The organism is Alteriqipengyuania triglochinis (assembly GCF_054655655.1).
Genome location: NZ_BAAHNC010000002.1, coordinates 832804 through 887369, shown reverse-complemented (window position 1 = coordinate 887369; position 54566 = coordinate 832804). Strand labels below are relative to the sequence as shown.

Below are 54566 nucleotides of genomic sequence, written 5' to 3'. Positions count from 1 at the left end.
CCGGCCTTTACCGCCAGCCTCGCCGGGCGGCTCGATCAAAGCTGTGCGATGAAAGTTATGGAAGCGTTCGATCGTGCCCCGATCAAGCGTGGAACCGTCTATATTGCTCCAGGAGGCGATCGTCACATGGTCCTCTCCGGCAAGACCGTTCGCCTGATCGAAGGAGATCGCGTGTCCGGCCACCGCCCGTCCGTCGACAAGCTCTTCCAGTCGGTGACGCCGCTTGGCCCGAAGGCCGTGGGCGTGATCCTGACGGGAATGGGCGACGATGGCGCAGCAGGGCTTCTGGCCCTGCGCGATGCGGGTGCCCGTACCTTCGGCCAGGATGAGCAATCCTGCGTCGTCTACGGGATGCCACGTGCCGCCGCCCAGCTCGGTGCGGTGGAAAGAGAATTGAGTCTGTCTGCGATGCCGCAGGCCATCATCGGCGCCTGCCGCAAATAGTAAGGGGATCCGTTATGCCGGCAGCGTCCGCAATCAAGGTTATGGTGGTCGACGACCAGACGAGCATGCGCGCGATGATCCGCCGCACGCTCCAGGATCTGGGCTTTCGCGATGTGCGCGACAAGGCGGGTGCCGCCGAAGCGCTCGAAGACGTGCGCGCCAACCGCGTCCACCTCATCATCTCGGATTACAACATGCCCGATATGGACGGGCTCCAGTTCCTGCAGGAAGTGCGCAAGGATGCGGTGATCGGGAAGACCGTTTTCATCATGCTGACCGCATCGGCAGAGAAGGAGATCGTCCAGAAGGCCGCCGAGATGGGCGTTAACAACTACGTCGTGAAGCCCTTCACGCCCGCGGCTCTCAAAGAGAAAATCGAGCGCGTCTTCGGGGCTCTCACCTGACGCCATGCGCCGCATTTCCATCATCCAGGGCGAACATCGCGTGCTTAGCGAGCCCGACACCATGCTGACGACGGTGCTGGGATCGTGCGTGGCGGTATGCCTGCACGACCCCGTGGCCCGCATCGGCGGCATGAACCACTTCCTGCTGGGCGAACCGAGCGCCGGGCACAATCTGCAGCCCGAGGAAATGCAGCGCTACGGCGTGCACGCGATGGAACTGCTCATCAACGCGATGATGCGCGCCGGTGCCGTGCGCGAACGGTTGTGCGGCCATCTGTACGGCGGTGCGAACATCATCGCCGGGCTGGGGGCGATCGGCAGCAGCAACGCCGCCTTCGCCCGCCGCTTCATGGAGACCGAAGGTCTTGAGATCAGGCATTGCGACCTGGGTGGCACCAGCGCGCGCAAGGTCGAATTCCTGCCGGTCGCAGGCAAGGTGCGTTCGCTCATGGTCAAGGACGTCCCGCTCGAACAGCGGCCGCAGCGTATCGCGACCAATGATGTCGAGTTGTTCTGACCTTCGGCCCCCGAAAGTCCTCCTCTTTTCCTACGGATAAACCATGGACATTCTCGAAACTCAGACCGCCGAACTCTGCCGGGCCATTGCCGAAGAGATCCGCCAGGTAAGCCTGCTGGTCGAAGAGCTCGCCCGGGTCCTCGTCGACGACGAAGAAATCGCCCTCCGGCACATCCACCGCTTGCAGGCGTTCGATCTCGTCATCCAGCGCGCCGGCGAGAGCGCCCGCGTGCTCGATCAGCTGGCCTCCGGCGTGCACTCGCACCAGGCGATCGATGCCGTGTGCCTCGAAGCGCTGCAGGATCGCCTGCGCGCAGCGACCGGGCCTAGCTGACCATGGCCGTCAACGCAGCAGATCGCCCCATCGTCATCCGGCGGGTGAAGAAGGTTACGGGGGGCGGCCATCACGGCGGCGCCTGGAAGGTCGCCTATGCCGACTTCGTGACCGCGATGATGGCGTTCTTCATGTTGCTGTGGCTGACGGCCAATCCGGACAAGGAAATGCTCAAGGGCCTCGCCGAGTACTTCACGCCCGAAGAGCCCGGTTCGATCGGGCCGGGCAGCAACTCGACCGGTGCCACGGGCCTGTCGGGCGCGGGCAACAGCCGCGCGGCGCAATCGAGCGAGAACAGTCCGTCCGGCACGCCGGGCATGGAGGCGGCCACCGTCGGCGCGTCCCGCGGGGGCAGCGCGAACGTGCCCGATGCATCGCTGCGCGTGCTCGCACAGGAGCTGCGGCTGGTGATCGACAGCGCCGCGGCCAGCGATGATGCGAACAATGTGAAGATGGAGCAGGATGCCGATACCCTGACCATCAGCCTGATGGACACGGCCAAGCGGCCCATGTTCAAGGACGCCTCGGGCGAGCCGAACGCCTATGCTGCCAACCTGCTGTCGCGAATTGCGCGCAAGGTTTCCGGCACCGGAGTGAGCCTTTCGCTGGAAGGGCATAGCGATGCGGACGGCGGGCTGAGCGAGGCGAACTGGAGGCTTTCGGGCGAGCGGGCCCAGGCCGCGCGCAGGATCATGCAGGCCGCCGGGCTCTCCTCGGACCACTTCACCCAGGTCGCCGCCATGGCGAGCACCCGTCCCGTGTATCCCGACCAGCCCCTGCGCGCCGAAAATCGCCGGATAACGATCCTCATCAAGGCGGAAGGTTCAGCCCTGCCGCCCGACACCAGTTTCCAGTTCTAGCAGGGGGGCACCAATGCCCGGTATCAAGAAGATCATCATGCCGATTGCCCTGCTGGCAGGCGGCGTGGGAATTGGCAGCGGCGCAGCCTATGCGACGGCCATGGTGCTCGGCTCGGCCGAGGGTGGCGGTGCTGGCGGTTCCGAGGCGGGGCCGACCACGCTGGTAAAGGTCGAAGACGTGATTGCACCGCTGGTCCTGCCCGACGGGCAGCGGCTTGCGGGCTATGTCTCCTTCCAGCTCGCCCTGCAGGTGCCCGAGGACAAGGCGGACGAAGTATCGGCCCACATCCCGCTGCTGCTGCACGAGATCAACATGCGCACTTATCGCACGCCGATGGCGAGCGGCCCCGACGGCACCCTCCCCACGCTCGAGGTGTTCCGGCAGATCGTCCAGGAAGCCGCCGACATTGCGTTCGAAAAGGGCACGGTGAGCGCGGTGGCCATCTCCGGCGCGAGGCCCGCCTGACATGAACTTCGGGGCGAGCGACAAACCGTCGCAGACCGTACAGCACGGATCCTCTCCCGCCGCTGCACAAAGCACGAGCGGGCGACCGGCGATCGCTCGCGCGGAGCGCACCGTCACCATGCTGATGCTCGGCCGCCTGCAGCGCCAGGGCACCGACACGATCTGCCGCATCCGCAACGTGTCTTCGGGCGGCATGCGGATCGATACCGCATCCCCGCTCTGCAAGGGCGACGCGGTGACGATCGAGGCCCGCACCGGCGCCTCCATCGCGGGGCGGATCGCCTGGACCAGCCAGCTGGCCTCGGGCGTCGCGTTCGACCAGACCATCGATCATCACGCGCTGTTCGGACCGCCGAGCGGACCGTCGGGAGCACGGGTGGCTTCCCGCAGCCCGCGCTTCGAGACGTCGGCGACCGCACGGCTGGATATTGACGGCCGCACCATCCAGCTGCGGCTCGACAATATCTCGCTGGGCGGCTGCCGGGTCGAAGGCGGCGCGAGCTTTCCGCGCCAGGTCGAAGGGCGCATCACCATTCCGGGCCTGGGACCGCTGGGTTGCTGCACGCGCTGGGTGACCGGCAACCGGGCCGGGCTGGTGTTCCTCACCCGGCCCCAGTTTGCCACCTTCGCGCGCTGGCTGGAAAGCCCGGAACTGCGCTTCACCGGCGCGCGCTCCAGGCCCGACGATGCGCCGGACGCAGCCCCCGCGATGCCCGCCAGAATGCTCTTCAGCCGCCCCCGAAACTTTTGACCAGCGATCCGGCAACCAGCGCCCAGCCATCGACGAGAACGAAGAACACGATCTTCATCGGTAGCGAGATCGTGGGTGGCGGCAGCATCATCATGCCCATCGCCATCAGCACTGCGGACACCGCGAGGTCGATGATGAGGAACGGCAGCAGCAGCAGGAAGCCGATCTCGAATCCGCGCCGCAGTTCGGAAATCATGAAGGCCGGCACTAGGGTCGACAATGCCAGCTCGTCGCGACTCGGGGCGGGCTTGCCGGAGAGTTCGACGAACAGCGCCAGATCGCTCTCGTTCACCTGGCTCAGCATGAACTTGCGGAACGGCGCGGCGGTCCGCTCGAACGCTTCTTCCTCGCCGATTTCGCCCTGGGTGTACGGCGTCACGCCGTTCTCCCACGCCGTCTCGAAGGTCGGCGCCATGACGAAGAAGGACAGGAACAGGGCGAGGCTGATGATCACCGGATTGGGCGGCACGCCGGGCGCACCGATACCCGTGCGCAGCAGCGACAGGGCAACGACGATCCGCGTGAACGACGTGACTGTCATCAGGATGCCGGGCGCAAGGCTCAGCACCGTCAGCATCAGCACCAGCTGGATCACGCTGCCCGAGACCGAGCCTCCGCTGCCCAGGTCGATGGTGGCGCTCTGCGCCGCCGCCTGCCCGTGGGCGAGCAGCAAGGCCGCGCCGGCTGCGACGCGCACAAGAGGACGCGCGATCATCTCAGTGCTTTCGCTTCGAAGGGATCGCGCCCTTCGTGCCGGGGCGGATGAACGACGTCAGGTCCGCATCGAGCAGCGCGGTGAAGGACTGCGGCAGCGCGCGCGTCGCGTTCGGCACGGGCTGCGCGTCGAGGTCCGGGAAGCTGTGTGGCCGGCTTTCGACCACGATCTGGCCTTCGGGCGAGATGATCACGAGATGCTCGCGGTCGTCGCGCCGGATCAGGATGGCCGATCGGCGCTTGTCGATCCCCAGCCGCTCGACCACTTCAAGACGCCGCCCGGAATTGCGCACGAGCGCGCCGGGAAGACGCAGATCGTAGCGGCGCACCGCCCACAGCGCTGCGGTCAGCATGCCCAGCAGCAGCCCCAGCGCGCCGAGCGCACGAACGAGATACATGACGTCCATCTCAGCGCTCCCGCTTCACGAGGCCGGTGATCTCGAGCAGCATCTTGTCGCCTTCGACAAGAATCTGGCCCTTGGCGATCATCTGGCCGTTGATGAACAGCAGCGTGGGATCGTCCTCGTCGCAGTCGAGCGGGATCGTGGCGCCGCGCGAGAGCTTGAGAATCTGCTTTATCGGCAGTGTCGTCGAGCCGAGCGCAATGGTGCATTCGACCGGAACGTCGTTGAGTACGGACATGGCAACAATCTCCTTGCCCGCATTCTAGGAAGAAAAGTCCCACCCCCCGGCCCGGGGTAGGCAATATTTTCCTATCAGTATTCTGACGGCGCCAATCGGGCGCAGCAGAATGAGGACCACCATGCCACTTGATAGTTCGATCGGAATTTCCGCATCGGGGCTTCGCGCACAGACGCTTCGCATGCGCGTGATCGCAGAGAACCTGGCGAACGCCAGTTCCGTGTCCGAGACCCCCGGCGGCGATCCCTACCGGCGCAAGGTGCCGACCTTCAGGGCGGCGGTGAACCGGGAAGACGGCTCCACCTCGGTCGAGGTCACGGGGATCGCCACCGACCGGTCCGACTTCACGCGGGTTCATCAGCCCGGCAACCCCGCTGCGGACGCCGATGGCTACGTGAAGATGCCCAATGTCAATTCGCTCGTCGAAAGCGCGGACATGAAGTCTGCCCAGCGTTCGTACGAAGCCAATCTCAACGCCATCGAAGCGGCGCGCAGCCTGACGATGCGCACCATCGACCTGCTCAAGTAAGGATCATCCGAATGTCTATCAGCGCATACGACGCAGCGACCGCGTATGGCACCGGCCTTGGCGGGATCCCCGCTTCGAAGACCGGCGGCCTGTCTCGCCCGCCCGCCCAGGGCGGCGAGGAAGGCAGCTTCGGCGATCTGATATCGGGCATGGTCACCGATACGTCGAACAAGCTGCACACCGCCGAACAGGCCAGCATCCGGCAGGTGGCCGGCAAGGGCGACCTGATCGACGTCGTGACGGCCATCGGCGCCGCCGAGACCGCGCTCGACACGGTGGTAGCCGTGCGCGATCGCGTGGTCGGCGCCTATGGCGAAATCATGCGGATGCAGATCTAGCGACGCGCAGGGGGACACCAGCGCCATGAACGCCACCGATGCCATCCAGATCGCCCATGCCGCGCTGATCCTGATTCTCACGATCTGCGGGCCGATGCTGCTCACCTCGCTGGTGATCGGCGTCGCGATCGGCCTGTTCCAGGCCTTGACGCAGATCCAGGAAATGACGCTCACCTTCGTGCCCAAGCTGTTCGTGATGGGCTTCGTCCTGCTGCTGTGCCTGCCGATGATCGGCGATGCGATGGGCAATTTCATGGCGCAGCTGTCCGACCGTATCGTGGCTGGCTGAGACGATGGATCAGCTGCCCGCGCAGGTTGAAGGCTTTTTCATCGTGTTCGCCCGTCTGGGCGGCGTGCTGATGGTGCTGCCGGTCTTCTCCGAAGACGCGGTTCCCGTTCGCATCCGCCTGCTGATCGCACTGGGCATCTCGCTCGCGCTGTTCGGGATGCTCGGTCCGCAGGTGCCCGCCCCCGGCGGGTCGACCGGCCTCGCGGCGATGATCTCCGTCGAGCTCCTGGTGGGGCTGGCGCTGGGCACGATCGTCAGGATCATGTTCCTCGCCATTACCATCGCGGGCTCGATCATCAGCCTGCAGACCGGGCTGACCTCGGCGGTGATGCCCGATGCCGGGCTGGGCGGGCAATTGCCGGTGATGGCCAAGCTGGTCAGCGTGGCGGCAGCGGTGGTGTGCTTTTCCCTAGGCATCCACCACCTGTGGATCGCGGCGATGGTGAACAGCTATCTGGTCTTCCCGGTCGGCGTCCTGCCCCCTGCGGCGGACTTCGCGCAGCTGGCGATCGCCACCACGACCAGGTCGATGGAACTGGGTTTCTCGCTCGCCGCGCCACTGGTGGTCTACGGGATCGTGTTCAACGTTGCGCTGGGTCTCTCGGCCCGGCTCGCGCCGACCATCCAGGTCTTCTTCATCGCCCAGCCGCTCAACATCCTGCTGGGCCTTGCCCTGTTTGCCGCCACCCTCGGCGCGGTGCTGATCGCCTTTTCCTCGGCCATGGCCGACTGGATCCAGCAGGGCTGGGTCTGATCGATGTCGCAGTCCGATTCCGGCGAGAAGACGCACGACCCAACCGACAAGAAGCTCGACGACGCGCGCAAGAAAGGCGAGGTCGCGAGCGCGCCGGAGATGCGCCACGCCAGCATGTTCCTGGCGGCGGTGATCGTGATGGGTGGCATGGGCGCGTGGACGGTCTCGCGGATGCTGACGATCTTCGTCAGCCTGTGGGGCGGTGCCGACGACCTCGACCTCGCCGGGAGCGGGCTGAGCTTTGCCAGCGTCGTGATGGGCCAGACCGCGCTGGCCCTCGCCCCGATCATGGCGATGCTGCTGTTCTTCGCGCTGCTCACGCTGTTCCTGCAGGGTCGGCCATCGCTCGCACTGTCGCGCCTGAAGCTTAAATGGAACAAGCTCTCGCCGCTGTCCGGCGTGAAGCGCATGTTCGGCAAGCAGGGGCTGGTCGAGTTCGCCAAGACGCTGGCGAAGTTCGGCCTGGTCACGGGCGTTGCGCTGATCGTGGTGTGGCCGCACGCGCGCGGGATCGAAACGCTGGTCGGTGTGCCTTCGCACGCGGTCGGCAAGGCGACGGCGGAGCTGGTCTTCCGGATGGTCAAGGCGGCAACGATGCTGGTCGCCGCGCTGGCGCTGTTCGATTTCGTCTACCAGCGCCGCGCCTTCCTGAAGAAGATGCGCATGTCGCTGCAGGAGATCAAGGACGAGCACAAGGACGCCGAAGGCGATCCGCAGATCAAGGCGCGCGTGCGCGCGATCGGGATGGAACGCGCCAAGCGGCGGATGATGGCGAAGGTGCCCGAGGCAAGCGTCGTCATCGTCAACCCGACGCACTATGCCGTCGCGCTGCAATATGATCACGGCGCGATGGCGGCGCCGGTGGTGGTGGCCAAGGGCGTCGATGCCGTGGCGCTCAAGATCCGCGAGATCGCCAAGAGCCATGATATCCCGATCATCGAGAAACCACCGCTGGCGCGTGCGCTGCATGCCAGCGCCAAGCTCGACCAGCCGATCCCGGCCGAGCATTATCTCGCCGTGGCGGAAATCATATCCTACGTGATGAAGCTGGCCCGTCGGGGCTGACGGGTAAAGGACGGCGCTCGCCCGGAACGATCCGGGCGGCGGCTAGACCTCGATATCGAACTTCGCCAGCTCCACCCGAACCCGCAGTTCGATTTCGGCGAGGATTTCGGCGAGCACCGGATCGGCGGGCGCTTCGACCTGTGCGACCCATTCGGCCAGCTGCTCGAGCCGTTCGGGCGTCGCCCCGCCGGCCGACAGTTCCACCTGCAGCGCCTCGAGCTCGTCGAGCGCGTTCGATCCCTGTTCGGCCATTAGTCGTCTCCGTTCGCGATCCGGATCATAGGCGGCCAGCGTGACCAGCATCTGGACCGAACCGATGGGCTGGACCGGCTGGATCGCGGGCGGCGGAGCATTCCCGGTGGCGACGGCCTTCTCTTCCCCGCCGCCGAACGACGCGGACTTCCCCGTGATCGTGGAAAGCAAGGCCTGGACTGGCAACAGCGCGCCGATCTGCACGATAAACTCCTACGGGAGAGCAATTCTCCCTCCTGACTATTCTATAAGAATTGAAAGGCATTCCGGTAATCAGGATCGAGAATATGCGCGCCGTGACAATGCTCGTCACCGTCTTCGCCCTGCTTTTTGCAGGCCCCCTCCAGGCCCAGGCCGGCTCCCGCATCAAGGACATCGTCGACGTCGAGAACGTGCGGACGAACCAGCTGGTGGGATACGGCCTCGTCGTCGGCCTCGCCGGCACGGGCGACCGGACCCGCAACGTGCCCTTCACCGAGGAATCGCTGCAGGCCATGCTCGAACGCATGGGCGTCAGCGTGCGCGACGCGCAGTTGCGGACCAAGAATGTCGCCGCGGTCTCGGTCACCGCAACCCTGCCGCCCTTCGCGCGTGCGGGGTCGCGGATCGATGTGCAGGTCGCCGCGATGGGCGATGCGACCAGCCTGCAGGGGGGCACGCTGCTGATTTCCCCGCTGCGCGCCCTGAACGGCGAGATCTATGCGGTCGCCCAGGGGCCGCTCGCCGTGTCCGGATTCAAGGCACAGGGCGCGGGCGCCAGCATCAGCCGCGGGGTTTCGACCTCTGCGCGGATCGCCAATGGCGCCATCGTGGAGCGCGAGGTGCAGTATGTGCTGGGCGCTGCCGAAACCCTCAAGCTGGCGCTCAAGAACCCCGATTTCACCACTGCAAAGCGCATCGTGCAGGCGATCAACCAGCGCTTCCCCGGCGCGGCGCAGATGCTCGACCCGGCCACGGTCGAACTGCGGGCGGGCACCGGTTTTACCGGCTCGCTGCTCGATCTCCTGCCGGAAATCGAGAACCTGCCGGTCTTCGTCGACCAGCCCGCGCGGATCGTGGTCAATGAGGCGGCGGGGACGGTGGTGATGACATCGGACGTCAAGGTCAGCCCGGTCGCGATCGCCCAGGGCGGATTGACGATCAGCATCTCGGAGAGCCCGATCGTATCGCAGCCGGCCCCGTTCTCTGGTGGGGAGACCACCGTCGTTCCGCGCACCCGGATCGAAGTCGACGATGGCAGTGGCGCCTCGCTCGCCATGCTCGACCAGGGCACGTCGCTGCAATCGCTGGTGGACGGCCTCAACCGGCTGGGCGTGTCGCCACGCGACCTCATCACGATCCTGCAGGCGCTCAAGAGTGCCGGCGCGCTTCAGGCGGAGATCACGATCCAATGACCGGTCCGCTCGACTCATCCGCAGCCCTGCCGCCCACCCCTGCAAAGGCGACGCCTTCAGCCCCTGCGGGCGCATCACGCGCGCAGATCGCCGAGACGGCGAAGGAATTCGAGGCGGTTTTCCTCGGCGAGATGTCCAAGCTCATGCTCGAAAGCGTCGAGCTGGGCGACGAGTTTTCCGGCGGCCATGCGGAACAGATCTTTCGCGGGTTGCTGGCGGAAAAGCTTGGCGGGGAAATCGCCCGCCGCGGCGGCGTGGGGCTGGCCCCGGCCGTCATGGAACAGATGATCAAGATGCAGGAAGGATCGCAATGATCGATAATATGCTTGATATCGCGCAGTCGCTCGCCTCGCTGATGAGTGAGGAAACCGGCTCTCTCGGCGAACGCGGCCGGATGGACGAGCACGAAGAGATGGTCGCGGCCAAGCGGCGCCTGGTGGCCCAGCTCGAGGCAGAGATCGTCCGCCTGAACCGCGAAGTGCCCGGCTGGGTGAGCGATCTCAACGCGGAACAGGATGCCGCCCTGACCGAGGCGATGGCCACCCTGCGCGATGCCGCCGTGTCCAATGCCACGATGGTCGATCGCCATCTGGCGATGTCGAACGACATCATCGATGCGATCGCGGCGGAGGCAAAGCGCCTCACCGGCAATGCGGGCTGCAGCTATCTCGATACCGGCTCGATGATGCGGCGCACCGGCAGCAGCCCGATCTCGGTCAACACCCGCCTCTGACCTTTGACCTTTCACGACAAAAAAGGGGCCGGTCGCATCGCGCGACCGGCCCCTTTTTTTGCCCGTTTTGCGGGAGCCTATCCGTTGCCGCCGCGCCCGGTTGCGGTCTTCAGCAGTTGCATCTGCTTGCGATAGAGGTTGGTCAGCGCGGCAAACTCGGATTGCACAGCACCCAGCTTCAGCACCTGCTCTTCCAGCGTGACATTATTGCCGTCGGGCTTCGTCTCGACGACATCCTCGTCCAGCACGATATTGCCGGCCCTTTGCGGACTGGCACCGAGCGCGCGCATTTCGGAACTGATCTGGACGGTGGGCCGCGCAACGCGTGCCGCGCCACCGGCTTCGACCATGCCCGCAAAGCTTGGTCCCTCGACTTCGCGCGCCTTGTAGCCCGGCGTGTCGCCATTGGCGATGTTCTGCGCGAGGACCTGCTGCCGGTCGGAAAGATGCCGCATGGCAGCGCCGATGCCGCGCATCAGGGCTGGGTTTGTCTCAGTCATGCCAGGCTCCCTGGTTGGATTTCAGAAAAAACCGCCGGAATTGTATCCGACGGTGAGGCTGCTGATGCGGGTAAGCGCATCCTGATAGCGGGCGATCTGGGCCAGCTGGCGCGGCGAAGCGCCGCCGGTTGCACCGGCCCCGCCATTCACGATCGAGGCCTTGCCATCGTCCCAGTAGAGCGAGCGATAGGCCGTCTGCGTCATCGAGATGGCGCTCTTGATCCGGCCCAGCGCAAACGCGGCGCCTTCGCGAGTCGAAATGTCGAGCGCGTTGGTAAGGCCGAGGCCGTAGCTTCCGCCCGGGACCACTTTGGGCGCGTCCTTGTCGTAGGCGGGGGGCGCGACCAGTCTTGCGGCGGGCAGGCCCAGCTTGGCCAGCGCATCGCGGCCTTCGCCCCCGGCGATCAGCTCGATCTCGTTGCCCGGCTTGGCGGAGATGCTGAGCGTGCGCCCGTCCTCTCCCGATGGTGTGGTGATCGTCGCCTTGGTGCCGGTGATCCGGCTGACCTTCTGCGATAGCGATGCCAGCGTTTCGTCGGCGGCGATGGTGATCTGCCGCGCGACGCCATCATTGAGCTTGATCGAAAACTGGTCGCCTGCGCGCAGGCTCGTCTGCGCGGTCAGGAGCGTGGAGTCCTGATCGTCGAGCCGACCCCGCTTGAGGCCCAGAGCGCCCAGCACGGTCGAACCATTGGCCGCGGCCGCGATGCGGACCGGCTCGGCACTCCGGGTGCTCAGGCCGAACTGCTGGATATTGGCAATCGCGCCCGTGCCCGCGTCGAGCCGGGCGACGAAGCCGTCGCTCGTGCCCTGCCGCGTCCCGCCGAGATCGCCCGTGGTCCGTCCGCCGGCATACAGGTTGCCGTTCATGAAGGTGAGGCTGTCGATCCGGTCGCTGCTCGCCGTGCCCAGATAGGTCACGCGGGTGGTCGACAGATCGGCGCTGATCTGCGCGACGAACCCGTCGCGGCCGCCCGCCAGCGCATTGGTCTGGTCGCCGGTCACCGCGCCCGAGGTCGAGCCGCCGACCCCGATGGTCCCGTCCGCCGCCACCGCGATCACGCTGGCGTCGGCGGTGCCTAGGGCGATCGATCCCAGATCGGTGGCGAGCGAGGTGCTGTCGATCCGGCGCAGCGTGGCGCTGCCGCCTTCCTTCGTCAGCGCCAGCAGCTCGCCCGAGCTGCCGATCGCCAGCGCGGTCAGCGTGTCGCTGCCACCGCTGTCGAACCGGCGCCGTTCGCGCAGCTGGCCCTGCGCGTCGATGCGCGCGATGAAGGCATTGCCGCCGCCAGTGGCACTGCGGCCGCCGACGAAGATCGTGCCGTCGTCGGCCACCGCGACGGACGTCGCCGCGTCACTTCCGACTGCGCGGACGAGGGTGGAAGACAGTTCTGCGCCGTCGGCATCGAAGCGGGCGACGAGCATGTCGCCATCGGAATCGACCCCGTCGAAATTGCCGGTCACGGTGCCCGCGACCACGATCTGCCCGTTCGGGCCGAGGCTGACGGCCGCACCGCTCGCCGATTCACTCGCGCCAAGCTGGCGCTGCCAGACGACCTGGCCTTCGCTGTCCAGCTTGGTCAGGAACAGGTCCTGCGAACCGCTCACGCGGTTGGCATCGAGATCGCCCGCCGTCGTCCCGACGACGTAGCTCGATCCATCGGGCGCGGTGACGATCGCCTGCGCCGAGGTGGCGGCGAAGCGATCGGTGGAGGGTGGCTCCACCCCTTCGATGGTCTTCTGGCCGGACGCAGCCAGTGTCGCGCGTTCGGTTTCCAGCCGGTCGAGCCCGGCGATCTGCGTCAGGGTCGAACGAACGGCGGTGCCGGCGGGATCGGTGATCCGCATGACCTGCGCCGAGGTGGGCGCTTCGGAATCGGTCATCCCGGTCACGACCATCAGCGCGTCGGGCGCGGCGATCTGGTCGATCGAGACCTCTTCCAGTCCCGGGTTCTCGATCTTGAAGCCCCAGCTGCCGGTGCTCTTGTCGGGCACGAAGCGCACACCCCAAGAGGACCCGGCGACGATCGCATCATTGATCGAGGTCGAGATCGAATCGAGCGTGGGCGGCTGCGGGCCACCGGCGAGATCGACATTGATGACGTCGCTCACAGCGCCTCGGCGGATTGTGACGGCAAACTGCTCGGTCCCCGAAAGCCCGGTCAGCGGTGCGTCGCGCGCCTCGGCCACGCCGCGGCCCATAATGGTGCCAACCGTGCCTTCCTTGTCGATGGCCACCGAACGCGCGCTGGTGCTGGATTTGTCGAACGCCAGCGACAGCTTGTCGCCCGGCGCGGAGGCGACGAAGCCCTCCAGTTCGCGAAGGCCGCTGGCAAAGGTGCTCTGCAACCGTTCGCGCACCGCATCGGTCGGCCCGGCGACGGCGGCATCGGCGAGGATCCGCAGCCGGTCGAGCGCGCGATAGGCGGTGAACGCGGTGGCCACGTCATCGGGCAGCTTGCGGCCGCTGACAGGCCCGGACGCCAGGATCGACGACATGCGCTGGATGGCGGACACCTGCGAGGAAAGCGATCCGCTGCCCTCCGCCTGCTTCCACGGAGGTGTGGTTGCCGGCGTGGTGAAGGCGGCCTTCGCCCGGCGCACGGCCAGGGTCTCGAACGACGCAGCGCCAAGCGAGTAGGTCGCGAAACTGTTCGTTCCGCTGAGCAGGCTGAGCCCGGCAAGGCTGCTGTTGAGGTTCAGTGTCACCTTCGCGCTGCTTTCGTCCAATCCGCTTCTCTTGCGTCTATAATAGGACGAGCGCCGCCATCATGCGGGATGGATGCGCGGAATTCTTTCCCTGGGGAGCGTGACATTACCATGATGGCCAATCTCGTAGAGCCGGCCGAGCTCAAGAAATTTTCGGGGCCGCAGCGCGCGGCTGCGCTGATGCTCGCGCTCGGGCAGGAATATGGTGCCCCGATCTGGGAGCAGCTCAACAACGACGAGATCAAGGAACTGTCGGCCGGGATCGCACAGCTCGGCCGCCTGCCCGCGGTCGCGGTGGAGCACCTGCTGGTGCAGTTCACCAGCGAGGTGTCCAGCATGGCATCGCTGCATGGCTCGTTCGAAACGACCGAGCGCCTGCTCAGCGGCATCCTTGACGCGGACAAGGTCCGGGAGATCATGGAAGATATCCGGGGCCCTTCGGGCCGGACGATGTGGGACAAGCTTTCCAATGTGAACGAAACGGTGCTCGCCGCCTATCTGCGCAACGAATATCCGCAGACCGTGTCCGTCATCCTCACCAAGATGCGGCCCGAGCACGCGGCACGCGTCATTTCCGAACTGCCCAGCGATTTCGCCACCGACGTCATCCAGCGCATGCTGCGGATGGAGCCGGTGCAGAAAGAGATCGTCGCCGAGATCGAACAGACGCTGAAGAGCGAGTTCATGACCAATCTCGCGCGCTCCCAGAAACGCGACCCGCACGAAGTGATGGCCGAGGTGTTCAACGCGCTCGACCGGTCGACCGAAGAAGAAATGCTCGGCGCGCTGGAGGCATGCAATCCTGAATCGGCCGAACGCATCCGCGCGCTGATGTTCACCTTCGAAGATCTGGCCAACATGCTGCCCGCCTCGGTCGCCATGGTCGTCAAGAATGCCGACAAGCGCGAGATGGCGCTGGCGCTGAAGGGCGCACCGGAAGAAATGCGCCAGCTGTTCCTTGGCGCGATGACCGAACGCGCAGCCAAGATGCTGCGCGAGGACATGACGGCCATGGGCCCCGTGCGGGCGCGCGAATGCGAAGAGGCACAGACCGCTCTTGTCCGGCTGGCAAAGAACCTTGCCGACCGGGGCGAGATCGTGCTGGTCGATCCCAAGTCCGATGAATCGATGATCTACTGATCGGACGGGCCATGCAGGAAGACCTCCAGATCCAGCGCTTCGCCTTCGACCGCACCTTCACGCTGCCCCCGCGCGAGACGCCCCGCAAGTATCGGCGCAAGACCGATCCCGCGCTGCTGGCGCAAGAAGTGGAAGACCTGCGCCAGCAGATCGAACGGCTCGAACAGGACCATACGCAAGAGCTGGCGCGGACCCGCGCCGAAGCCTTCGAGGCGGGCCGCAACCACATGCAGGCGGACCGCGAGGCGGCGATCCTTTCCGCCCTCGACGCCTTGCAGGCATCGCTGGAGGAATCGGCCGAGCAGGACCGCGCAATGCGCGCGCAGGTCGTCGCCGAGGCGTGCGAGATGGCCCTCGCCGCGGCAGAGGCCATCGCCGGGCACGCCACCGGGCACGAACCCGGTGGCGCGGTCGACGAGGCGATCGGCCGGGCCCTGGCGCAGGTCAAGCGCGGGCAGGAGATCGACGTGAGGGTTCACCCCGACCTCGTCGAGGACATCGAGGCACGGATCGCACAGCGGCAGAGCCAGGATCGCCGGCGGCTGGCCCTGATCGTCTCCCCCGACGAGACTCTCTCCCCCGGCGACGGGGTGCTCAGCTGGGATCGCGGCGGGGTGATCGTCGATGCGCAACGCCGCCGCCGGGCGGTGCTGGACGAGCTTGCGCCGCTGCTGCCGAGCGTGGCCGACTGAGCGCTCGCCACGCTTTTTTGCCTACCCGGCAATAATTTCCCACCGGCAGAAAATGCCGCCCCGCTCCCGTCCTATAATGGTCCCGTAAGCCGGTCGTTATGCCGGCGGAATTCGACGGGGCAACCTTGGAAGCACTTCGCAACTTCGCCGGACAGCTCGGGCCGCGCCGCCTCATCCTGATGGCTGGCGTCGCGCTGGCACTGCTGGCCACGCTGGCCGCTGTCGCGCTGAGCAGCGGCTCATCCGACAGGATGGGCTATCTCTTCACCGATCTCGATCCGGCCTCGGCCGAAGCCATCACCGAAAAGCTGCGCGCGCAGAACGTGCCCTACTCGCTTTCGGGCGACGGCACCGCCGTGATGGCCCCCGAAGATCGCCTCGCCGAACTGCGCATGAGCATGGCGGGCGAGCAGCTGGGGGGTGCGATCGGCTACGAGGTGCTCGATACGCAGCAGGCTTTCGGCGTGTCCTCCTCGCGAGAGAAGCTGAACGAGACCCGCGCGATCGAAGGCGAACTGGCCCGTTCGATCTCGACCCTGCAGTCCATCAGCAATGCGCGGGTCCATATCGTGATGCCCGAGCGCGCGCTGTTCGCGCCCGAAGCTCGCAAGGCGACCGCTTCGGTCACCGTCCAGACGCGCGGCAGGCTGTCGTCCGGAAACGTCGAAGCCATTCGTCACCTCGTGGCGTCCGCCGTGCCCGAACTCTCGCCCGAAGCGATCTCGATCGTCGACCAGACCGGCGCGCTGCTGGCCCGTGCCGGCGAAGCCGGCGAAATCGGCGCGAGCCAGGCCGACGAACGCCAGATTGCCACCGAAGCGCGTATCCGCAGCCAGGTCGAAGCCTTGCTCGAACCGATCGTCGGGGTTGGCAAGGTGCGCGCCGAAGTCTCGGCGGAGATCGACCGCGATCAGACCCGCGAAGAAGCCGAAATCTTCGATCCCGACACGCAGGTGATAGCCCGCCAGATCTCGGTTGAATCGGGCGATCAGAGCCGCGAGAACGCAGGCGCCGACGATGGCGTGACCGTGGGCGCGCAGCTTCCCGAAGGGGCGGATATCGGTGGCGTGGGCGGCGATTCCCGCGAAAGCGCCCGCAACGAGACCTCCGAGGATATTACCTTCCAGAACAGCAGCCGCCGCACCCTGACCAACCGCTCGCCCGGCAAGATTTCGCGCCTGACCGTGGCGGTGATGGTCGACGGCGGCCAGCAGGGCCTGCCCCCGCAGCAGGTGCAACGCCTGACCCGCCTGGTCGAGAATGCTGTCGGCTACGATATCGAGCGTGGCGACAACGTGATCGTCGAAAGCATGGCCTTCGCCCAGCCCGACGAGATTGCGAACGCCGATGATGGCCTGTTCTCCAACCTGCCCGTCAACCAGCTGTTCGACCTGGGCAAGCTGCTGGTCATCGCGGCGGTGGGCCTGTTCGTCCTGCGCATGCTAAAGCCCAAGACGGAAGCGATCGCCGGGCAGCTGCCGGCCCCCGATGCGGAAGTGATCGACATCACTCCGCAACCCCGGGATGGCGAGGAAACCGATCCCCCGACGCTCGAAAACGATGCGCCTCCTGCTCTCAGCGGCCCCGGGCTGGAAGACGAGATCGCACTCGCCCAGGTCGAAGGCAGCATCAAGGCTTCCGCCCTCAGGAGGATCGGCGATGCGGTCAACAAAAGCCCCGCCGAATCCGCCGCCGTCATTCGCCAGTGGCTCAGCGCCTAAAGGAAAATCGTGATGTCCGAAGTGGAAAATGAAACCCCCGCAGCCCAGCTGCAGGATGACGCAGCGCCCTTCATCGACCTGCCTTCGCTCGGCGATCCGGTTCCCTCGGGGCCGATCGAAGAGGCGACCGGTTTCGGCGGCGAAGACAGCCACCTTGGCCTCGAGGCCGTGCACGAAGTGCCGGTCAAGATGCAGGCGGTGCTTGGCCGGGCCCGGATGACGGTGTCCGAACTGATGCAGATCGCACCCGGCCGCGTGGTCGAGCTCGATCGCAAGGTCGGCGAGCCGGTCGATATCTTCGTCAGCAATCGCCTGATCGCCCGCGGGGAGGTCGTCCTGATCGACAGGGCGCTCGGCGTGACGCTGACCGAGATCGTGCACGAGGACGATTGATGCCCGACCAGCTCTCCACCCCGGTGCGCATGACGCTGGTCGGCGCGCAGCACTCCACCTTCCGCCAGGCGGCACAGATGGCGCGCGAGACGGGCGCTCTGGTGACCATGGCGGACGACGAGACGTCTGCGCTCGCGCTCCTGCGCCGTGCGGGCGGCGACCTCGTCATGATCGACGTGTCGCTGGACGTGCCGGGCTTCATCGCGAGCCTGCGGTCCGAACGCATGGCGATCCCCACGATCGCCTGCGGGATCGATGCGAGCGCCGAACGCGCGGTGGCCGCGGTGCGCGGCGGTGCGCGCGACTATCTACCGCTGCCGCCCAATCGCGATCTGATCGCCGCCGCGATCATGTCCGTCGCCAGCCCTCCGCTGGAAATGATCGGCACGTGCGAAGCGATGCGCCAGGCCATGGATTTCGGGAAATCGATGGCGATGATCGCGGCCCCGATGCTCATTCGCGGCGAACCGGGCACCGGCAAGGAAGTGATGGCCCGTCTGATCCATGCGAACTCGGACAGGTCGGGGCATTTCGTGACCGTAGAGTGCCACGGGATTGCGCCCGAAATTCTGGAATCGGAACTTTTCGGCCACGAGACGGGCGCATTCCCCGGTGCTCTCGCGCGCCGCGTGGGGCGGCTGGAAGAAGCGGAAGGCGGCACGATCTTCCTGCGCGGGGTCGAGGCGCTCTGCCCCGCCCTGCAGGCCCGCCTGCTCGACGTGGTCTACACGCCCGATAGCTGCCGCAGCGGTCCGCATGGCGGCTCACGCCTGATCACAAGCTCCGCCAAGGACATCCGGTCGCTGGTCGAGAAGGGACAATTCCGCGCGGACCTGTTCGGCAGGCTGCGCATGGCCGAGATCAGCCTGCCCCCGCTGCGCGAGCGGGCAGAGGACATCATGGCGCTGGCCCGCCATTTCGCCACGCGGTTCTCGCACATGTACGAACTGCCGGTCCGCGATTTCGACGACGAGGCCAGCCGGATGCTGGGCGCCTATTCGTGGCCCGGCAATGTCCGCGAGCTGGAAGAGACCGTGCACCGCGCGACCCTGCTCGCACGGTCCGGAACGATCGGCCCGGATGCCCTCGTCCACACCAATGGCACCCGCTTCGAACTGCTGCCCGGAGAGCATGAGGATGCCTTGCCGGTGGAGCATCTCGTCGGCCACACGGTCGCCGAGGTCGAGCGCGAGCTGATCCTGCACACGCTCGAGCGGTGCGGCGGCAATCGCACTTCGGCGTCCTCGGTTCTGGGCATTTCGGTCCGGACCATGCGCAACAAGCTCAAGAGCTTCGTCGAGGCGGGCATTCCGGTCGCCCCCTCTCACTGATGTCCTAGCGTCAGGCCCCCAGCATCATGCCCCAGACCCTCACCAGTTTTCTCGATCGCATCGGCGCCAATCGCGACCTCGCGCTGGCGATCGGCGTCATCGGCATCATCGCGATGCTCATCCTGCCGATGCCGGCATGGCTGCTCGATTTCGGCCTCGCGATCTCGATCACCCTGTCGGTGATGATCCTGATGACTTCGCTGTTCATCGAGAAGCCGCTGCAGCTGTCGGCCTTCCCGACCATCCTGCTGATCGCCACGATGCTGCGGCTGGGGCTCAATCTCGCCTCGACCCGGCTGATCCTGGGCCACGGGCACGAGGGGCCGCAAGCGGCGGGCGGCGTGATCGGGGCCTTCGGGCAGTTCCTGATCGGCGGCGAGACCGTGATCGGACTGACCATCTTCATCATCCTGGTGGTGATCAACTTCGTCGTCATCACCAAGGGCGCGGGCCGTATTGCAGAGGTCGCCGCGCGCTTCAGCCTCGACGCGATGCCCGGCAAGCAGATGGCGATCGACGCCGATCTGGGCGCCGGGATGATCAGCGAGGAACAGGCGCGAGAGCGGCGTAAGGAGCTGGAGGCGGAAAGCGGTTTCTTCGGCGCGATGGACGGTGCCTCCAAGTTCGTGAAGGGCGATGCCATCGCGGGGCTGCTGATCACCGTCATCAACGTGCTGGTCGGCCTGATCGTCGGGGTGGCGATCCACGGCGTCGCCTTTGGCGAGGCGTTCACCACCTATACCCTGCTGACGGTCGGCGATGGCCTCGTCAGCCAGATCCCCGCGCTGATCGTGTCGACCGCAGCCGGCCTGCTCGTCTCCAAGGGCGGGATGTCCGGCAAGACCGGCAATGCGCTGGGCGAGCAGCTGGGCCGTTATCCCAAGGCCTTCGCCATGGTGTCGGTCCTGATGGGGGCCTTCGCACTGCTGCCCGGCTTCCCCTTCGTGCCCTTCGCTTTCGTCTCCGCGGCCAGCGGCTATTACGGCTGGTGGGCCAGCCGCAAGCACGCGGCACAGGTCGCGCGCGAAAAGGCCGAGGAGGCCCAGGCCGAAATCGCGTCGGCCGAAACCGAGGAACCGATCGCCAATACCATCGCGATCGATGCGGTGCGGGTGGAGCTGGGTTACGGCCTGCTGCCGATCATCAAGGGTTCGGCCGCCGAGCCGCGGCTCGACGATCAGGTCCGCGCGCTGCGCCGCCAGATGGCGAGCGATTACGGCTTCGTCCTGCCCGCCGTACGCATCATCGACAACATGGCGCTGGGCGCGCACGACTACCGCGTCTTCATCCGCGAGACCGAAGTCGCTGCGGGCGAGCTGCGGCTCGACAAGCTGATGGTAATCAACCCGGGCGGCGGCGATGTCGGCCTGCCCGGCGATCCCGCGCGCGAGCCGGTGTTCGGCCTGCCCGCACTGTGGATCAACCGCGAATTGCGGGACGAGGCGGGCCTGCGCAACCTCACCGTGGTCGACTGCGGCACCATCGTGACGACGCATCTGGCCGAACTGGTCAAGGACAACGTCGCCGAACTGCTCTCCTACACCGAGACGCAAAAGCTGCTCAACGAAGTGCACACCGAGGCGGAAAAGCTGGTCGCCGATCTGGTGCCCGCGAAGATCAGCATTTCGGGCATCCAGCGCATACTGCAGAACCTGCTGGCCGAAGGCGTGTCCATCCGCGACATGCCAACCATTCTGGAGGCGATCGCGGAAACCGCACCGCTGACGCAGAACCTGACCCAGATTACCGAGCATGTCCGTTCGCGGCTGGCACGGCAGATCTCGGCCCAGCAGACCCGCGACGGTGCGATCCCGATCCTGACCCTGTCGCCCGACTGGGACCAGCAGTTCGCCGAAAGCATCATCGGCGATGGCGAGGATCGTCACCTCGCAATGGCCCCGTCGCACCTGCAGCGCTTCATCAGCCAGGTGCGCGAATTGTACGACACGCTCGCCGCGAACAACGAAATTCCGTGCATCCTCGTCAATCCGACGATCCGGCCCTTCGTGCGGTCGATCATCGAGCGCGTGCGCCCGTCGACCGTCGTCCTCTCGCAGAACGAGATCCATCCGCGCACGCGAATCCGCTCGGTCGGCAGCATCGGACAACAAACTGCGCTCGAAGGCCCGTGATCGGTGCGGCGAGTATATAATAGTGTCAGGCGCCCCCCGGGCGAAAGGATTACATGACCCAACTCCTATCGCTCGAAACCGGCAACATCTCCCCCCCTGGCTTGTCTGGGGGCGCCAACCCATTATCCGGCCGCGGCCCCTCCTTCGCCGACCTGTTGGCCGCGCACGCCGCGAACGGTGCGAAACAGCCGACCCTGCCCGCAGGAATGCAGGCTGCCGCCGCCGTGGACGGCGGGTTCGAGGGCACGCTGCCGCACCCCAAGGGGCTTCCGGCCCCGGCCACTCCTCCCGGGGCGTTCGCGAGTGCGCAATCCACGCTCGGCCCCGATACGCAGCCCCAGCCGCCTCAGTCGCAGTCGCCCAAGGCCATCCTTGCGGCGATGACGCTGCCGATGCCGGCCTACGCCCCCCTGCCTTCGACCACATCCCCGGATGGGGCGGTGGTGCAGGCACCCGCGCCCGAGGGGGCGTTGCCGGATGGCCTGATCGTGGCGGAAGAGGGCGAAGCGGCCCCTGCCGAGTTGCCGGGATCTGCATGCGAGCAGACCATCCCCTTGCAGGCAAACCCGCCGGCGGCCGATACCCCCGCGCCATCCGCGCGTGAGCTCGCACCGGTTGCGGTAGCGACCGGACCGGCGGAACCGGCGGCCGGCCTCTCGCAGCCCGAAACGGCTCTCGAAGCACCACAGCCAGCGACCTTGCAGGTGCCCGACGAGGGAATTGCCGCGAACGCGCGGGGCCTCGATCGCAACGACGAGACCCCGGCGTTCACATCGCCCGCAGCGCAGCCCGCCGCGGCCGGAACCGCTCCGGCGGCGATCGTCGCGGCGGCGGCAGGCATCGCCGGTCCGACCGATCGCGAACATGCCGCGCATCGCCCGGCAACTGCCGGGGGCGACGGACAGGCAGTCGCGGTCTCGCGGGCGGACGAACAGCCCAGAATGGCGGCGAGCGAACGCGCCCCGGCTTCCCCGCCCGAAATGTCTCCTGCCCGCCCGTCATCCGGACCTTCGACGGGACCGTCGCCCGCCAGTGGCGGAACGGCCGATTTCGGAACGCTCGTGGAAGCCCCCAGCGGTGAGGTCGCGGCACCCGCGCTCGACAGCGGATCGCCGACAGGCGAGCTGCTCGCACAGACGCGCACCGATCCTCTCAGAGGTCCGGGCGCGCCCCATAGTCCGGCAAGCCTGCCGCACGGAACAGTCTCGGCACGGCCGGGAGAGATCGGGCAACAGCTCGGGCTGGAGATCGTGCGGAACAGTCTCGACGGGAAGGACAGCCTGACCATCCGGCTCGATCCGGTGGAGATGGGCGAGATCCAGATCCGGCTGCAGTTCGACGATCGCGGCACCATGCGCGCTCATGTCGTGGCGGAGAGTGCTGCGGCGCTCGAAATGCTCCGCCGCGATAGCGGGGATCTGGTTCGTGCGCTGGGCGATGCCGGGGTGCGAACCGACGCGCAGTCCTTCCAGTTCGAATCGCGCGGCCACAACCGCGGCGAACAGCAAGGGCACAATGCCCGCCCCGATACGCCTGCGCACAGGGACGCCTCGCTGGCCGAACTCGATACCGACGACCAGTCGCTGCCGCCGCACAAGCTGCGCAGCAGCGGCAGCCTAGATTTCTTCGCTTGAGGATTCAGACATGACTGCAATTTCATCGTTCACGCCCAGCGTGCCGGGCGATACCGGCATTAATCAGGCGGGCAACGAACTGAACGCCAATTTCGACATGTTCCTGAAGCTGCTGACGACGCAGATGCAGAATCAGGACCCGCTCGATCCGATGGACACCGCGCAATACACCCAGCAGCTGGTCCAGTATTCGCAGGTCGAACAGTCGATCCAGCAGACCTCCACCCTCAAGGACATTCTTGCCAGTCTTTCGACGCAGGACCTTGCCCAGTCGGCGAACTTCCTCGGCCAGCGGGCCGAACTCGACAGCCCGAGCGCGGGCCTTTCGGATGGCAGCCCGGCGCAGTGGCTATGGGAGGGCGACCGCTCGATCCAGTCGCTCACCGCCACCATCACCGACGAGCGGGGCCGCGTCGTCGAGACCCGTACTCTCGACGCGTCGCGCGCCGGCAGCTTCGCCTGGGACGGCAGCCTCGCACGCGGCGGCACGGCCGATGCCGGCCGCTATACCCTGTCGCTCAATGCGCTGGATGCCGCCGGTCAGGAGGTTCCGGTCGCCATTCGCAGCACCGGGATCATCGACGAGGTCGCCACCCGCGATGGTGCGGTGATGCTGGGCATCAACGGACAGAGCTTCCCCACCGCCGCGCTCGTCCGCGTCGCTGCGGCGAAGTAAAAATGTGCGGGCCGGCGACAAAAACCCTCCGGCTCGCTCTATAATAAGTGAAGGATCGGCAGTTCCTCAGTCTCCCACTGCCAGGTTGGACTTCCGGGGCATTCTTCCCCTCCACCGCAACAGTGACGCGATAGCCCTCGCGTCGCTGGTCTGCCCCGGAAGTCCGCTTTCCCCCCACGAAAAATACCCATAGCCGCCCGGTCGGGCAGTGATGCAGCGCCGTCGGCGCCCGCAGATGCCTGCGGGTGCCCGCAGGCGCGCGCGCATGATTGCGCCCCGCCTGCGCTAGTGCTCAGTGGAAATGGGCATGCCGCCGACGCCCCAGCTCGCGTGCGTGGGCGCACACGATGCAAAGGTCGGCGTAGACGCGATCCCAGAGCGCAGCCGGAATCCTCAGCGGCTCTTCCTCGTTGATCTGGTCGATGACGATGCCGACAGGCTCGACCTCCAGCTGGAAGCGCGTGGGAAACGCGCCGCCGATCTCTTCTTCCAGCATCTCACCCGGCACGGCCAGCCGGGCCGACATGATGTAGCCTACCAGGATGTCGACCCCATAGGCATCGAGCATGATCCTGCCCGCATCTTCGTCATCCGGGCGGTCGATCAGGATCAGGGCACCGCCGGGATGCGGCTCGACACTGATCCTCACCACCTCGCCGTACGGATCGGCGATTTCGCGGATGCGGGGATATTTTGTTGCCACCGGCGAGGGTACCTGTCCTGACATGCGCGCTGCCGCGATCGGCAGCCCCGACAGCGCTCATGCATGGCGCGGCGGGAAAACAAAAGGGGCCGGACGACATGCGCCCGGCCCCAGGATGCTATCCCCCGATGAGGAATAGCTACATCGACCGGATTAACGGAACAGCGAGGTGATCGTCTGCGGTGCCTGGTTGGCGATCGACAGAGCCTGGACACCGAGCTGCTGCTTGACCTGAAGGGCCTGCAGCTTAGCCGATTCCTTGGCCAGGTCGGCATCGACGAGATTGCCGATACCGCTTTCGATCACGTCAGACAGCTTGCTGTTGAACTCCAGCTGTCCCTCGATCTTGCGCGAAGCCGAGCCAAGAGTGCTCAGCGTCGACGTCACCGTGGCGGTCACGGTGTCGATCTCGGTCAGTGCAGTATCGGCATCGGCCTTGGAGGCGAGGCCGGTACCAAGAGCGGTGGTGACGTTCGTTTCGAAGGCCTGGTTGGCCACGCTGATCGTGCTCGTGGTGTCGAGCGACTGCAGCGCGGAAACCTTGCCGGTGACCGTTGCGTCATCCTTCAGCAGGTTCGTGCCGTTGAACTCCGAAGAAGAAATGATCGTGCCGATCTGTTCCTTCAGAGCCGTGTAGTCGGCGTTGATCGCGGTGCGGCTTTCGGCATCCAGGCCCTCATCGGACGCCTGAATGGCCTTGGCCTTCATCTGGTTGAGGATGTCGGAGATCTGCTCCGTACCCGCAACCGCCACGTCGACGGAGCTCTTCGCCCGGTTGAGCGAGGAGTTGACCGCCGAAAGACCACCCACGTCGCCGCGGAGGGTCTGCGCAATCGTGAACGATGCCGAATCGTCCTTGGTCGATGCGACGTTCAGCCCGGTGTTGATGCGGCTCTGAACCGTGGCCAGACCCTTGTTGGTCTGGTTGAGGCTCTGCAGGGCCGCCATGGCACCGATGTTGGTGTTTACTGAAAACGCCATTGAGTATTTCCTTCTGGATATTCGAACCGCCTTCTGCGGTCCGGGCCGGAAACGCCGGCCCTCGACGCGCTGCAAAACACGGCGCGCCTTTCATTCTGGGAAGGAATCAGACTCGGCCCCAACCGATGTGGCGTCTTTTTTTGCGCATGTGCCGACTTACGCGCCGCGAGCCGCGCAAACGGCAAGGCCCGGTGCAACCAATGCTGCACCGGACCCCGATTCTGTCCGCGCTCAGGCGTGGCGTTATGTCAGAAGGGAAACAGCGCTTCGTAGATCTGCTGGCCCCAGCGGGCCTGCTGGAGCTCGGTCAGCTGGCCGCGCCCGCCGTAGCTGATGCGCGCTTCGGCGATCTGGCTATGCTGGATCGTATTGCCGCGCTCGATATCCTGCGGGCGCACGATCCCCGTGACGAGCAGCTCGCGCAGCTCGAAATTGACCCGCACCTCCTGCCGGCCCCGGATCACCAGATTGCCGTTGGGCAGCACATCGGTGACGATCGCGGCCATCGTCATCCGCAGGTTCTCGCTGCGGCTGGTCGTGCCCTCTCCGCCCGAGCGGGAGCGGGACGACGCGTCGACCGCGCTGCCGGGAGCGCCGGGGATCACGTCTTCCAGACCCAGCAGCGCAGCCACGCCGACGCTTTCGGAGCCGTTGCGCGAGCGGGCCGTGGAATTGGCCAGATCCGCGCGGTCCGCGATGTCGATCTCCACCGTCAGGACATCGCCGACCTGCGAGGCGCGCTGGTCCTGAAACAGGGTGCCGGCCCCGGCGCGGAACAGCGACGCAGAGGGCGCCTGCTGGGCGGGGGGCAGGGCCGCAGGCGGATATTCCGCCCCGCGCACCGGCACGCCCGCCTGCGCGATCGAGGGTTCGTAGCCTGGCACCACGTATTCATCCATCGGCGTCATCGCAGGCGCCTTGCCCACATCGCTCAGCCGCCCGATCGAGCCGCACCCTGCCAGCATTGTGGCGGTGGCGATCAGTATCGCAATCTTCTTCATGGGGTTTCCTTTCGAAGGTCTCAGCCGGCGGCGACGCGCACGCGACCGTCGGGTTCGACCACGCCGGTCAGCGTCTGGTTGGTCGCTTCGCTGAAGACGCGCACCACATCTCCCTGGGCGCCGTCGGCCAGCGCGCGGCCGGTGGCGGTGATCGAGAGCGCGCCGCTCAACAGGACGATCGTCACCGGTTCGCCGCGCCGCACCAGGCGCGGCTCGGCAAGGTCGCTCGCGCGCACGGGCATTCCGCTGCGCAGTGTCCGTCGGGCTTCGAGCCCTGCGGCCTCCTGCGCGGACATCGCGCCGCGCGCCTGACCGGCGGAAATTTCCTCGGCCGCGAAGTCGCGTTCCGAGAGCAGGTCTCCGCGCTGGATCTGGCGGGTGAGAACGTCGGCGACGACGCCCTCCCCCGCAGCCTGCGCGAAGGCCGGTCCGGCGGGCACCAGCGCAATGCCCGCCAGCGCGAGCCAGAGCGAGAGGCTGCGCCTCGTCATCAGCGCAGCTGGCTGGTCGTGCCCAGCATCTCGTCGGCGGTCTTCACCACGCGGCTGTTCATTTCGTAGGCGCGCTGCGCGGTGATGAGCGCGGTAATTTCCGCCACAGGATTGACGTTGGACGCCTCGACGAAGCCCTGGGCCAGATTGCCGAAGCCCGGGTCGCCCGGAGGGGCGATGGTCGGCTCGCCGGAAGAGGCGGTGGCAAGGAACAGGTTGTCGCCCTTGGCTTCCAGCCCGGCCTCGTTGATGAAGGTCGCCAGCTCGAGCTGGCCCACCGCCTGCAGTTCGGGTTCCCCGGCCAGCTTGACCTGAACCTCGCCCGTGCGCGAAACCACCACGTCCACCGCTTCCTGCGGCACGATGATGCCCGGTTCGACCCGCAGGCCCTGCGCGGTCACCAGTTCGCCCTGATCGGACAGCTGGAAGGTGCCATCGCGCGTATAGGCGATCTCGCCCGTCGGCATCTGGACCTGGAAATAGCCGAGACCCTGGATCGCCAGGTCGTAACGGTTGTCGGTCTGGACCAGCGCACCCTGTTCGGCGATGCGATAGACGCCGCCGGTGCGCACGCCGGCACCGATCTGGATGCCCGTCGCCACCCTGGCTTCGGGCCCGTTGGATGCGGCGCCGGGGCGCGACACCTGCTGATAGAGCAGATCCTGGAACTGGGCGCGCTGGCGCTTGTACCCGGTGGTGTTCATATTGGCGATGTTGTTGGAGATGACATCGACATTGGTCTGCTGCGCGAGCATCCCCGTGCCGGCGATCGAAAGCGAACGCATGAGTTTCTATCCTTCCTTGATATTATCTGTGTGAGCTGGATCAGCCGACGCGGCCGAGCCGGTCGAGCGCACGCTTGCGCATGTCGTTGAGGCTTTCGGCCATCCGCACGCTGTTCTGGTAGGAGCGCAGGATGTCGATCATCGCGGTGGTTTCCACGATCGGCTGGACGTTGGATCCTTCCACGCCGCCACTGCGAAGCTTGGTCTCGTCGGCGCCCAGCACCCGGCCCTGGGCACCGGCGTAAAGTCCGTCGCCGCGCGGTGCGAGGCCGCTTTCATCGTCGAACACGGTCACGCCGATGCGGCCGAGCGGACCGCCGGGGCCCATCACGCTGCCGTCCGAGGCGATCGATATCTGCCCGATCTGATCGGGCGGCACCGCGATCGGCTGCCCCCCTTCGTCGAGCAGGCGCTGGCCGCCCGAAGTCGCCAGTTCACCGTTCTCGAGCACGTTGACGAAGCCCGCGCGCGTATAGGCGGTGCCGCCGTCGGGCAGTTGCACCGCCAGATAGCCCGGCCCCTCGATCATCACGTCGAGGGGATTGCCGGTCGGCTGGAAAGCGCCCGGCGCCATGTCGTGCACGGCGCGGAAATCCAGCACGAAGGATGTCGGCCTCGCATCGTCGATCATCGCCTCGTCCGCCCGCTCCACGAATTCGCGGAACTGCGGCTGCTCGCGCTTGAAACCGACGGTGGAGGTATTGGCCAGATTGTTGGCGACGATATCCAGACGCCGCCGCAGGGCCTGTTCTTGGCTCAGCAGAACGTAAGAGGAAATATCCATCGGCTGTCCGCTCCGAAAAAACTGCGTTCAAAAAAGCGCACTCGGCAAATCTTGCCGGGTGACGAGCCTATAATAGGAGAAAATCGCAGCTGGCGGAGCGACCGACGGCTTTTGGTAAAGAAAGGGGACGCAAGCGTGACAACCGAGAGCAACGAAGAGGCTCCGACCGCCGAGGGCGAGAAGGCCCCGCGCTTTTCCAACAAGAAGAAGATCATCGCGGCGGCGGGTGCCGTGCTGCTGATCGGTGGCGGCACCGCCTTCGCCATGATGCCGGGCGACAGCGGCGGGGGCGAGAAGGAATCCGGCCACGCAGAGAGCAAAGGCAAGGGCAAGGGCCACGGCGAAGAGGGCGAGTCCGCCCTCGTCGAGGTCGCGCCGTTGACGGTGAACCTGCGGACCAATGACGGGCAGGCGCGCTTCCTGAAGCTGCGCATCCTCCTGGCTCCCGGGTCGCCCGACGACGTAGGCACGATCGAGGACAACCTCCCGCTGATAATCGACAGCTACCAGCCCTTCCTGCGCGAACTGCGCCCGGAAGATCTCGCCGGCTCAGCGGCCGTCTACCGGATCAAGGAAGAACTGCTTCTGCGGGCGGCAGACACCGTAGGCAAAGGCGTGGTCGCCGACGTTCTCATCCAGGACATGATACAGCAATGATGCCCGACGACGACTTCGAGGATTTCGAACTTCCCGATCCCCCGGCGATGGATATGCCGGAGGGGGCGACGTTCGATCAGGCCAGCATCGATGCCCTGTTCGGCGATTCCAGTTCGGACCTGCCGCAGAAGAGCGGCCTGCGCGCGGTGATCGAATCGCGCGTGGTCAGCCATGCCCGGCTGCCGATGCTGGAGGTGGTGTGCGAACGCATGGTCCGCTCCTTCGCGACCAGCATGCGCAACCTCACCTCCGACGCGATCGAGGTCTCGCTCGACGAGATCGCCTCGGTGCGCTTCGGCGACTTCATGAACCGCGTGCCGCTGCCCTCGATGCTGGCGGTGTTCAAGGTTCCGGCATGGCAGGACTTCGGCCTCGTCACCGTCGAAGCCAACCTGATCTACGCAGTGGTCGATGCGCTGCTGGGCGGCCGCAAGGGTGCTGCCCCGCGCAAGATCGAGGGGCGCGGCTTCACCACCATCGAGACCACGCTGGTCTCGAAGATGATCGAGCTGGTGCTGCGTGAATTCAGCACCGCCTTCGAACCGATCGCGCCGGTGTCGATGGAGCTGGAGCGGATCGAGACGAGCCCGCGCTTCGCCGCCATTGCCGGCCCCACCAATGTCGCTGCGGCGGCAACCTTCGGGGTCGATATGGATGGCCGGGGCGGCAAGTTCACGATCGTCCTGCCCTTCGCCACGCTTGAGCCGGTGCGCGGCAAGCTCACGCAGCGGTTCATGGGCGAGAAGCTGGGCGGCGACAACACGTGGCGCGATCACATGCGCTCGCAGATTCTCAAGACCGAGGTCGAGCTGTGCACCGTGCTGGGCGAGCGGGATATGCGGCTCGCCGACATCCATTCGCTCGAGGTCGGTCAGACGATCGCCTTCGACGTCACGCCCGACGACGCGTTCGAGGTCACCTGCGGCGGCGTGCCGCTCGCCCGGGCGCAAATCGGCAGCCAGCGCAATCACGTCGCAATCGGCATTACCAACATCATCGCACAGGGGCAGCCAGGATGAGCTTCACCGCCTTCACCAACATCATCACGATTCTCTTCTGCATCGCCGTTCTGGTCCAGAGCGTGAGGATGATGCGCAGCCTCAATCAGGTTCGCGGAAGCCAGCTCGATCGCACCGTCGGGGCGCTGGACACCGCCACTGCAAGCGCGCGCAGCGTCCTTGCCGAGCTCAAGCAGACGCTCTCGACCGATGGGGCGGCCAATGTCCGCACCCTGAACGAGGCGAAGGAAGTGCGCGAAGAACTCAACGTCATGGTCGGCATCGCCAATGCCATGGCGGAGCGCCTGATCGAGGCCGCTTCTGCGGGATCGCGCACGGAAGATCGGCCTGCTGAAGCCCCCGCGAAGAAACCCGCCGCAGCCCGCTCCGCAAAGCGGACCGGCACGACGGCCCGGAAGGCGGAAAAGACGCCAAGGGCGCCCAAGGCAAAGGCCGAGGCACCGGCTGCCACGGCGGACAAGAAGCCCACGGCTCCCGCAACTGCAACTCCAGCGCCTGCGCGCGGGACCGCGAAGCCTTCGCCGAAAAGCACGGCCAAGCCTGCCGCGCGTGTTTCGCGCAAACCCTCCAAGACGCCTGACGATGCAAAGGAAATGGCATGATCCTCAAGCGTCCTTCGCTGCTGATGCTGATGGCCGGGGCGGCAGCGCTCTCGACCTTCGCACACGGCGTCAGTGCATCCGAAACGAGCCAGGAAAAGCCTGCCGCCAAGGCACCGGCATCCCGGCTCGGCTCCGCCATCCAGTCGGAAATGGGGGAGAAGAAGAAGAGCGCCAATGAGAGGGAGCGCGAACTCGACCTGCGCGAGAAGGCCCTCAAGGCGTCCGAACAGCGGCTCAAGGCCAATCTGGCGAACCAGCCGGAAAGATCCGCGCGGGACCAGCGCGCCGCTGCTGCCGCTGCCGCCAGGTCCGACCGGGAAAGCGAACAGGCAGAAACGCTCGATCAGCTCGCGCGCATCTACCAGTCAATGAAGCCGAAGCAGGCCGCAGTCGTGTTCGAACAGCTCGATATCGAGGTGCAGATCGCCGTAGCGCGCAAGATGCGCGAGCGGTCGACCGCGAATATCCTGGCTGCGATGACACCGGCCGCAGCGGCCCGCCTCAGCATGGCGCTGGCCGGGAAGCCGCCTGCACGGCAGCCGCGCCCCCGCCCCAGAACCGCCGCGGCGAGCCAGCCACGCTGAGCGATCGCCGGGTCGGTTGGAAAGTCAGATCGGGTTGGGTGAGAATGGCGTTGAGGCCGGGTCAACCGGCCTTGGCGACCACTTCGACCAGCAGCACCCGGGCGATGCCCTCATCATGCGCATGCAGCGCGCTCGTCAGGTCGGCCGACAGCCGCTCTGCGTCGACCGCGAGGAATGGCGAGGCGCGCAGCCGGGAAAACTCCGCCCCTGCAGCAAGCGCCTCGGCGCGCAGGCTCGGCATCTCAGCGGCGAGCCTGTGGGCCGCGTCGGCGTCGCTGGCTTCGAGAACCAGCCGGAAACGCAGCGCGCCCTGAAGCTTCGCCCCGTCGACGATCGGCACCGCGATCGCTTCCATTTCAACCAGATTACCGTCGCCGGCGCTGCCGCCGCCCGCCCCGCCCTCACCGGCACCGGTGGCCGTGCTGAGGGGAATGGCAGCGAGGAGAACCCCACCCAGCAGAAGGACCTTGCCGTTCATCATGTGCTGCCGTTTCCGTTCAAAAAAAGGGGGATCGGCGAACGACCGATTGGCCGCCCGCTCTTCTATAATAGACGATACCAGGACCGGAACGCACATGAGTTACGACCAAAAGCCATCACGCATCAAACTCGTCAGCACTGGCTGGGTGGCGCGCGCGCGCGAAACCAAGGACGAAATCGCCGCCCAAGCCGAGACCGAACAACCGGTCGAGGGCGCGGAGCCTGTCGCACAGACCAGCGGCGGCCTGTCGCTGGTCTCGGCGGTCCTGTTCCTGTGCGGCTGCGCGATCGGCGGAGCCGGCCTCGCCGCCTGGCCGCATCTGGCCGGCTGACATCTCCATGTACAAACTCCTCGCGCTGTCCGCCCCGCTGACCCTCGTGCTGAGCGCTTCCGCTTTCGCCGAAGATCCGCCGCACACCCACGATGAGCCCGCCGAGCCCGAGGCCGAACAGATAGGCAGCGACGCCCCGACAGGCGCTCTCGCGCAGGAAACCGAGCGCGCGCCCGTGGCGCGCCTGCCCGGCTTCGCCGCTGCGCTCGCCAACGAACCGCTGGCGCAGGACGTCTCGGGCTGGCCGGTCCTGTCCGAACATGATGCCTGGCAGGCGATCGCCGCGAGCACGCGGAGCACCCGTCAGGCGGCACGGTGGAACTACGCGCGCAGCCTGATCGGACGGGGGCATTCGGCTGAGGCCTACGGCGTGCTCGTCGCGATGGCGCAGGACGATCCCGATCTCTCGCTCGTCGCGGCCCACCGGCTCGCGCTCGGTGCAGCGCTGGTCGGCCTCGGTCGCCCGCTGGATGCGATCGATGCGCTGTCGGTCGAACAGCTAGCCGAGAATCCGGAAGCCTGCGCCTGGCGACTGCGGGCGATGGTGGCGCTGGAAATGAATGCCGAGGCCATCTCGCAATGGACCTTCGCGCGTTCGGCCATCGCGTCGCGCACCCAAAGTCAGGGCGGCGCCTTTCTTCGCGCGGCCGCGCAGGCCGCTCTTGAGGAGGGCAAGCCGCGCACTACGATCGCCCTCCTGGAACACCTGTCCGACGCCGATCCCGCCGCCAACCTGCTGCGCGGCCGCGCGCTCTTCCGGCTCGGCAGCGAGCAGAAGGCACGCCTCAGGCTCGACCGGGCGGCCGATAATGGCACGGTCGAACAGCGCGTGGATGCCCGCGTCTCGCTGCTCGAAGGGCTGATCGCGCGCAAGCATGCCAAGCCCGACAAGGCTGCTGCCGCGCTCGAACAGATCGGCTATTCCTGGCGCGGCGGATCGATCGAACGGCGCGCCCTAAAGCTGCGGTTCGAACTGGCCGAGGCGACGGGCGATGATCGCAGCGCGCTGGCCGCAGGGGCCGCGCTGCTGCGCTACCACCCCATGGCGGGCGACAGCGGGGCAATGCTGGACGCGCTGCAGGCCCGGCTCTCCGCGATCCTCTCGCCCGACAGCAAGGTGCCCCTGCCCGAAGCGGCCGGGCTTTTCTGGGACTATCGCGACCTTTCCCCGGCCGGTGCGGGAGGCGACTATCTGGTCAGCCAGCTCGCCGACCGGCTGCTGGCGGGCGGCCTCTACGAACGCGCAGCCGAACTGCTGGACTACCAGCTGACCGCGCGCACGACCGATGTGGCGCAGGGCCCGTTGTCGGTGCGCGTGGCCAAACTGTACATCATGGCAGGCAAGCCCGACGAAGCGCTCCGCGCGCTGCGGGCGACCGACGGCAATATCTACCCCTCCCCCATGCTCTGGGCGCGCCTGCGGATAGAGGCGGTTGCACTCCACAAGCTCGGGCGGACGGACGAAGCGCTCGCAGTGCTCGATGGCGTCCCCCAAGGCGATGCCATCCGCAACGAGATCGAATGGGACCGGCGCAACTGGAACGCGCTGACCGGAACCGGCGACCTGCCCGAAGCCCGGCGTGGATCGCTGAGCGAGGTCGAGCAGACGGTTATCCTGCGGCGCGCGGTCGCGCTCGCCATGCTCGGCCGCGAGAGGTCGCTCGCAGGGCTGCGCACACGCTATGCCCCCGCCTTCGCGGCGGAGCGGACGGCGGCCGCGTTCGACCTGTTGACGGGCCCTGTCGATGAACTGGATCCGGCGACGGTTGCCAAGGCCATGGCCGCCATGCCCGCTGCCAGTCCGGCCGGAGACATCGCCGACCTGCTGGCCGTCGACCTCGACCAGGCCGAGCGGACGCAATCCTGACGGACACGCTGCCGACGGACGCCGTCGGGACGCACGAAATCGTGACGAATGGAATCATGCCGAACGGGCGCAGGCGACTTGCGCCCGGGCCCGTTCGGTCATGTTACAGGAACTTGGTGAGATTGAGCTGGCTGAGCTGCGCGAAGACCGAGTAGCTCGCTTCGAGCGTCGCCCTTTGCTGCGCGAGGTCGACTGCCACCTGGCCCAGATCGGCGTCCTCGTTCGCGGAGATGATATCCCTGAGCACCAGCGATCGCGTTTCGGCCCGTTCGCCCATCGACTCGACGAGGGCCTGCCGGCGGCCATTCTCGGCATTCGCCCCGCGCAGGCTGACGGACCCCGCATCGAGCTGCGCGACAGCATCCTGCAGCGCGGCCTTCTGCGGTTCGGTCAGCTCGGTTCCGAACGGACCGGCGGCCGCCAGCGTGCGGAAGACTTCGTACATCTGTTCGCCAAGGTCGCTCGCCGTCAGGCCATAGCGGACCTTGTTCCCCTCACCGAGGTGGGCGGTGGCGCGCACATCGTCGTTGAGGAACGCCTCGGACGCCGGCGTGGCGATCACGTCGTCCAGCGTCTCCGGAACGAAGGGCTGCACATCGGTGCGCGAACCGGCGAACAGGGCCACGCCGCCCTCGCCCGCATTGAGAGTGGTACGGAAATGATCGAACGCGCCGGCAATCCTCTCCTGCAGGCCATGCGAATCTTCCATCCCGATCGCGGTCACCATCTGCGTGCGCAGATCGAGCATGGCATTGTCGAGCCCGGTGACATGCGCATCGTAGATGGCGAGCGTGGTGGTCACGTGCTTGGACACCTGCGCCTGTGCGTCCTGCCTCGCCAGCATCGAACGGGCCGACATGGTGCGCACCGCCTCGTTCCCGAGGCTGGCATAATCCTGCGCCTTCTTGCCCGTAGAAAGCGACGTCTGCGTGGTCGCGAGATTTTGCTGCGCACGCTGGATGGCATCGGCCATCGTCCTTTGCAGCGGAATGGTGGCAACGCGGTTCATCTTGTGCCCTTTCAGCGGACCATGTCGAGGAGTGTGTCGTACATCTTGGTGGCGGTCGTCATGACGCGCGCGGCGGCGGAATAGCTGTTCTGGAGGACGACCATCTGCGACAGTTCCTCGTCGAGATTGACGCCGGAGAAGCTGTCGCGGCGGTTCACCGCGTCGTCGCGCCGCGCCGCGGCATAGTTCAGCATGTCCTGCGCCTGCGCCGCCTGCGTCCCCGCCCGCCCCATCAGCAGGCTGGAGAATCGCTCGATCGTGGCATGGCCGGCCTTGCCGAAATCGGCCGAGCTGGTCAGCGCATCCACGAAGGCGGTTGCGCCGCGCGTGTCGCCCCGGCCGATCGCCGGTTCGCCTACGGCCGCATCGGTCCGCAGGCGCGCAAGCGGCAATCTGCCCGCATCCGCCAGCATGTCGGACCGCACGCCCGCCTGATCGAGACCATTGCCGATCCCGGTCAGGCCGGTCAGCGCCGTGAACGATACTCCGGTGCCGAAGCGATCGGTCGAGTCCGCGGGGATCGACAGCAGCGCGCCGCTGTTGCCGGGCGTGGGAGTGAAGGTCAGGCGGCCGCGATCGTCCATCGCGAAATCGCCGAAGGATGCCAGCGGGCTCTGGTTCAGTTCGCTGACCAGATCGCCGAAGGTGGGGCCGACCGAGCCGGTAAGCGTGGTGCTCGCCAGCGTCCGGCCCGTCGCATCGCGCAGCACCAGCTGCGCGGACTGACCCGCGTCGAAGCCGTGCGCATCGCCCGGCACGAAGCCCGGCGCGATCAGCGGTGCGGCGTCGCTGCGGATGACATCGTTGAGGCCGAAGAAGTGCGCGAAGCCGTTGCCCGCGCGCGCGCTGGACGGATCGCCCTGCGCCACGGCTACGCCGTTCGCTCCGCTGGCCGCGACGAAGGACAGGCGGCTGTCCTGCAGGTTCACCGAAGCAGCCCCGCCGAGGCCGGCATTGATTGCGGCAAACGCATCGTCGAGCGTCGCCAGCGGGCCCAGCGCGTCGAAATCGACCGTGGTGCTCGCCACGAGATTGCCCGACTGGTCGGTCACCGCGAAGGTGGCCTGCCCGGTAAAGCCCAGTCGGTCGCCGCCGATCAGCCCGGTCGGCCTGCCGTCCAGACGGCTGGGCGGCGGAAAGGCAGTGCCGGCATTGGCCACGGCGTTGAGCGTTTCGGCCAGCCCGCCGAACAGCGAGCCGAGCTGGTCGGAGAATTCCGGCAGGGCGCGGTCGCGCAGGTCGAGCAGGCCGCCCAGCTTGCCGCCGACCGCCGCCGAATCGAGCTTTTGACCGGTCGCGGTGGTCGGCTCGCCCGCGGCATTGGCGAAGCGGATGTCGATCACCGGATAGGTGGGCTGCGCGACACCGTCTCCCGCAGTGGGATAGGACAGCTGGCGCAGTCGCCCGTCGAGCAGGACGGCCCCGTTGGCCGCCTCGATATTGACCCGGCCGTCGGGCTGTTCGCGCACGGCGATCTTCATCATCCGGCTCAGGTCCTCGATCGCGGTCATGCGCTGATCCTCGGCCCCGCCGGCAGCGCGGCCGAGACCCCTCAGCTGCGCGACCGAAGCGTTCAGCCCATGGATTCGTTCGAGCAGGCCGTTGATCGTCTCCACCGAATAGCCGACCTCGGACTCGACATCGCCGCGCAGCACCTGAACGTCCTCGTCCAGCTGGCGCAGCGAACCGATCGCGTCCTGCACGTCGGCGACGAAGGCGGACGCATTCTGAGTCTGGCCCTGCGCGCTCGTCAGGGCGATGGCGGAGGCGGCGATCGCGTCGAGCCGCGCGGGCACGCCGCTTTCGGCACCCGGCGCACCCAGGTACGCCTGCAACCGGTCGAGATAGCTGGCGGTCACCTCCGCCCGGCCGATGTCGCCCGAACGCAAGTAGACCGTCTGTTCGAGAAAGCGGTCCGCGACGCGGGTCGGCTCGCCGATGACCACGCCGTTGACCCGGCCCTGGGTCACGCCGGTTTCCAGGGATACGCGCTCGCGCGCGTATCCCGCCGTTCCGACATTGGCGATATTGTTGGATACCGACCGCATGCCCGCCTGGGCTGCGGACAGGCCGGATACCGCCGTTCCCAGGATATCGCTCAGCGACATTCTTTACGCTCCGTCAGATGGTGGATCAGCGCTTCAGCGCACTGACTTCCTGGAGCATGTCGTCGACCGTGGTGATGATCTTGGACGATGCGCTGTAGGCCCGCTGGAAGCGGATCATGTTGGTGAACTCCTGCGCCAGGTCGACGTTGGAGGCCTCCAGCGTACCGGACGCGATGGTCCCGCTGCCAAGCTCGCCCGGACGACCGATGACGACATTGCCCGACTGCTGCGAAACGCCGTAGGCATTGCCCGACTTGCGCGTCAGGCCGTCCGGATTGGCGAAGGTCGCCATCGGCAGCTGGAACACCGCACGGGACGTGCCATCGTCGAAGATCGCGCTGACGATGCCTTCCTTGCTGACATCGACCGAGACGAGGTTGTTCAGCATCCCGCCGTCCGAGCTGGAAGCGATGAGCGCGGACGGACTGCCGAACTGGGTCAGCCCGTCGAGCCCGTCCTGGCTCCCCAGGTTCAGGTCGATCGGCGAGGAGCCGGCCTGGTTGGTCCAGGTCACGTTGAGGCTGTCGAACAGCGCCGGGCTGGAATTGGCGAGATCGAGGCTGCCATCCGGGTTGAAGGCGACATTGCCGCTGGCCAGCAGGCCGTTGGCGGCGGTCACTTCGGCCGGATCGCCATAGATTTCGGCCACCCACGCGTTGGGGCCGGTCTTGACGAAGCCCATCGTCACCTGGTGGCCGCCGCCCTGGGCGTCGAACACTTCGAAGGTGCGGGAAAAATGCGGTTCCAGCGCGCCGGTCGCCATGTCGCCTGCGGCATAGGCACCGGCAAAGGGTTCCTGCGTGGACTGAAGATTGGCGCGGACCTGCAGGCGGGTGGTGGCCGCCGCAGTGCCGGTCAGCCCGCTCAGGCGCACGGGCTCCAGTTCGTTCAGGCTGCCGGTGCTGGTATAGCCGCCGGTGGAATCGAGCCGCCAGCCCTGCAGATAATAGCCGCCGGTATTGCGCAGGTAGCCCTGTTCGTCCGGACGAAACGCACCGGCGCGGGTGAAGGCGACGCCGCTATTGGGGTCTTCACCCTGGCGCGTGACGAAGAAGCCGCCGCCATCGATGCCGAGATCGGTCTGGCTGCCGGATGCCTGCAGCAGGCCCTGCTTGGAAATCATGGCCCGCGGCGCGGCGGAGACGCCGCCCGCCGAGTAGTTGCTGCGCATGCTGCCGTCGGTGACGAGCGAGCGGAAGTCCGCCTCGACGCCCTTGTAACCCACGGTGTTGATGTTGGTAATATTGTCGGCGACGGTCGCCATGGCGCTCGATTGAGCACCGAGACCGGACACGCCGGCGTACAGAGCGGAATATAGGCTCACAGAAATGGACCTCCTCGATGGCGGGCACGGGCGCCCGATCACAGGAGCATTGTAGGATGGCCGATGGGCCAAACCCCAAGGGGGGTCAGTTTTTTCCGCCGGACCGCCGTCGACGGTCGCGTCCCTCTATAATGGCATCATCCAGCCAAGGGGACACGGAATGCTCCGTATTACATTACGCGACGGCGAAAAGGTCGTCATCAATGGTGCCGTGCTGCGCTCGTCCGGCCGCTCCGAAATCGTGGTCGAGAACGCGGCGGCGATCCTGCGCGGGCGCGACGTCATGTCGCCCGAAGAGGCCGACACTCCGGCCAAGCGGCTCTATTTCGCCTGCATGCTCGCCTATCTCGATCCGGCGAACCTGACCCAGTACCAGGGCCGCATCCTTTCGCTGTTCGAGGATTTCGTCGAGGCCGTGGAAGCGCCCGAGGCCAAGGCACACTGCCTGTCCTTCGCCCGCAACGTCGCCTATTGCGATTTCTACCGCGCGCTGAACGATTGCCGGTCGCTGATCGCCTACGAAGCCGAGGCGCTCGATCGCCTCGCCCCCGCGGACGCGGCCTGACGTTTTCGCCATGCAGACGCTGGCCTCAGCCGCGCGGGCGATCCGCGCGATCCAACCCGATCGGCATTTCGGCTCCGTCGCGGCAGTTCGCGGCGCGCTGATCGAGGTCGAGGGTCTGCTGGGCGCAGCCCGGATCGGCTCGCGGATCGCGATCCAGTGCGATAGCGGCTGCGTCGATGCGGAGGTCACCGGGCTCGACCGGGAGACGGCGCACTGCCTGTCGTTCAACGATCCGCACGGCATCGCCACCGGCTCTCGGGCCGATCTGCTGCAACGCCAGGCCACCTTGCGCCCGACCGACCAGTGGCTGGGCCGCGTGGTCGACGGACTGGGCCGGCCGATCGACGGCAAGGGACCGCTGCAACCCGGCCCCCTGGCCCGCCCGTTCAAGGCCGATCCGCCCGCAGCGGCGCACCGCACCCGCGTGGGCCACCGGTTGGAGACCGGCATCCGCGCACTCGATCTCTTCGCCCCGCTTTGCAGGGGCCAGCGGCTCGGCCTGTTCGCAGGCTCGGGGGTGGGCAAGTCCACCCTGCTCTCGATGCTGGCGCGCTGGGTCGAGACCGACGTGGCCGTGATCGGCCTGATCGGAGAGCGTGGCCGCGAGGTGCAGGAATTCATCGAGGACGATCTCGGACCCGAAGGCCTCGCGCGCAGCGTCGTCGTGGTGGCGACGTCCGATTCCCCCGCGCTGATGCGCCGCCAGGCCGCGTGGACCACGATGGCGGTGGCAGAGCATTTCCGCGATTCGGGACGCGACGTGATGTGCCTGATGGATTCGGTCACCCGCTTTGCCATGGCGCAGCGCGAAATCGGCCTCGCCAATGGCGAGCCGCCGGCGACCAAGGGCTATACTCCCACGGTGTTCGCCGAACTGCCGCGCCTGCTCGAACGGGCAGGCCCGGGCGGGCCCGGACAGGGATCGATCACCGGCCTGTTCAGCGTGCTGGTCGACGGCGACGATCACGACGAGCCGATCGCCGATGCCGTGCGCGGGATTCTCGACGGGCATATCGTCATGTCGCGCAAGATCGCCGAGCGCGGGCGCTTTCCCGCCATCGACGTGCTCAAGTCGGTTTCCCGCATGCTGCCGGAGTGTCACGCGGAGGAGGAGAACCGCCTTCGCCTCGCCGCGCTCGGCAGGTTGTCGACCTATGGCGACATGGAAGAGCTGGTCCGGCTCGGCGCGTACGAGGCCGGTGCCGATGCAAGCGTGGACGAGGCGATCCGCCTCGCCCCGGCCATCGAAGCCCTCCTCAAGCAGACCAAGCATGATCGCGGATCGACCCCGCAGACCTTTGCCCGACTCAACGAACTGATGACGGAAGCCCCGCAATGAAGACGCCTTTCGACACCGTCCTGCGCGCCCGGCGCCGGGACATCGACCGCAAGCAGATCGCAATCCACGCGAAAACCACGCGCCTGCAGCAGATCGACCGGGCCAGGGAAGCGCTCGAACGCGAACTGGCCCACGAATACAGGGCCAGCGCAGAAAGCTGGGCCGCCTCGTCGGAAGCCTTCATCAGGCGCCGGCTGTCGCAGCAGGCGCACCTCGCCGCGCAGCGCATCACGGTGGCGGAAGAGATAAAGCGCCTGCGCCAGGAAGCAGTCGCGGCCTATGGCGCGCGCCATGTGATCGAGAACGCGGCCGAGGCCTTTCTCGACGATCACCGCCGCCAGAAGTCGCGCGCCGAGCAGCGCGAGGCAGACGATCTGAGCGCGGCCCGGGGGGCCTCCGCTCCGCGTGGGGGCGGCATGCCTGTCGCCCTCCGGCTGGCATCCCGGTAGCGCGCCATGCAGACGACCGGTCTCGAAGCCCTTCCCCCGCAGGAGCGTGCACGGGTCATCTATACGCAGGCCCGTTCCGAGATGAACGCCCGCCTGTGGCAGGCGGCGATCGGCGGTGCGCAGGATTCGCGCCCGGGCTCGCAAACCTCCTGCCCGCATCACGGCCAGATTTTCCCGACGGACATGATGGCCCTGCTCGGGCCGGGGGAGGCGATCGGTCCGCAGAGGCACCCGGGCGATGGATTCGCTCCCGCCTCGGTGCCGTCCCCCTTCTCGGCCCCGCCCTCGCCCCCGGCACCCACCGTGGCGAAGCCGACGGTGCAGGTCGACGCCGCACTCGCCATTGCTTCGAAGGTCCGGGACATGCCCTCTGGCGGAACCCTGGGGGGCCTTGGGCCCAACGCGCAATTCGCCGACGTGCTGCAGAAGGCGGCGCAGCGCAGCGGGCTGCCGCCTGCGACCCTGGCCGCGATCGTCGATGCCGAAGCGGCCAAGCGTTCGGACGGCACGTGGAACCTGCACTCGCGCAACCCGCGCTCCAGCGCAGCGGGACTGGGACAGTTCCTTTCGGGAACATGGATCGGCATGGCGCAGACGCCGGGCAACTGGCTGCACGATGTCGCCCGCCAGAAAGGCTGGCTGACCGAGAGCGGCCGGGTCGTGCCCGCCGCCCGGGGATCGCTGCTCGCCATGCGCTACGATGCCCAGGCCTCGATCAACAGCATTGCCGATTACGCCCGGTCCAACATCGCGACGATTCGCAAAGCCGGCGTTGCGACCGGCGACAATCCCCAGGCGCTGGCCCGGATCGCCTATCTCGGTCATCACCTGGGGCCGGGCGATGCGATCCGTTACCTCAAGGGAGGCCTGAGCGAGAGCCGCGCCGCGCATCTGCTCAAGGCGCAGATCGGTTCGGGCCGCGCCATCGAGAAGATCAACCGCACCGGAGATGCGGCCGTCGCGCATCGCGAGTGGCTCAGCGGCTATGTCGATCGCAAGATCAGGCCCGATCGATTCGCGATGCTGACCCGGACGAGCGGTGGCTGACCCGCACCAACCGGCCCTTCACCCGCCAGACGGGTTCCCTTTCCCGACCGCCTTGCAGGCACGGCGCAGCGCGAATTTTCGCGCGCCTTGCCGCACCCCTTCCGTAGAATCCCGGAAGGGGCGGTACTGTAGCTTTGCTTAAAGGAAAAAACCCGAAGCGACAGAAATCGGGCTTTTTTTTAGAACATCCTCATCAAGCCAGCAGCACGGATGTGTTGTGAAACCGGGGATCGTTAAAATGTCTAAAAGCACGGAAGCACTTGAAGTCGCTGTCGCGGAAGTATTAGCAAACACCAATTCGGACGGTTCGCCAAGGACGGCACGCCAACGTGCGAATATCGACAAGGCTTTTGTTCGCATTCTCAAGATCGCTGCTCCGCGCATTCGCCATTTCATCCGCCAGTACGGCCTCGGCAATCATTACGAAGATGCCGAGCAGGTCTGCGCAATCGCGGTTCATCGCGCGATCGAGGCCTACGACCCGACGAAGGCGAAGTTCACCACCTTCCTGAACTGGCAGATCCGCGGCGAACTGCAGAGCCTGCGCTTCCGCCTGATGACCGACCAGCGCCCCTCGGCCCGCAAGGTCGATGCCGTCACCATCACCCTCAACGCCGGAACCACGACTCTGGACGGTGAGGAAACCAGCCTCGAAGCGCTGATCGAAGACGAAGAGGCGCTGGAAAGGACCGAACAGGCCGCGTCGGAGCACCTCGCAGAGCATACCTGCAAGGCCTTGGTCGACGCGTATATCGAAGCCGAGCGCAAGGCTGGTATCGAACAGCTGCGCAAGCGCGCCCGGTCCCGTCCGCGGGGACGCGATATCCGCGAAACCCGTCCCGATCTGCCGGTCAGCTTCCGGGCGAATGCGGCACGCCCCGATCCGGAGGAACTGGCCAGGCTGCACGAACGTCTCGAGCGTGATCGCGCCATTATCGAGCGCAGCATGTTCTCCGGCGACACCAAGCTGGCGCTGAGCCTCGACAACAGCCTGACCCGTGAACGCATCCGCCAGATCGTCCGCCGGGCCAGCAAGCACATGGCGACGCTGGTTCGTACCGATCCCCGCTTCGCCATGCTCGCCGAGCAGGCTGGCCTCGGAGGTGCACTTCCGGCAGCCCAGCGTCCGGAACCCGCCCCTGCCAAGGTCGGCATCCTGCCGGCGGCCAACCAGCCGCACAACGCCGACATCACGGTCACCCGCCCTGCCGATTCCGCACCCCGCAGGCCCGCGATCCGGCCGGTGGTGGCGGCCAGCCCCCGGTCCAACGGCCTTTCGGCCTGAGGCAGGAATGGGATCAGGGCCAGGCCCTGACCGATAATGACATCAAAGGCCTGCCCGGGGAGACCATCCTCCTCCGGGCAGGCCTTCGCCATATGGAGTTGCCGCGCATCCCGCCCCGGCCGATCGATCATCGTGCCCCATCTGGCGCAGTGCGACCGGCGGCATCTGCCCGCGCGGCGACCTTCGCCTAGCCCGGCATGTCCGGATCGCCGTTCGCGAGGCAGTTAACCGTGGGGTCGAGGGTGTTGATCTGCGTGCCCGCCGGTGCCCGCCGCCCCGGCACCAGCCGCGTATAGGCGTCCAGCGCAGCGGCCATCGTATCGCCCATGTCGAGCGCGGCGATCGCGCGCGTTCCGGCATAGTGGGTCAGCAGCTTGCGCGCCGCATCCCGGTCTCCGTTCGCGATCATCGTGCGCGCCGTGCGCTCGACCCATGGCAGGTCGCCGCGGGTCTCACGCTCGAACGCCGTCAGCATATTCGTCACCGGCGGCAGCAACTCGTCGGGAGCTGAGCAGGCGTAGTACAGCACCCGCTTGAAGGTGCGCCCGGCAAAGCGGGTCGCCTCCTGCATCTGGTAATCGGGATTGAGGAAGGTCGCCGCCGAATCCTTGGTCAGGTAGCGGTGCTGGGCATATTCCAGCGGCACATTCTCAACGCCGAGCCACCAGACGTTGAACGGCGCCGCGACCGATCCGGTCGGCGCGTTCCACACGCGGATCAGGTCCGGGTCCGCAAGATCGCTGCGCAGGCTGACCATCTGGCCGTAGCCGCTGTCGTCGTCGACCACGCGCGGGTCGCGCACCCGCTCCATCAGGTCGGCCTCGCTCACGGGCACCATCGCGCGCGTCGCGGTCTCCATCGCGGCGGGCGACATCAGCTTGATGCCGGGATCGCGATAGTCGCGGATGCCCTGGTCGCCATAGACGTGCTGGACGTTGAACGGCTCGCCCGCCGCAGGATCGTACCAGCCCTGCGCGATGGCGAAGGAAATGAAGTTGGCCGAGGCGAGGTAATCGGGATTGTCCGAAAGATCGGTCGGGATCTCGCCGATCCCGCCGGGATAGAGCACGCGCACATCGTCGCCATCCAGCCGCTCGGCAACCCATAGCCCCTGCCCGCCTGCGAACTCCCAGACGACCCAGCCCTCGTTGGGGTCGGCGATCAGGTGCGTGTTGCCGCCATAGGTCGCAAAGCCGTGCTGCGCGATCAGGTCGCCGATGATTGCGACCCCTTCGCGCGCGGTGCGGGCGCGCTCCATCACGATCCGGGCGAGGTCCGAATATTGCAGGCCACGCTGCGGGCGCGGGGTCATGTCGACCAGTTCCTGCCGGCTCGGTGCCCAGACATCGCGCACGGCGACCTGGTGTTCGTTGACGCCGCCATTGGTCAGCGGCGGCGGGAAGCCTTCGAAATCGGTATAGGCCATCTGCATGTAGCGGAAGGTGTGCGCCACCTGCGGGATTTCGATCAGCTCGCCCGGGATCACCGCATCGGCGGTGACGCCCACCGTGATCGTCGCATCGGCGGGGTGATCCTTTGCGGGCACGATCTCGAGCCAGTGGCTCGACACCTCCTCGCCCGTCCCGCCGACCATCACGCTGCCGTCCTCGGTCAGGTTCTTGCCGACATAATAGGCATAGCTCGCCTGTGCGGCACTCGTGGCGAGCAGCGCGGCGCAGGCAATGGCGGCGGGGATGAAGCGCAGGGCGGATCGCAAGAAGAGGAGCTCCTTCATGACGGGAAGCCCCCCTTCTTGGCGGTAGCGGTAATGAGGTCAATCGCGGGTCGGGTCAGGGCCGGTCTCCCCCGGCCATTCCCTGCGCGCTAAGCGGCATGCGCCGATCCCGCGACATCAGAACCGCAGGCTTGCCGAGACATAGAACTCGCGGCCCACGCTGTTGTACCAGGAGCTGTTGTAATACGGGTAGGACGCGTGTGTCGGGTCCTTCGGCGGATCGCTGTCGAGCAGGTTGTTGATCCAGAAATTGAGGCGGATATTGTCCGTCGCCCAGTATTGCGTCGAAAGATTGTACCAGACCGTGCCGGGAATGCGCCCGTCCCAGTTCCAGTTGGTCAGCTCGCCCGTATAGAGCCCGGTCAGCGTCACCTTGAACCTGTCGGTACTCAGCGTCGCCCAAGCCTTGCCCTTTTCCTTCGCCACGCCGTAGCCTTGCGAGACGTCGAATTTATCGATCACCGGATCGCCGGGATACTGCTGGAGGGTGTGGTTCAGCACGTAGGTGAATGCCCCTCCCAGCGAGAGGTCCCACACATCGTCGAGCGAGAACCAGCCATCGGCGGAGAAGTCGATCCCGTCGGTGGTCTGCTGCGCGGTGTTCACCGGCAGCACGTCGATAAGCCGGATATCGCCCTCCAGCGGCCCGCTGTCGTACCGGGTCACGCGCGCCAGCGCGTCCTGGCAGGTGGGCGAGCCGACATCGACCGTGTTGCCGTCGAAATCGGTGCCCAGCCGGCAGGCCGCCTCGTCGCGCAGCAGCAGATCGGTGCTGAGGTTCAGCACTTCCTCGTTCAGTTCGACGCGGTAATAGTCGACCGAGAACTGCCAGCGCGAGGATGGTGCCCACACGATCCCGGCTGTCAGGGATTGCGCAGTTTCCGGCAGAAGATCGGGATTGCCGCCCCGGCGCCCAACGAAGCGCGACCAGTTGTCGTCTATACAGTCGGTATAGCTGGGGGAGTCGTTCTCGACGCGGCAGGCGTAGTAGTCTGCGCCTGAGGAATTCACCGTGCCCTGCCCGCGATAGACGTAGTGGAGATCGGGGGCGCGAAAGCCCGTGCCGATCGCGCCGCGCACCAGCAGCGTATCGGTGGGGCGCAGTTCGGCCCCCAGATTGTAGGTGAACTGGCCGAAGTCGTTGTCCGCATATTTGTAACGATCGTAGCGGCCGGCGCCGGTCAGCTGGAAGAAATCGAACACGGGCACGCGAACCTCGGCGCCCGCGCCCCAGTGATCGCGCTTGCCCGCGCCATCCGAATCCTGGATGCCGACGTAGTATTGTTCGAGCGCCCGGGGGTCCGGATTGATCTCGTATCCCGAATTGCCGATCTCGGCGACCGCTGCGAAACCGACCGGACCGGCAGGCAACTGGAACAGCTCGCCAGTGCTGACGGTCGCCTGGAAATTGTTCACCCAAGTCTTCGGCTCGTAGACCGTATCGGCGGATATGCTGGCATATTCCGCCGGTGTGAGCGCGGTGAACAGGCGCGTCGGATCGGCATTGAACCGCTGATAGCCGCTGGCGTTATCCGGATCGTCGACCGGTTGGCCGAGGAAGAAATCGTTCGCGGCATCGATCACGATCTCCGGCCACGAGAGGCGCGATCGGTATTCGGCGTGGTTGTAATAGACCTCGTAGTTCCACTCCTCGCCGAGACCGGGGTCGAAGGTGCCCTTGATGCCCGGCGTGATGTTGAAGGTGTACGAACGCGCCTTGATCATCGAGTTTTCGAAGCCGCCGGTTTCTTCCGGCGTGAAAATGCGCTGCCAGTAATCGAGCCCGTCGTCCCAGTAGGAATTGGTGACGTCGACATAGTCGGGGTTGTAGAACAGGCCCGACTCATCGCCGTCGGGCGCCTGATAATACCAGGTCTTGAAACCGTTCAGCACCTGCCGTTCGACATAGCCGAACTGCGCATCGAGGAAGATGTCGAGCCGGTCGCTCACCTCGTAGCCGGACGAACTGTAGAGGTTGAACTGGTCCCAGCCCGATGTGATCGCGCCGTAACCCCATGCCTCCTGACTGCCGCAGAAGTACCCCGGCGTGGTATCATAGCTCGGATACTCGAAGCCGTAGCCTTCGCGGCTGGCGTAATAGGTCGAGTCTTGATTGGTGAAGGACAGCGAATCGCACGCCGCTTGGCCCGGATCGATGTAATATCCGTCAGAATCGGTGCGCAGGAAGTTGCGATAGGCGAGATCCGAGGTCGGGCTGTCGAGCCCTGAGTCCTGGATATCGCGCTCGAACCCGAACAGCTGTTCCTGATGGCTGAACTGCGCCCCGATCAGGGTGTAGAAGCGGTCGGTCTGGAAGCCGGTCGAGCCGGACAGCTTGTAGGATTCGCCGCCGCCGCGCCCGGTGAACCCGGCCCGCGCATCGATCCGCGTGCCGGTGACTTCCTCGCTCAGCTTGAAATTGACCACGCCCGAAATCGCGTCGGACCCGTAGATGGCGGAGGCCGCGCCGCTCAGCACCTCGACCGAGTCGATGAAACCGGCCGGAATGCTCGAGATATCGGCGACGTTGCTGTTACCGCCATAGGGCATCGGGAAGTTCGCGATCCGCCGCCCGTTGACCAGCACCAGCGTATGGTTCGGGCCAAGCCCGCGCAGGTCGACCTGCTGCGCGCCGGGCGTGAAGGTGTTCGCGCCGTAATCCTGTGCGGTCTGCGTATCGCCGTTGTTCTGGGACAGCGAGGCGAGGATCTCTGGCACGTCGGAATAGCCTTGCTCGAGAATATCGTCCGCGGTGATCGTCACCACCGGCGCCGGCCCCTCCTGCTCGATGCGCGGAATGCGCGAGCCGACCACGGTGATGATGGGCGCGGCGGGATCGGCCGTGCTCTCCTCCTCGCGTTGCACATCTTGCGCGATGGTGTCGGCCCCGGTCGCGTCATCCTGGGCGACTGCCGCGGTGGCGGTGGCAAGCAGGCTCGTACCGGCCAGTGCCGTGGCGATTGAGATTCGGCGCATATATGTGTCCCCCCTCGGGCGCAGGGCGCCCGCGATCATGATGACTTCGCCCTGAATCGGCGTCCCCTCCCGTCTCCACCGTCAGGCGGAGCGGCCATCTTCGCTTCCGCAAGATCCTCCCGAGATTAAGCGAAAGCGAAAAGTGTTCGCGGGAAACTATATCGTGCTGGCCCCTGGGCTTCGGGCAAATCCGATTGCCCGAGCGACAAATTCTGTCGTCTCACCCCGGAAAAGTGCAGATTATATGTCTAGGTGCACCGGCAGAGGCCCGTTCGTCTTTACGACGCTCATCACCACGCAGGTCTTGAACGTTTTGATCGGGTGCCGGTCGTAGAAGAAGTCCCGCGTGAACTCGTCGTACTCGTCCATGTCGCGCGCCACGACGGTCAGGATGAAATCCGCATCGCCCGTAATGTAATAGCCGTTGGTCACCTGCGGCGTGTTGCGGATATCCTGCTTGAAGCGGTCGATGACCCCGCGATCCTCGCGATCGAGCGTCACCATCACCAGCGCCATGATGTTGTAGCCCAGCGACCGGGGCGACACGATCGCGGCATCGCGCTCTATGATCCCGTCCGCCCGCAACCGCTTGAGCCGCTTGAGCGCCGCCGTTGGCGACAGGCCGCAGGCCGCGCCGAGCTGCTCGGCAGTCAGATGCGCATCGGCCTGCACCGCTTCCAGCAGGCGGGCGTCGGCTGTGTCGATTTTCCTCATTCGGGCGTTCCACCTCTCTCCAGCGACAGATTTTGTTCCAATTCGTCGTGAATGCCACAGATATAGTTTGTCCTATCTGCGAAATTGGTCGCGGTCGAATCGTGGGGGGTTAGGACGGCGGATGGTCGAAGTTCCGTCGTCTAATACCGCCCCTTCCTTCCATTCGATCGACGTCGGAGGGTCGAGTTCATGTTTCGCAAGCCATTCCTTGCCGCCATCCTGGCCGCGCTGACCGTGCTGCTGCCCGGCCTCGCCCATGCTGAAAGCGGGTCCGGCTACACCTATTATGAAACCGGTGATCTGTCCGCGCCCACGCCGCGCTCACCCTCGCTCGGCCTGCTGCTGATCGGCGGGGCGGACTGGAGCGAGCCCGCATGGCGCTGGTTCGCCGGCAAGGCAGGCGGCGGGCACCTCGTCATCCTGCGCGCCTCGCAGGATGGCGGCGACGGCGAGTGGCTGATGGAGAATATCGGCGGGATCGCCTCGGTCCGGACGCTGGTGTTCTCCGACCGCAAGGCCGCCTTCGATCCGCGTGTCGCGCAGATCCTGTCTGACGCCGACGGAATTTTCATCGCGGGCGGCGACCAGTCGAACTATGTCCGCTTCTGGAAGGACACGCCCGTGGCCGCCGCGCTCAACGCGCATGTGGCCGCAGGCCGCCCCATCGGCGGCACCAGCGCCGGGCTCGCGATCCTCGGCGGCACGGGATACGGTGCGCTGGCGGCCGAGGCTGTGGACTCGGCCGAAGCCCTCGCCGATCCCAAGGGGCCGAAGGTGACGTTGGTCGGCGATTTCCTCGCCCTGCCCTTCATGCGCGAGGTCATCACCGACACGCATTTCAGCGAACGCGAACGGCTCGGCCGCCTTGTGGGCTTCGTCGCGCAGGCGCGTGCGTCGGGGGACCGGAACGCCATCGGCCTCGGCATCGATGAAGACACCGCGCTGTGCGTCGAGGCCGACGGAGCCGGGCGCCTCTACACCACCAGCGACGGGCATGCCTGGCTGATCCAGCCGCACGGTGCCCCGACTTTCGAGAGCAACGGCGCGCTCGACTGGCAGGGCGTAGAGCTTACCGGCATCGGCCCGCAAAGCCGCGTCGATCTTGCGCACATGACCGTCAGCAATCCGGCCTTCGCCGGCACCGCGCGGGTCGAGGCCGGCGCGCTGCGCGACGTCCCCACCCCGCCTCGGCGGCGCGAATGGTCGCTCGCCATTCATGGCGGGTCGGGGGTGATCGAGCGCGGCGACCTGACGCCCGAGATGGAAAAGGCCTATCGCGCCAGCCTGCAGGCGGCGCTGGCGGCAGGCTCCGCGGTTCTCGAGAACGGCGGCAGCAGCCTCGATGCGGTCGAAGCGACCTTGCGCGTCCTCGAGGACGATCCGCTGTTCAATGCCGGGCGAGGCGCGGTGTTCGATGCTGAAGGGCGCAACCAACTCGACGCCGCGATCATGGACGGCGCTACCCTGAACGCAGGCGCCGTGGCAGCGGTCAGCGCCACCAAACACCCCGTGACACTAGCGCGTGCGGTGCTGGAAAATTCGCGCCACGTCCTCCTGTCGGGCGACGGGGCGGACCAGTTCGCCCGCGAGCAGGGGATCGAGCAGGTCGATCCGTCCTACTTCCGTACCGAGCATCGCTGGCGGCAGATCGAGGAGTGGCGCAAGGACAATCTCTCCGCCCTCGCGCTCGACCCCACGCATCGCTTCGGCACGGTCGGCGCGGTTGCGCTCGACAAGAACGGAAACCTCGCCGCCGCTACCTCGACCGGCGGGCTTACGGGCAAGCGCTGGGGCCGGATCGGCGATTCACCGATCATCGGTGCAGGCACCTACGCCGCGAACGGCAAGTGCGCGGTCTCCGGCACCGGCACCGGCGAATATTTCATCCGCGACAGCGCCGGGCGCCAGGTGTGCGACCGGGTCGCGTGGAACGGACAGAGCATCGCACAGGCAGCGGACGATACCATCGCGTCGATCGGCGCGCTGGGCGGCGACGGCGGCCTGATCGCGATGGACGCGATGGGGCGCGTCGCCTTCGCGATGAACACCGAAGGAATGTACCGGGGCGCGGCCAGCAGCGACCACCCGGCGCAAGAGGCGATCTACGCCGACGAAACGCTGGCGAACGAGGATTGAGATAATGGCCGATTACACGCCCGCCAACGGGTCAGACCGCATGTCCATCGCCAACCAGAAGCTCGCCACCATCGCCGTGTGGGGCGGCGAGGAAAAGCCGCTCGCCTTCGGGGCCGCGCAGGTGCCGATCGTGCAGAGCGCCCCCTTCGCCTACGAAGACATGGACGAATGGGCTGCGGTCGCGCTGGGGCAGGCGGAAGGCTATATCTACAGCCGCAACACCAACCCGACCGTGGGCGTGTTCGAGGAGAAATGCCGGATCCTGGAAGGCGGCGAGAAAGCCATCGCCTTCGCCAGCGGCATGGCGGCGATTTCCAACACGCTGCTCTCCCTGCTGTCGCCGGGCGACCGCGTGGTTTCGATCAAGGACAGCTACGGCGGCACCAGCCGCCTGTTCATGGACACGCTGCCGCGCATGCATATCGAGGTCGATCTGGTCGAAACCAGCGATGCCGACGCGATCGACGCGGCGATCGATAAGGGCTGCGAGTTGGTCTATCTGGAAACCCCGACCAACCCGACGCTCAAGATCATCGATCTCGACCGGGCGATCCGCGCGGCCAAGAAGCGGGGCGCGATCGTGGTGGTCGACAACACCTTCGCCACCCCCATCAACCAGCGGCCTCTGGAGTTCGGTGCCGACCTCGTCCTGCACTCCGCCACCAAATATCTCGGCGGGCACGACGATGCGATGGGCGGCGTGTTGATCGGGCGCGAGGATCTGGTGAAGACAGTGTACGAGCACCGAGAGATCTGCGGTGCCGTCCTGTCCGCCTTCTCCGCCTATCTCCTGCTGCGCGGGATGAAGACGCTCGACCTGCGCGTGAAGAAGCAGAACGAGACCGGGCTCGCCGTGGCGAAGTTCCTCCACCAGCACCCGAAGGTGGCGAGCGTGTTCTATCCCGGGCTCGAAAGCCACGACAAGCACGAGGTGGCGAAGCGCCAGATGTCCGGCTTCGGCGGGATGCTCAGCTTCTCGGTCGATGGCGATTTCGACGCGCTCAAGCGCTTCGTCGGCGAGCTGAAATATATCCACCGTGCGGCCAGCCTCGGCTCGGTCAACACGCTGATCGGCCCGCCCTCGGTCACCAGCCATGTCGAATGCACGGCAGAGCAGCGCGCCGCGCTCGGCATTTCGGAGACCCTGCTGCGCTACTCGTGCGGCGTCGAGGATGCGGACGATCTGATCGCCCAGCTCGACGAGGGCCTGAAGGCCGTCTGACGGAGAGCGAGCTCCGCACGACCTCGATTACGCCCCCGAGTGCAGCGCACCCGGGAGCGCACCGCGTCGCTCTTTGCAAGCAGGAGGTTCGACAAGCGCCAGTCTCGTGTAGAACGCCCCGCCCGGCGCCGGGATCGATCGATTCCGGCAATTCGGCTACTCGGGCAGCGCACTTCCAGTCTTGGACGGAACTTGCCGAGACCCGGTCCGAAGTGCTCGGCAGCAGTCGGCTGGTCACCGTGGACGACCCGCCGCCGAACAATAGAACAGGCCGCGGCCGCAGCCGGATCAGGCGTAGAATAGTACGTTTTCTACGGTCTGCCCCTGCAGACAACGCGTTTCCACCGCTCCGCCGGCTCCGAACATCCCCATATCCTGACGGATTAGTGCCAGCTTGCGCCCGAGCTCGGCGTCCTGCGGCGCCGGGCCGTATCCTCCGGACAGGCTGCCCTGGCCTGCGAGCAACGACGCTAACTCCGAAGCAATTGCAACGGCCTCGCGGGGCCCGCCGGTTCGCGGTTCCTCCAAGGCTGTTCCCGGCGAGGAGTGCAGCGCATCGCCGTCGACAAACCGGAAGTCGGAGGCATCGAAAGCGAGCCCCCCAACGCCCGAATAGCTCGCATTGAAGCCGAATCCGGCCCGGCCGCCGGGGGCGATCTCGTCGTTTGAGGCCGCCGCCTCGAACAAGAGGTCGCCGTTGGCGAGCTTCCGCGCGGTGGCATTCCAGGTGCCGGTGATGGACATATTCACGCCGTCGGGGACATCGAGCACCAGCTGCCAGCCGTCGATCCGCGCATTGCTCGTATTTACGAACGATACGTTCTGGCCAAGGCCGCTGCCCCAGTCGTTGGTGGGAGCGACGGTGAGCGCGGTATCGGCCTCGTCGGCGAGATTGAAGGCAGGATCCCGGTCGAGGATTTCGAAAGCGAAATCGTCTTGCGCAAAAGGACCACCGTCGACCTGCAGCGTGATCCGGAAGGTCTGACCTTCGGCTAGCTGTGGCTGGTAGGACTGTCCGACGGTGGTGAACAGCGCGCCGTCCTCGGTGACCCTGAAGGTCGCCGGTCCGGGGAAACCATCGACCCAGCCGCCGATGACGGTCCCGGGCCCGGTATAGCCTGCCAGAATGTCCCACGCCCTGAGTTCGCCGTCGACTATCGCATCGGCCTGAACCTCGTACTGGAAGGTGACGTTGTAGCCTCCGCCCCAGCTCGGATTGTACCAGCTGTTAAGGCTGACGAAGCTGAACCCTTCAGGGCTGCCGCTTTCGTTTTCCTGGCCGTCGACCGTCAGGGCGAACTCGTCGGATACCGCAAGGCTTCCATCCGAGGCCGTCACGCGGATTGTGACCGCCGTGTCGGCGTCCGGAGCACGGCCGCTGAACGCGAGAGTGACCGGATCGAAGGACAGCCAAGCCGGAAGCGCGCTGCCATCGGCCAGGGTGGCTGAATATGCGAGCGCATCGCCGTCGACATCGGCAAAGCTCGCCCCCGGAAGGCTGAAGGAAATGCTAGCATTGCCATCGAACTCGCGGTCTTCGAGCGGCATCGCGATCGTCGGGGCATCGTTGACCGGGTCGATATGGAGCGTGAAGGGGCTCGCGGCCCGGAGGTCGCCGTCGTCGGCGCGCAGCTGCAGTGCCAGAGCGCCGTGGAAGTCGAGCGGCGGCGTTCCACGCAGCTCTCCGTCAACGAATTCCAGCCAATCGGGAAGAGCGCTGCCGTCTGCGCGCGTGACCGAATAGGTCAGCGCATCGCCTTCCGGATCGGCGAACCCGTCCAGCGGGACCGCAATCGCGAACGTGGTGTCTTCGCCCGCCGCCAGGTCGGCGAGCGGAGCGGTTACGACCGGGGCGTCGTTGACCGGGCCGATCGACAGCACGAAGCTCGTGCTGGCGGTTTCTTTGCCGTCACTGGCAGTTAGGTCGATGGCCAGATCGCCGAAGAAGTTCGCGGGCGGAGTGCCGGTGAACAGGTTGCCGTCGAATTCCAACCAGTCGGGCAGCGCGGCGCCGCCCGCCAGCGTGGCGGCAAGCGTGAGCGCATCTCCATCCACGTCATCGAAGATACCGGCGGGAAGCGACAGGTCGACCGCGGTGTCTTCATCGAACCGCGCATCGGGGAGCGTGCCGGCCACCACCGGGGAGTCGTTGACGGCCGCAACGGTGAAGGCGAGGTCGCTCGATACGGCCAGTTCGCCGTCGCTCGCGGTCACCCGGAGATCGAGCGTACCGTTGAAATCCTGCGGCGGGGTGCCGGTGAAGCGTTCGCCGTCGAAAACCAGCCAGTCGGGCAGGACGGTTCCGTCCGCGAGCGTGGCGGTGAGCACGAGGTCGTCGCCATCCGCATCGATGAACGCATCGGTGGGAAGCGCGAAGTCGAACGCGCTATCCTCTTGGACCGAAACGGGTGCGAGCGGCGCTCCTGTTTCGGGCGCTGTGTTCGTCTGCAGGAACAGCGAAAATCCTGCAGACGCGGCAGCGCGGCCATCGCTCGCGATGACAGACAGTTCGATCGGGCCGACAAAATCGCCGGGCGCCGTACCCGACAGGTCCACTCCGTCGATGATCAGCCAGTCGGGAAGCTCGCTGCCATCGGCAGCGACGATCTGAACCGTGAGCGGATCGTTCTCGGCATCCGCAAAAATGCCGGCCGGCAGGGTGAATGCAAAGGCCTGGCCCGGACGGATGCCCAGATCCTGCGGCGCATCGACCACCGCGGGCGCATCGTTGACCGGGATCACGACCAGCTCGAGCGCCGCGGTGCTGACGGTCTGTCCGTCTTCGGCGAACACAGCGAGCGCAATGGTGCCGTTGAAATCGGCCGGCGGCCTGCCGGATAGGCGCGCACCGTCGAACGACAGCCATTGGGGCAGCGGGGACCCGTCCGCCAAGCGTACCGAAACCGCGGCCGCATCGCCGTCGGCGTCGCTCACGGCGCCGACCGGAAGATTCCAGT

General features: G+C 66.5%; 56 protein-coding genes (2 of these 56 only partly in view). 36 read left to right on the top strand and 20 right to left on the bottom strand.

What is annotated here, in order from left to right; translation table 11 throughout:
- The 7 genes in view from ACYQ0L_RS10110 to ACYQ0L_RS10080 are tightly spaced (at most 43 nt apart) and all read left to right on the top strand, a layout consistent with a single transcriptional unit that may run on beyond the window.
- Positions 1–444, top strand: partial view of a protein-glutamate methylesterase/protein-glutamine glutaminase gene (locus ACYQ0L_RS10110; RefSeq protein ID WP_459788989.1) — the 3' portion only. Its footprint begins 579 nt before the window's first position; the window shows 444 of its 1023 coding nt (coding positions 580–1023); the start codon falls outside the window, past its left edge; it ends in the stop codon at positions 442–444.
- A gap of 14 nt (positions 445–458) precedes the next feature.
- The gene (locus ACYQ0L_RS10105) at positions 459–848 is read left to right on the top strand and encodes a response regulator (protein ID WP_459788988.1); all 390 of its coding nucleotides are present in this window, start codon (positions 459–461) and stop codon (positions 846–848) included.
- Positions 849–852: 4 nt separating this feature from the next.
- A complete protein-coding gene (locus ACYQ0L_RS10100) occupies positions 853–1365 on the top strand; it encodes a chemotaxis protein CheD (RefSeq protein ID WP_459788987.1) in 513 nt (170 codons plus the stop codon).
- 43 nt (positions 1366–1408) lie between these two features.
- Positions 1409–1699, top strand: a complete 291-nt coding sequence (locus ACYQ0L_RS10095) for a hypothetical protein (protein ID WP_459788986.1) — start codon at positions 1409–1411, stop codon at positions 1697–1699.
- Between the two features lie 2 nt (positions 1700–1701).
- A complete protein-coding gene (locus tag ACYQ0L_RS10090; RefSeq protein WP_459788985.1) occupies positions 1702–2559 on the top strand; it encodes a flagellar motor protein MotB in 858 nt (285 codons plus the stop codon).
- A 13-nt stretch (positions 2560–2572) separates the two neighbouring features.
- The gene (locus ACYQ0L_RS10085; protein ID WP_459788983.1) at positions 2573–3025 is read left to right on the top strand and encodes a hypothetical protein; all 453 of its coding nucleotides are present in this window, start codon (positions 2573–2575) and stop codon (positions 3023–3025) included.
- A 1-nt stretch (position 3026) separates the two neighbouring features.
- A complete protein-coding gene (locus ACYQ0L_RS10080; RefSeq protein WP_459788982.1) occupies positions 3027–3776 on the top strand; it encodes a PilZ domain-containing protein in 750 nt (249 codons plus the stop codon).
- On the opposite strand, the gene fliP is transcribed toward ACYQ0L_RS10080, so the two are convergent.
- The 3 genes from fliP to ACYQ0L_RS10065 are packed head-to-tail and all read right to left on the bottom strand — an operon-like array spanning position 3754 to position 5132.
- The gene (gene fliP, locus ACYQ0L_RS10075) at positions 3754–4491 is read right to left on the bottom strand and encodes a flagellar type III secretion system pore protein FliP (protein WP_459788981.1); all 738 of its coding nucleotides are present in this window, start codon (positions 4489–4491) and stop codon (positions 3754–3756) included. The genes ACYQ0L_RS10080 and fliP overlap by 23 nt on opposite strands.
- 1 nt (position 4492) lies before the next feature.
- Positions 4493–4897, bottom strand: coding sequence for a flagellar biosynthetic protein FliO (locus tag ACYQ0L_RS10070; protein ID WP_459788980.1), 405 nt, complete (start codon positions 4895–4897; stop codon positions 4493–4495).
- 1 nt (position 4898) lies between these two features.
- On the bottom strand, positions 4899–5132 hold the full coding sequence (locus tag ACYQ0L_RS10065; RefSeq protein ID WP_459788979.1) for a FliM/FliN family flagellar motor switch protein: 234 nt from the start codon (positions 5130–5132) through the stop codon (positions 4899–4901).
- 121 nt (positions 5133–5253) lie between these two features.
- Here ACYQ0L_RS10065 and flgC point away from each other — a divergent pair, with 121 nt between their 5' ends.
- From flgC to flhB, 5 genes are read left to right on the top strand one after another with little or no spacing between them, the layout of a single operon-like run.
- Positions 5254–5661: a flagellar basal body rod protein FlgC gene (flgC, locus tag ACYQ0L_RS10060; RefSeq protein WP_459788978.1), complete on the top strand. Its 408-nt coding sequence runs from the start codon at positions 5254–5256 to the stop codon at positions 5659–5661.
- Between the two features lie 11 nt (positions 5662–5672).
- Positions 5673–5999 (top strand): flagellar hook-basal body complex protein FliE, encoded by a 327-nt coding sequence (fliE, locus tag ACYQ0L_RS10055; protein WP_459788977.1) that lies wholly within the window; start codon positions 5673–5675, stop codon positions 5997–5999.
- Positions 6000–6024: 25 nt separating this feature from the next.
- Complete coding sequence (locus ACYQ0L_RS10050) at positions 6025–6288, top strand: flagellar biosynthetic protein FliQ (RefSeq protein WP_459788976.1); 264 nt, start codon at positions 6025–6027, stop codon at positions 6286–6288.
- Positions 6289–6292: 4 nt separating this feature from the next.
- Positions 6293–7042, top strand: a complete 750-nt coding sequence (gene fliR, locus ACYQ0L_RS10045; protein WP_459788975.1) for a flagellar biosynthetic protein FliR — start codon at positions 6293–6295, stop codon at positions 7040–7042.
- 3 nt (positions 7043–7045) lie between these two features.
- On the top strand, positions 7046–8107 hold the full coding sequence (gene flhB, locus ACYQ0L_RS10040; RefSeq protein WP_459788974.1) for a flagellar biosynthesis protein FlhB: 1062 nt from the start codon (positions 7046–7048) through the stop codon (positions 8105–8107).
- Positions 8108–8149: 42 nt separating this feature from the next.
- Here flhB and ACYQ0L_RS10035 read toward each other — a convergent pair whose 3' ends face one another.
- Complete coding sequence (locus ACYQ0L_RS10035; protein ID WP_459788973.1) at positions 8150–8563, bottom strand: flagellar assembly protein FliX; 414 nt, start codon at positions 8561–8563, stop codon at positions 8150–8152.
- Between the two features lie 83 nt (positions 8564–8646).
- On the opposite strand from ACYQ0L_RS10035, the gene ACYQ0L_RS10030 reads away from it, so the two are divergent.
- Genes ACYQ0L_RS10030 through ACYQ0L_RS10020 form a run of 3 tightly spaced genes read left to right on the top strand, consistent with a single transcriptional unit; the run spans position 8647 to position 10486 of the window.
- Positions 8647–9753, top strand: a complete 1107-nt coding sequence (locus ACYQ0L_RS10030; RefSeq protein ID WP_459788972.1) for a flagellar basal body P-ring protein FlgI — start codon at positions 8647–8649, stop codon at positions 9751–9753.
- The gene (locus tag ACYQ0L_RS10025; protein WP_459788971.1) at positions 9750–10067 is read left to right on the top strand and encodes a rod-binding protein; all 318 of its coding nucleotides are present in this window, start codon (positions 9750–9752) and stop codon (positions 10065–10067) included. Before ACYQ0L_RS10030 ends, ACYQ0L_RS10025 begins: the two co-directional genes overlap by 4 nt.
- Positions 10064–10486 carry a flagellar protein FlgN gene (locus ACYQ0L_RS10020; protein WP_459788970.1) on the top strand — a complete coding sequence of 141 codons (423 nt, stop codon included), beginning with the start codon at positions 10064–10066 and terminating at the stop codon, positions 10484–10486. The genes ACYQ0L_RS10025 and ACYQ0L_RS10020 overlap by 4 nt, the downstream gene beginning before the upstream one ends.
- Before the next feature lie 77 nt (positions 10487–10563).
- On the opposite strand, the gene ACYQ0L_RS10015 is transcribed toward ACYQ0L_RS10020, so the two are convergent.
- The gene (locus ACYQ0L_RS10015) at positions 10564–10986 is read right to left on the bottom strand and encodes a flagellar basal body protein (protein ID WP_459788969.1); all 423 of its coding nucleotides are present in this window, start codon (positions 10984–10986) and stop codon (positions 10564–10566) included.
- A 21-nt stretch (positions 10987–11007) separates the two neighbouring features.
- Entirely contained in the window at positions 11008–13716 is a 2709-nt protein-coding gene (locus tag ACYQ0L_RS10010; protein WP_459788968.1) for an NHL repeat-containing protein, read from the bottom strand.
- Positions 13717–13806: 90 nt separating this feature from the next.
- On the opposite strand from ACYQ0L_RS10010, the gene ACYQ0L_RS10005 reads away from it, so the two are divergent.
- The 8 genes from ACYQ0L_RS10005 to ACYQ0L_RS09970 all read left to right on the top strand — a co-directional run bounded on the left by ACYQ0L_RS10005 (position 13807) and on the right by ACYQ0L_RS09970 (position 23414).
- Positions 13807–14835, top strand: coding sequence for a flagellar motor switch protein FliG (locus ACYQ0L_RS10005; protein ID WP_459788967.1), 1029 nt, complete (start codon positions 13807–13809; stop codon positions 14833–14835).
- 11 nt (positions 14836–14846) lie between these two features.
- Positions 14847–15527 carry a FliH/SctL family protein gene (locus tag ACYQ0L_RS10000; protein ID WP_459788965.1) on the top strand — a complete coding sequence of 227 codons (681 nt, stop codon included), beginning with the start codon at positions 14847–14849 and terminating at the stop codon, positions 15525–15527.
- Between the two features lie 179 nt (positions 15528–15706).
- Entirely contained in the window at positions 15707–17248 is a 1542-nt protein-coding gene (fliF, locus tag ACYQ0L_RS09995; RefSeq protein ID WP_459789034.1) for a flagellar basal-body MS-ring/collar protein FliF, read from the top strand.
- A gap of 12 nt (positions 17249–17260) precedes the next feature.
- Complete coding sequence (gene fliN / locus ACYQ0L_RS09990; RefSeq protein ID WP_459788963.1) at positions 17261–17641, top strand: flagellar motor switch protein FliN; 381 nt, start codon at positions 17261–17263, stop codon at positions 17639–17641.
- Positions 17641–18972, top strand: coding sequence for a sigma-54-dependent transcriptional regulator (locus ACYQ0L_RS09985; RefSeq protein ID WP_459788962.1), 1332 nt, complete (start codon positions 17641–17643; stop codon positions 18970–18972). Before fliN ends, ACYQ0L_RS09985 begins: the two co-directional genes overlap by 1 nt.
- A gap of 26 nt (positions 18973–18998) precedes the next feature.
- Positions 18999–21104, top strand: a complete 2106-nt coding sequence (flhA, locus tag ACYQ0L_RS09980; RefSeq protein WP_459788960.1) for a flagellar biosynthesis protein FlhA — start codon at positions 18999–19001, stop codon at positions 21102–21104.
- Between the two features lie 53 nt (positions 21105–21157).
- A complete protein-coding gene (locus tag ACYQ0L_RS09975) occupies positions 21158–22738 on the top strand; it encodes a flagellar hook-length control protein FliK (protein ID WP_459788958.1) in 1581 nt (526 codons plus the stop codon).
- A gap of 10 nt (positions 22739–22748) precedes the next feature.
- Positions 22749–23414: a flagellar hook assembly protein FlgD gene (locus ACYQ0L_RS09970; protein WP_459788957.1), complete on the top strand. Its 666-nt coding sequence runs from the start codon at positions 22749–22751 to the stop codon at positions 23412–23414.
- 292 nt (positions 23415–23706) lie between these two features.
- On the opposite strand, the gene ACYQ0L_RS09965 is transcribed toward ACYQ0L_RS09970, so the two are convergent.
- The 6 genes from ACYQ0L_RS09965 to ACYQ0L_RS09940 all read right to left on the bottom strand — a co-directional run bounded on the left by ACYQ0L_RS09965 (position 23707) and on the right by ACYQ0L_RS09940 (position 28159).
- A complete protein-coding gene (locus ACYQ0L_RS09965; RefSeq protein WP_459788956.1) occupies positions 23707–24117 on the bottom strand; it encodes a hypothetical protein in 411 nt (136 codons plus the stop codon).
- A 153-nt stretch (positions 24118–24270) separates the two neighbouring features.
- Positions 24271–25098 carry a flagellin gene (locus tag ACYQ0L_RS09960; RefSeq protein WP_459788955.1) on the bottom strand — a complete coding sequence of 276 codons (828 nt, stop codon included), beginning with the start codon at positions 25096–25098 and terminating at the stop codon, positions 24271–24273.
- Between the two features lie 248 nt (positions 25099–25346).
- Complete coding sequence (gene flgH / locus ACYQ0L_RS09955; protein WP_459788954.1) at positions 25347–26099, bottom strand: flagellar basal body L-ring protein FlgH; 753 nt, start codon at positions 26097–26099, stop codon at positions 25347–25349.
- A 20-nt stretch (positions 26100–26119) separates the two neighbouring features.
- Entirely contained in the window at positions 26120–26590 is a 471-nt protein-coding gene (gene flgA, locus ACYQ0L_RS09950; protein ID WP_459788953.1) for a flagellar basal body P-ring formation chaperone FlgA, read from the bottom strand.
- Positions 26590–27375, bottom strand: a complete 786-nt coding sequence (gene flgG, locus ACYQ0L_RS09945; protein WP_459788952.1) for a flagellar basal-body rod protein FlgG — start codon at positions 27373–27375, stop codon at positions 26590–26592. Before flgG ends, flgA begins: the two co-directional genes overlap by 1 nt.
- Positions 27376–27415: 40 nt before the next feature.
- Complete coding sequence (locus ACYQ0L_RS09940) at positions 27416–28159, bottom strand: flagellar hook basal-body protein (protein ID WP_459788951.1); 744 nt, start codon at positions 28157–28159, stop codon at positions 27416–27418.
- Positions 28160–28294: 135 nt separating this feature from the next.
- On the opposite strand from ACYQ0L_RS09940, the gene ACYQ0L_RS09935 reads away from it, so the two are divergent.
- The 4 genes from ACYQ0L_RS09935 to ACYQ0L_RS09920 are packed head-to-tail and all read left to right on the top strand — an operon-like array spanning position 28295 to position 31021.
- Positions 28295–28816: a flagellar basal body-associated FliL family protein gene (locus tag ACYQ0L_RS09935; protein ID WP_459788950.1), complete on the top strand. Its 522-nt coding sequence runs from the start codon at positions 28295–28297 to the stop codon at positions 28814–28816.
- Positions 28816–29835, top strand: coding sequence for a flagellar motor switch protein FliM (gene fliM / locus ACYQ0L_RS09930; RefSeq protein WP_459789033.1), 1020 nt, complete (start codon positions 28816–28818; stop codon positions 29833–29835). The genes ACYQ0L_RS09935 and fliM overlap by 1 nt, the downstream gene beginning before the upstream one ends.
- The gene (locus ACYQ0L_RS09925) at positions 29832–30437 is read left to right on the top strand and encodes a DUF6468 domain-containing protein (RefSeq protein WP_459788949.1); all 606 of its coding nucleotides are present in this window, start codon (positions 29832–29834) and stop codon (positions 30435–30437) included. The genes fliM and ACYQ0L_RS09925 overlap by 4 nt, the downstream gene beginning before the upstream one ends.
- Positions 30434–31021, top strand: coding sequence for a magnesium transporter MgtE N-terminal domain-containing protein (locus ACYQ0L_RS09920; protein ID WP_459788948.1), 588 nt, complete (start codon positions 30434–30436; stop codon positions 31019–31021). The genes ACYQ0L_RS09925 and ACYQ0L_RS09920 overlap by 4 nt, the downstream gene beginning before the upstream one ends.
- Before the next feature lie 61 nt (positions 31022–31082).
- Here ACYQ0L_RS09920 and ACYQ0L_RS09915 read toward each other — a convergent pair whose 3' ends face one another.
- Positions 31083–31502: a hypothetical protein gene (locus ACYQ0L_RS09915; protein ID WP_459788947.1), complete on the bottom strand. Its 420-nt coding sequence runs from the start codon at positions 31500–31502 to the stop codon at positions 31083–31085.
- 94 nt (positions 31503–31596) lie between these two features.
- Between ACYQ0L_RS09915 and ACYQ0L_RS09910 the strand changes: the two genes are divergently transcribed.
- Both ACYQ0L_RS09910 and ACYQ0L_RS09905 read left to right on the top strand, forming a co-directional pair.
- On the top strand, positions 31597–31833 hold the full coding sequence (locus tag ACYQ0L_RS09910; RefSeq protein WP_459788946.1) for a hypothetical protein: 237 nt from the start codon (positions 31597–31599) through the stop codon (positions 31831–31833).
- A 7-nt stretch (positions 31834–31840) separates the two neighbouring features.
- Positions 31841–33700: a hypothetical protein gene (locus ACYQ0L_RS09905; protein WP_459788945.1), complete on the top strand. Its 1860-nt coding sequence runs from the start codon at positions 31841–31843 to the stop codon at positions 33698–33700.
- Positions 33701–33803: 103 nt separating this feature from the next.
- Here ACYQ0L_RS09905 and ACYQ0L_RS09900 read toward each other — a convergent pair whose 3' ends face one another.
- From ACYQ0L_RS09900 to ACYQ0L_RS09890, 3 genes are read right to left on the bottom strand one after another with little or no spacing between them, the layout of a single operon-like run.
- Entirely contained in the window at positions 33804–34709 is a 906-nt protein-coding gene (locus tag ACYQ0L_RS09900) for a flagellin family protein (protein ID WP_459788944.1), read from the bottom strand.
- 11 nt (positions 34710–34720) lie between these two features.
- Entirely contained in the window at positions 34721–36817 is a 2097-nt protein-coding gene (locus ACYQ0L_RS09895; RefSeq protein ID WP_459788943.1) for a flagellar hook-associated protein FlgK, read from the bottom strand.
- A gap of 25 nt (positions 36818–36842) precedes the next feature.
- Positions 36843–38141: a flagellar hook protein FlgE gene (locus tag ACYQ0L_RS09890; protein WP_459788942.1), complete on the bottom strand. Its 1299-nt coding sequence runs from the start codon at positions 38139–38141 to the stop codon at positions 36843–36845.
- A 160-nt stretch (positions 38142–38301) separates the two neighbouring features.
- On the opposite strand from ACYQ0L_RS09890, the gene ACYQ0L_RS09885 reads away from it, so the two are divergent.
- The 5 genes from ACYQ0L_RS09885 (at position 38302) to ACYQ0L_RS09865 (ending at position 42826) form a co-directional block, all read left to right on the top strand.
- Positions 38302–38706 (top strand): flagellar biosynthesis repressor FlbT, encoded by a 405-nt coding sequence (locus ACYQ0L_RS09885; protein ID WP_459788941.1) that lies wholly within the window; start codon positions 38302–38304, stop codon positions 38704–38706.
- 10 nt (positions 38707–38716) lie between these two features.
- Entirely contained in the window at positions 38717–40045 is a 1329-nt protein-coding gene (gene fliI / locus ACYQ0L_RS09880) for a flagellar protein export ATPase FliI (protein ID WP_459788939.1), read from the top strand.
- Complete coding sequence (locus ACYQ0L_RS09875) at positions 40042–40494, top strand: hypothetical protein (protein WP_459788938.1); 453 nt, start codon at positions 40042–40044, stop codon at positions 40492–40494. Before fliI ends, ACYQ0L_RS09875 begins: the two co-directional genes overlap by 4 nt.
- Before the next feature lie 6 nt (positions 40495–40500).
- The gene (locus tag ACYQ0L_RS09870) at positions 40501–41541 is read left to right on the top strand and encodes a peptidoglycan-binding protein (RefSeq protein ID WP_459788937.1); all 1041 of its coding nucleotides are present in this window, start codon (positions 40501–40503) and stop codon (positions 41539–41541) included.
- A 238-nt stretch (positions 41542–41779) separates the two neighbouring features.
- Complete coding sequence (locus ACYQ0L_RS09865; RefSeq protein WP_459788936.1) at positions 41780–42826, top strand: sigma factor; 1047 nt, start codon at positions 41780–41782, stop codon at positions 42824–42826.
- A 187-nt stretch (positions 42827–43013) separates the two neighbouring features.
- On the opposite strand, the gene ACYQ0L_RS09860 is transcribed toward ACYQ0L_RS09865, so the two are convergent.
- From ACYQ0L_RS09860 to ACYQ0L_RS09850, 3 genes are all read right to left on the bottom strand, one after another.
- Entirely contained in the window at positions 43014–44561 is a 1548-nt protein-coding gene (locus tag ACYQ0L_RS09860; RefSeq protein ID WP_459788935.1) for a C69 family dipeptidase, read from the bottom strand.
- Positions 44562–44678: 117 nt separating this feature from the next.
- A complete protein-coding gene (locus tag ACYQ0L_RS09855) occupies positions 44679–47537 on the bottom strand; it encodes a TonB-dependent receptor domain-containing protein (protein ID WP_459788934.1) in 2859 nt (952 codons plus the stop codon).
- A gap of 240 nt (positions 47538–47777) precedes the next feature.
- A complete protein-coding gene (locus ACYQ0L_RS09850; protein WP_459788933.1) occupies positions 47778–48251 on the bottom strand; it encodes an Lrp/AsnC family transcriptional regulator in 474 nt (157 codons plus the stop codon).
- 189 nt (positions 48252–48440) lie between these two features.
- Between ACYQ0L_RS09850 and ACYQ0L_RS09845 the strand changes: the two genes are divergently transcribed.
- Together ACYQ0L_RS09845 and ACYQ0L_RS09840 are read left to right on the top strand one after the other, a co-directional pair.
- Positions 48441–50387, top strand: a complete 1947-nt coding sequence (locus ACYQ0L_RS09845; protein ID WP_459788932.1) for an isoaspartyl peptidase/L-asparaginase — start codon at positions 48441–48443, stop codon at positions 50385–50387.
- Positions 50388–50391: 4 nt separating this feature from the next.
- A complete protein-coding gene (locus ACYQ0L_RS09840; protein WP_459788931.1) occupies positions 50392–51609 on the top strand; it encodes a cystathionine gamma-synthase family protein in 1218 nt (405 codons plus the stop codon).
- Between the two features lie 288 nt (positions 51610–51897).
- Here the strand turns inward: ACYQ0L_RS09840 and ACYQ0L_RS09835 are convergent, their stop codons facing one another.
- Positions 51898–54566, bottom strand: partial view of a putative Ig domain-containing protein gene (locus ACYQ0L_RS09835; RefSeq protein ID WP_459789032.1) — the 3' portion only. The gene runs 7474 nt beyond the window's last position; the window shows 2669 of its 10143 coding nt (coding positions 7475–10143); the start codon falls outside the window, past its right edge — the gene reads right to left on this strand; the stop codon is at positions 51898–51900.

Excerpts from the sequence above, each read along its gene's own strand:
- ACYQ0L_RS10105 (WP_459788988.1), top strand. The coding sequence starts at position 459 with ATGCCGGCAGCGTCCGCAATCAAGGTTATGGTGGTCGACGACCAGACG.
- ACYQ0L_RS10100 (WP_459788987.1), top strand. The coding sequence starts at position 853 with ATGCGCCGCATTTCCATCATCCAGGGCGAACATCGCGTGCTTAGCGAG.
- ACYQ0L_RS10095 (WP_459788986.1), top strand. The coding sequence starts at position 1,409 with ATGGACATTCTCGAAACTCAGACCGCCGAACTCTGCCGGGCCATTGCC.
- ACYQ0L_RS10090 (WP_459788985.1), top strand. The coding sequence starts at position 1,702 with ATGGCCGTCAACGCAGCAGATCGCCCCATCGTCATCCGGCGGGTGAAG.
- ACYQ0L_RS10085 (WP_459788983.1), top strand. The coding sequence starts at position 2,573 with ATGCCCGGTATCAAGAAGATCATCATGCCGATTGCCCTGCTGGCAGGC.
- ACYQ0L_RS10080 (WP_459788982.1), top strand. The coding sequence starts at position 3,027 with ATGAACTTCGGGGCGAGCGACAAACCGTCGCAGACCGTACAGCACGGA.
- fliP (WP_459788981.1), bottom strand. The coding sequence starts at position 4,491 with ATGATCGCGCGTCCTCTTGTGCGCGTCGCAGCCGGCGCGGCCTTGCTG.
- ACYQ0L_RS10070 (WP_459788980.1), bottom strand. The coding sequence starts at position 4,897 with ATGGACGTCATGTATCTCGTTCGTGCGCTCGGCGCGCTGGGGCTGCTG.
- ACYQ0L_RS10065 (WP_459788979.1), bottom strand. The coding sequence starts at position 5,132 with ATGTCCGTACTCAACGACGTTCCGGTCGAATGCACCATTGCGCTCGGC.
- flgC (WP_459788978.1), top strand. The coding sequence starts at position 5,254 with ATGCCACTTGATAGTTCGATCGGAATTTCCGCATCGGGGCTTCGCGCA.
- fliE (WP_459788977.1), top strand. The coding sequence starts at position 5,673 with ATGTCTATCAGCGCATACGACGCAGCGACCGCGTATGGCACCGGCCTT.
- ACYQ0L_RS10050 (WP_459788976.1), top strand. The coding sequence starts at position 6,025 with ATGAACGCCACCGATGCCATCCAGATCGCCCATGCCGCGCTGATCCTG.
- fliR (WP_459788975.1), top strand. The coding sequence starts at position 6,293 with ATGGATCAGCTGCCCGCGCAGGTTGAAGGCTTTTTCATCGTGTTCGCC.
- flhB (WP_459788974.1), top strand. The coding sequence starts at position 7,046 with ATGTCGCAGTCCGATTCCGGCGAGAAGACGCACGACCCAACCGACAAG.
- ACYQ0L_RS10030 (WP_459788972.1), top strand. The coding sequence starts at position 8,647 with ATGCGCGCCGTGACAATGCTCGTCACCGTCTTCGCCCTGCTTTTTGCA.
- ACYQ0L_RS10025 (WP_459788971.1), top strand. The coding sequence starts at position 9,750 with ATGACCGGTCCGCTCGACTCATCCGCAGCCCTGCCGCCCACCCCTGCA.
- ACYQ0L_RS10020 (WP_459788970.1), top strand. The coding sequence starts at position 10,064 with ATGATCGATAATATGCTTGATATCGCGCAGTCGCTCGCCTCGCTGATG.
- ACYQ0L_RS10015 (WP_459788969.1), bottom strand. The coding sequence starts at position 10,986 with ATGACTGAGACAAACCCAGCCCTGATGCGCGGCATCGGCGCTGCCATG.
- ACYQ0L_RS10005 (WP_459788967.1), top strand. The coding sequence starts at position 13,807 with ATGATGGCCAATCTCGTAGAGCCGGCCGAGCTCAAGAAATTTTCGGGG.
- ACYQ0L_RS10000 (WP_459788965.1), top strand. The coding sequence starts at position 14,847 with ATGCAGGAAGACCTCCAGATCCAGCGCTTCGCCTTCGACCGCACCTTC.
- fliF (WP_459789034.1), top strand. The coding sequence starts at position 15,707 with ATGGCTGGCGTCGCGCTGGCACTGCTGGCCACGCTGGCCGCTGTCGCG.
- fliN (WP_459788963.1), top strand. The coding sequence starts at position 17,261 with ATGTCCGAAGTGGAAAATGAAACCCCCGCAGCCCAGCTGCAGGATGAC.
- ACYQ0L_RS09985 (WP_459788962.1), top strand. The coding sequence starts at position 17,641 with ATGCCCGACCAGCTCTCCACCCCGGTGCGCATGACGCTGGTCGGCGCG.
- flhA (WP_459788960.1), top strand. The coding sequence starts at position 18,999 with ATGCCCCAGACCCTCACCAGTTTTCTCGATCGCATCGGCGCCAATCGC.
- ACYQ0L_RS09975 (WP_459788958.1), top strand. The coding sequence starts at position 21,158 with ATGACCCAACTCCTATCGCTCGAAACCGGCAACATCTCCCCCCCTGGC.
- ACYQ0L_RS09970 (WP_459788957.1), top strand. The coding sequence starts at position 22,749 with ATGACTGCAATTTCATCGTTCACGCCCAGCGTGCCGGGCGATACCGGC.
- ACYQ0L_RS09960 (WP_459788955.1), bottom strand. The coding sequence starts at position 25,098 with ATGGCGTTTTCAGTAAACACCAACATCGGTGCCATGGCGGCCCTGCAG.
- flgH (WP_459788954.1), bottom strand. The coding sequence starts at position 26,099 with ATGAAGAAGATTGCGATACTGATCGCCACCGCCACAATGCTGGCAGGG.
- flgA (WP_459788953.1), bottom strand. The coding sequence starts at position 26,590 with ATGACGAGGCGCAGCCTCTCGCTCTGGCTCGCGCTGGCGGGCATTGCG.
- flgG (WP_459788952.1), bottom strand. The coding sequence starts at position 27,375 with ATGCGTTCGCTTTCGATCGCCGGCACGGGGATGCTCGCGCAGCAGACC.
- ACYQ0L_RS09940 (WP_459788951.1), bottom strand. The coding sequence starts at position 28,159 with ATGGATATTTCCTCTTACGTTCTGCTGAGCCAAGAACAGGCCCTGCGG.
- fliM (WP_459789033.1), top strand. The coding sequence starts at position 28,816 with ATGCCCGACGACGACTTCGAGGATTTCGAACTTCCCGATCCCCCGGCG.
- ACYQ0L_RS09925 (WP_459788949.1), top strand. The coding sequence starts at position 29,832 with ATGAGCTTCACCGCCTTCACCAACATCATCACGATTCTCTTCTGCATC.
- ACYQ0L_RS09920 (WP_459788948.1), top strand. The coding sequence starts at position 30,434 with ATGATCCTCAAGCGTCCTTCGCTGCTGATGCTGATGGCCGGGGCGGCA.
- ACYQ0L_RS09915 (WP_459788947.1), bottom strand. The coding sequence starts at position 31,502 with ATGATGAACGGCAAGGTCCTTCTGCTGGGTGGGGTTCTCCTCGCTGCC.
- ACYQ0L_RS09910 (WP_459788946.1), top strand. The coding sequence starts at position 31,597 with ATGAGTTACGACCAAAAGCCATCACGCATCAAACTCGTCAGCACTGGC.
- ACYQ0L_RS09905 (WP_459788945.1), top strand. The coding sequence starts at position 31,841 with ATGTACAAACTCCTCGCGCTGTCCGCCCCGCTGACCCTCGTGCTGAGC.
- ACYQ0L_RS09900 (WP_459788944.1), bottom strand. The coding sequence starts at position 34,709 with ATGAACCGCGTTGCCACCATTCCGCTGCAAAGGACGATGGCCGATGCC.
- ACYQ0L_RS09895 (WP_459788943.1), bottom strand. The coding sequence starts at position 36,817 with ATGTCGCTGAGCGATATCCTGGGAACGGCGGTATCCGGCCTGTCCGCA.
- ACYQ0L_RS09885 (WP_459788941.1), top strand. The coding sequence starts at position 38,302 with ATGCTCCGTATTACATTACGCGACGGCGAAAAGGTCGTCATCAATGGT.
- fliI (WP_459788939.1), top strand. The coding sequence starts at position 38,717 with ATGCAGACGCTGGCCTCAGCCGCGCGGGCGATCCGCGCGATCCAACCC.
- ACYQ0L_RS09875 (WP_459788938.1), top strand. The coding sequence starts at position 40,042 with ATGAAGACGCCTTTCGACACCGTCCTGCGCGCCCGGCGCCGGGACATC.
- ACYQ0L_RS09870 (WP_459788937.1), top strand. The coding sequence starts at position 40,501 with ATGCAGACGACCGGTCTCGAAGCCCTTCCCCCGCAGGAGCGTGCACGG.
- ACYQ0L_RS09865 (WP_459788936.1), top strand. The coding sequence starts at position 41,780 with ATGTCTAAAAGCACGGAAGCACTTGAAGTCGCTGTCGCGGAAGTATTA.
- ACYQ0L_RS09860 (WP_459788935.1), bottom strand. The coding sequence starts at position 44,561 with ATGAAGGAGCTCCTCTTCTTGCGATCCGCCCTGCGCTTCATCCCCGCC.
- ACYQ0L_RS09855 (WP_459788934.1), bottom strand. The coding sequence starts at position 47,537 with ATGCGCCGAATCTCAATCGCCACGGCACTGGCCGGTACGAGCCTGCTT.
- ACYQ0L_RS09850 (WP_459788933.1), bottom strand. The coding sequence starts at position 48,251 with ATGAGGAAAATCGACACAGCCGACGCCCGCCTGCTGGAAGCGGTGCAG.
- ACYQ0L_RS09845 (WP_459788932.1), top strand. The coding sequence starts at position 48,441 with ATGTTTCGCAAGCCATTCCTTGCCGCCATCCTGGCCGCGCTGACCGTG.
- ACYQ0L_RS09840 (WP_459788931.1), top strand. The coding sequence starts at position 50,392 with ATGGCCGATTACACGCCCGCCAACGGGTCAGACCGCATGTCCATCGCC.